At 69.2% G+C, this 56,967-nt stretch carries 51 protein-coding genes and 2 pseudogenes; 30 read left to right on the forward strand and 23 right to left on the reverse strand.

What is annotated here, in order from left to right; all coding sequences use genetic code 11:
* Together ON39_RS23945 and ON39_RS23950 are read right to left on the reverse strand one after the other, a co-directional pair.
* On the reverse strand, window positions 1-931 hold a 931-nt coding region (locus tag ON39_RS23945), incomplete at its 3' end, for an N-acetylmuramoyl-L-alanine amidase (protein WP_051186972.1).
* Between the two features lie 144 nt (window positions 932-1,075).
* Window positions 1,076-1,534, reverse strand: coding sequence for a sigma-70 family RNA polymerase sigma factor (locus tag ON39_RS23950; RefSeq protein WP_246002942.1), 459 nt, complete (start codon window positions 1,532-1,534; stop codon window positions 1,076-1,078).
* Between the two features lie 307 nt (window positions 1,535-1,841).
* Between ON39_RS23950 and ON39_RS23955 the strand changes: the two genes are divergently transcribed.
* From ON39_RS23955 to ON39_RS23980, 6 genes are all read left to right on the forward strand, one after another.
* On the forward strand, window positions 1,842-2,204 hold the full coding sequence (locus ON39_RS23955) for an Rv1352/Rv1906c domain-containing protein (protein WP_040737725.1): 363 nt from the start codon (window positions 1,842-1,844) through the stop codon (window positions 2,202-2,204).
* 27 nt (window positions 2,205-2,231) lie between these two features.
* Window positions 2,232-2,981: an SDR family oxidoreductase gene (locus tag ON39_RS23960; protein ID WP_040737726.1), complete on the forward strand. Its 750-nt coding sequence runs from the start codon at window positions 2,232-2,234 to the stop codon at window positions 2,979-2,981.
* Between the two features lie 229 nt (window positions 2,982-3,210).
* Window positions 3,211-3,903 carry a DUF8020 domain-containing protein gene (locus ON39_RS23965; RefSeq protein WP_051186973.1) on the forward strand — a complete coding sequence of 231 codons (693 nt, stop codon included), beginning with the start codon at window positions 3,211-3,213 and terminating at the stop codon, window positions 3,901-3,903.
* Between the two features lie 675 nt (window positions 3,904-4,578).
* Complete coding sequence (locus ON39_RS23970; RefSeq protein ID WP_051186974.1) at window positions 4,579-5,733, forward strand: transcription termination factor Rho, short form; 1,155 nt, start codon at window positions 4,579-4,581, stop codon at window positions 5,731-5,733.
* A gap of 115 nt (window positions 5,734-5,848) precedes the next feature.
* Window positions 5,849-7,060 (forward strand): MFS transporter, encoded by a 1,212-nt coding sequence (locus ON39_RS23975; protein WP_083894656.1) that lies wholly within the window; start codon window positions 5,849-5,851, stop codon window positions 7,058-7,060.
* 36 nt (window positions 7,061-7,096) lie between these two features.
* The gene (locus tag ON39_RS23980; protein ID WP_040737727.1) at window positions 7,097-7,498 is read left to right on the forward strand and encodes a PaaI family thioesterase; all 402 of its coding nucleotides are present in this window, start codon (window positions 7,097-7,099) and stop codon (window positions 7,496-7,498) included.
* Here ON39_RS23980 and ON39_RS23985 read toward each other — a convergent pair.
* Window positions 7,419-8,630: an MAB_1171c family putative transporter gene (locus ON39_RS23985; protein WP_040737728.1), complete on the reverse strand. Its 1,212-nt coding sequence runs from the start codon at window positions 8,628-8,630 to the stop codon at window positions 7,419-7,421. The genes ON39_RS23980 and ON39_RS23985 overlap by 80 nt on opposite strands.
* Window positions 8,631-8,753: 123 nt before the next feature.
* Window positions 8,754-9,191 carry a DoxX family protein gene (locus tag ON39_RS23990; RefSeq protein ID WP_040737729.1) on the reverse strand — a complete coding sequence of 146 codons (438 nt, stop codon included), beginning with the start codon at window positions 9,189-9,191 and terminating at the stop codon, window positions 8,754-8,756.
* Between the two features lie 101 nt (window positions 9,192-9,292).
* Here ON39_RS23990 and ON39_RS23995 point away from each other — a divergent pair, with 101 nt between their 5' ends.
* The 9 genes from ON39_RS23995 (at window position 9,293) to ON39_RS24035 (ending at window position 18,417) form a co-directional block, all read left to right on the forward strand.
* Window positions 9,293-9,859, forward strand: a complete 567-nt coding sequence (locus tag ON39_RS23995) for a TetR/AcrR family transcriptional regulator (RefSeq protein WP_040737730.1) — start codon at window positions 9,293-9,295, stop codon at window positions 9,857-9,859.
* Window positions 9,860-9,927: 68 nt separating this feature from the next.
* Entirely contained in the window at window positions 9,928-10,347 is a 420-nt protein-coding gene (locus ON39_RS24000; RefSeq protein WP_146251161.1) for an SUKH-4 family immunity protein, read from the forward strand.
* A gap of 98 nt (window positions 10,348-10,445) precedes the next feature.
* Window positions 10,446-11,204, forward strand: a complete 759-nt coding sequence (locus ON39_RS24005) for an SDR family oxidoreductase (protein WP_040737732.1) — start codon at window positions 10,446-10,448, stop codon at window positions 11,202-11,204.
* 90 nt (window positions 11,205-11,294) lie between these two features.
* Window positions 11,295-12,458, forward strand: coding sequence for a sensor histidine kinase (locus tag ON39_RS24010; protein WP_051186975.1), 1,164 nt, complete (start codon window positions 11,295-11,297; stop codon window positions 12,456-12,458).
* Window positions 12,455-13,126 carry a response regulator gene (locus ON39_RS24015; RefSeq protein ID WP_040737733.1) on the forward strand — a complete coding sequence of 224 codons (672 nt, stop codon included), beginning with the start codon at window positions 12,455-12,457 and terminating at the stop codon, window positions 13,124-13,126. The genes ON39_RS24010 and ON39_RS24015 overlap by 4 nt, the downstream gene beginning before the upstream one ends.
* 75 nt (window positions 13,127-13,201) lie before the next feature.
* A complete protein-coding gene (locus tag ON39_RS24020) occupies window positions 13,202-14,611 on the forward strand; it encodes a nitrilase-related carbon-nitrogen hydrolase (protein WP_157195510.1) in 1,410 nt (469 codons plus the stop codon).
* Window positions 14,612-14,927: 316 nt separating this feature from the next.
* Entirely contained in the window at window positions 14,928-16,226 is a 1,299-nt protein-coding gene (locus ON39_RS24025) for an MFS transporter (RefSeq protein WP_040737734.1), read from the forward strand.
* A 234-nt stretch (window positions 16,227-16,460) separates the two neighbouring features.
* On the forward strand, window positions 16,461-17,339 hold the full coding sequence (locus ON39_RS49850; protein WP_051186977.1) for a hypothetical protein: 879 nt from the start codon (window positions 16,461-16,463) through the stop codon (window positions 17,337-17,339).
* A gap of 598 nt (window positions 17,340-17,937) precedes the next feature.
* Window positions 17,938-18,417 carry a hypothetical protein gene (locus ON39_RS24035; protein WP_040737735.1) on the forward strand — a complete coding sequence of 160 codons (480 nt, stop codon included), beginning with the start codon at window positions 17,938-17,940 and terminating at the stop codon, window positions 18,415-18,417.
* An 86-nt stretch (window positions 18,418-18,503) separates the two neighbouring features.
* Here ON39_RS24035 and ON39_RS24040 read toward each other — a convergent pair whose 3' ends face one another.
* From ON39_RS24040 to ON39_RS24075, 8 genes are all read right to left on the reverse strand, one after another.
* Complete coding sequence (locus ON39_RS24040) at window positions 18,504-19,295, reverse strand: 3-oxoacyl-ACP reductase (protein ID WP_373283725.1); 792 nt, start codon at window positions 19,293-19,295, stop codon at window positions 18,504-18,506.
* Window positions 19,292-20,653 carry an aldehyde dehydrogenase family protein gene (locus ON39_RS24045; protein ID WP_040737737.1) on the reverse strand — a complete coding sequence of 454 codons (1,362 nt, stop codon included), beginning with the start codon at window positions 20,651-20,653 and terminating at the stop codon, window positions 19,292-19,294. Before ON39_RS24045 ends, ON39_RS24040 begins: the two co-directional genes overlap by 4 nt.
* On the reverse strand, window positions 20,650-21,429 hold the full coding sequence (locus ON39_RS24050) for a gamma-glutamyl-gamma-aminobutyrate hydrolase family protein (RefSeq protein WP_083894653.1): 780 nt from the start codon (window positions 21,427-21,429) through the stop codon (window positions 20,650-20,652). The genes ON39_RS24045 and ON39_RS24050 overlap by 4 nt, the downstream gene beginning before the upstream one ends.
* The gene (locus ON39_RS24055) at window positions 21,410-22,774 is read right to left on the reverse strand and encodes a glutamine synthetase family protein (RefSeq protein ID WP_083894654.1); all 1,365 of its coding nucleotides are present in this window, start codon (window positions 22,772-22,774) and stop codon (window positions 21,410-21,412) included. The genes ON39_RS24050 and ON39_RS24055 overlap by 20 nt, the downstream gene beginning before the upstream one ends.
* 75 nt (window positions 22,775-22,849) lie before the next feature.
* Window positions 22,850-24,442 (reverse strand): ABC transporter substrate-binding protein, encoded by a 1,593-nt coding sequence (locus ON39_RS24060; RefSeq protein WP_040737740.1) that lies wholly within the window; start codon window positions 24,440-24,442, stop codon window positions 22,850-22,852.
* Between the two features lie 25 nt (window positions 24,443-24,467).
* The gene (locus ON39_RS24065) at window positions 24,468-26,402 is read right to left on the reverse strand and encodes a hypothetical protein (protein ID WP_146251163.1); all 1,935 of its coding nucleotides are present in this window, start codon (window positions 26,400-26,402) and stop codon (window positions 24,468-24,470) included.
* A 209-nt stretch (window positions 26,403-26,611) separates the two neighbouring features.
* A complete protein-coding gene (locus ON39_RS24070) occupies window positions 26,612-27,934 on the reverse strand; it encodes a lipase family protein (RefSeq protein WP_246002944.1) in 1,323 nt (440 codons plus the stop codon).
* Window positions 27,924-29,057 (reverse strand): esterase/lipase family protein, encoded by a 1,134-nt coding sequence (locus ON39_RS24075; RefSeq protein ID WP_040737742.1) that lies wholly within the window; start codon window positions 29,055-29,057, stop codon window positions 27,924-27,926. The genes ON39_RS24070 and ON39_RS24075 overlap by 11 nt, the downstream gene beginning before the upstream one ends.
* Before the next feature lie 260 nt (window positions 29,058-29,317).
* Here ON39_RS24075 and ON39_RS24080 point away from each other — a divergent pair, with 260 nt between their 5' ends.
* From ON39_RS24080 to ON39_RS24120, 9 genes are all read left to right on the forward strand, one after another.
* Window positions 29,318-30,577 carry a PucR family transcriptional regulator gene (locus ON39_RS24080; protein WP_040737743.1) on the forward strand — a complete coding sequence of 420 codons (1,260 nt, stop codon included), beginning with the start codon at window positions 29,318-29,320 and terminating at the stop codon, window positions 30,575-30,577.
* Between the two features lie 479 nt (window positions 30,578-31,056).
* Window positions 31,057-31,455 carry a TOBE domain-containing protein gene (locus ON39_RS24085; RefSeq protein ID WP_040737744.1) on the forward strand — a complete coding sequence of 133 codons (399 nt, stop codon included), beginning with the start codon at window positions 31,057-31,059 and terminating at the stop codon, window positions 31,453-31,455.
* Between the two features lie 29 nt (window positions 31,456-31,484).
* Window positions 31,485-32,243 (forward strand): molybdate ABC transporter substrate-binding protein, encoded by a 759-nt coding sequence (gene modA, locus ON39_RS24090; RefSeq protein ID WP_040737745.1) that lies wholly within the window; start codon window positions 31,485-31,487, stop codon window positions 32,241-32,243.
* Complete coding sequence (gene modB, locus ON39_RS24095) at window positions 32,240-33,052, forward strand: molybdate ABC transporter permease subunit (RefSeq protein WP_040737746.1); 813 nt, start codon at window positions 32,240-32,242, stop codon at window positions 33,050-33,052. The genes modA and modB overlap by 4 nt, the downstream gene beginning before the upstream one ends.
* Entirely contained in the window at window positions 33,049-34,098 is a 1,050-nt protein-coding gene (locus ON39_RS24100; RefSeq protein ID WP_040737747.1) for an ABC transporter ATP-binding protein, read from the forward strand. The genes modB and ON39_RS24100 overlap by 4 nt, the downstream gene beginning before the upstream one ends.
* 327 nt (window positions 34,099-34,425) lie before the next feature.
* Window positions 34,426-35,595: a thiolase family protein gene (locus ON39_RS24105; RefSeq protein WP_040737748.1), complete on the forward strand. Its 1,170-nt coding sequence runs from the start codon at window positions 34,426-34,428 to the stop codon at window positions 35,593-35,595.
* 58 nt (window positions 35,596-35,653) lie between these two features.
* Complete coding sequence (locus ON39_RS24110; RefSeq protein ID WP_040737749.1) at window positions 35,654-36,673, forward strand: phosphotransferase family protein; 1,020 nt, start codon at window positions 35,654-35,656, stop codon at window positions 36,671-36,673.
* Entirely contained in the window at window positions 36,670-37,410 is a 741-nt protein-coding gene (locus ON39_RS24115) for an SDR family NAD(P)-dependent oxidoreductase (RefSeq protein WP_040737750.1), read from the forward strand. The genes ON39_RS24110 and ON39_RS24115 overlap by 4 nt, the downstream gene beginning before the upstream one ends.
* 112 nt (window positions 37,411-37,522) lie before the next feature.
* Entirely contained in the window at window positions 37,523-38,101 is a 579-nt protein-coding gene (locus ON39_RS24120; RefSeq protein WP_040737751.1) for a pyridoxamine 5'-phosphate oxidase family protein, read from the forward strand.
* Between the two features lie 215 nt (window positions 38,102-38,316).
* Here the strand turns inward: ON39_RS24120 and ON39_RS24125 are convergent.
* Window positions 38,317-38,643 (reverse strand): annotated as a pseudogene (locus ON39_RS24125) (transglycosylase family protein); the annotation flags it as partial.
* 390 nt (window positions 38,644-39,033) lie between these two features.
* On the reverse strand, window positions 39,034-39,501 hold the full coding sequence (locus ON39_RS24130; protein ID WP_040737753.1) for a PaaI family thioesterase: 468 nt from the start codon (window positions 39,499-39,501) through the stop codon (window positions 39,034-39,036).
* A gap of 243 nt (window positions 39,502-39,744) precedes the next feature.
* On the opposite strand from ON39_RS24130, the gene ON39_RS24135 reads away from it, so the two are divergent.
* Entirely contained in the window at window positions 39,745-40,692 is a 948-nt protein-coding gene (locus tag ON39_RS24135) for an SMP-30/gluconolactonase/LRE family protein (RefSeq protein ID WP_040737754.1), read from the forward strand.
* On the opposite strand, the gene ON39_RS24140 is transcribed toward ON39_RS24135, so the two are convergent.
* A complete protein-coding gene (locus tag ON39_RS24140; RefSeq protein ID WP_040737773.1) occupies window positions 40,693-41,334 on the reverse strand; it encodes a CatB-related O-acetyltransferase in 642 nt (213 codons plus the stop codon). It abuts the gene before it with no gap.
* An 88-nt stretch (window positions 41,335-41,422) separates the two neighbouring features.
* On the opposite strand from ON39_RS24140, the gene ON39_RS24145 reads away from it, so the two are divergent.
* Window positions 41,423-44,185, forward strand: coding sequence for a discoidin domain-containing protein (locus ON39_RS24145; protein WP_246002946.1), 2,763 nt, complete (start codon window positions 41,423-41,425; stop codon window positions 44,183-44,185).
* 269 nt (window positions 44,186-44,454) lie between these two features.
* On the opposite strand, the gene ON39_RS24150 is transcribed toward ON39_RS24145, so the two are convergent.
* A complete protein-coding gene (locus ON39_RS24150; RefSeq protein WP_040737755.1) occupies window positions 44,455-46,221 on the reverse strand; it encodes a gamma-glutamyltransferase family protein in 1,767 nt (588 codons plus the stop codon).
* A 189-nt stretch (window positions 46,222-46,410) separates the two neighbouring features.
* On the opposite strand from ON39_RS24150, the gene ON39_RS24155 reads away from it, so the two are divergent.
* On the forward strand, window positions 46,411-48,042 hold the full coding sequence (locus ON39_RS24155) for a BCCT family transporter (RefSeq protein ID WP_040737756.1): 1,632 nt from the start codon (window positions 46,411-46,413) through the stop codon (window positions 48,040-48,042).
* A gap of 91 nt (window positions 48,043-48,133) precedes the next feature.
* Here ON39_RS24155 and ON39_RS24160 read toward each other — a convergent pair whose 3' ends face one another.
* From ON39_RS24160 to ON39_RS24170, 3 genes are all read right to left on the reverse strand, one after another.
* Window positions 48,134-48,352, reverse strand: a complete 219-nt coding sequence (locus tag ON39_RS24160; protein ID WP_146251164.1) for a helix-turn-helix domain-containing protein — start codon at window positions 48,350-48,352, stop codon at window positions 48,134-48,136.
* Between the two features lie 76 nt (window positions 48,353-48,428).
* On the reverse strand, window positions 48,429-49,064 hold the full coding sequence (locus ON39_RS24165) for a response regulator (protein ID WP_040737757.1): 636 nt from the start codon (window positions 49,062-49,064) through the stop codon (window positions 48,429-48,431).
* Window positions 49,061-50,224 carry a sensor histidine kinase gene (locus ON39_RS24170; RefSeq protein ID WP_040737758.1) on the reverse strand — a complete coding sequence of 388 codons (1,164 nt, stop codon included), beginning with the start codon at window positions 50,222-50,224 and terminating at the stop codon, window positions 49,061-49,063. Before ON39_RS24170 ends, ON39_RS24165 begins: the two co-directional genes overlap by 4 nt.
* Before the next feature lie 197 nt (window positions 50,225-50,421).
* Here ON39_RS24170 and ON39_RS24175 point away from each other — a divergent pair, with 197 nt between their 5' ends.
* The gene (locus ON39_RS24175; protein ID WP_040737759.1) at window positions 50,422-51,930 is read left to right on the forward strand and encodes a multicopper oxidase family protein; all 1,509 of its coding nucleotides are present in this window, start codon (window positions 50,422-50,424) and stop codon (window positions 51,928-51,930) included.
* Window positions 51,931-52,003: 73 nt separating this feature from the next.
* Here ON39_RS24175 and ON39_RS24180 read toward each other — a convergent pair whose 3' ends face one another.
* The 4 genes from ON39_RS24180 to ON39_RS24195 all read right to left on the reverse strand — a co-directional run bounded on the left by ON39_RS24180 (window position 52,004) and on the right by ON39_RS24195 (window position 55,564).
* The gene (locus ON39_RS24180; protein ID WP_051186981.1) at window positions 52,004-52,408 is read right to left on the reverse strand and encodes a DUF6301 family protein; all 405 of its coding nucleotides are present in this window, start codon (window positions 52,406-52,408) and stop codon (window positions 52,004-52,006) included.
* A 182-nt stretch (window positions 52,409-52,590) separates the two neighbouring features.
* Entirely contained in the window at window positions 52,591-53,406 is an 816-nt protein-coding gene (locus ON39_RS24185; RefSeq protein WP_051186982.1) for an RNA polymerase sigma factor SigF, read from the reverse strand.
* On the reverse strand, window positions 53,396-53,827 hold the full coding sequence (locus ON39_RS24190; RefSeq protein WP_051186983.1) for an ATP-binding protein: 432 nt from the start codon (window positions 53,825-53,827) through the stop codon (window positions 53,396-53,398). The genes ON39_RS24185 and ON39_RS24190 overlap by 11 nt, the downstream gene beginning before the upstream one ends.
* A 129-nt stretch (window positions 53,828-53,956) precedes the next feature.
* Window positions 53,957-55,564, reverse strand: a complete 1,608-nt coding sequence (locus ON39_RS24195; RefSeq protein ID WP_246002947.1) for a peptide ABC transporter substrate-binding protein — start codon at window positions 55,562-55,564, stop codon at window positions 53,957-53,959.
* Between the two features lie 416 nt (window positions 55,565-55,980).
* Here ON39_RS24195 and ON39_RS24200 point away from each other — a divergent pair, with 416 nt between their 5' ends.
* Window positions 55,981-56,535 carry a DUF8020 domain-containing protein gene (locus tag ON39_RS24200; protein WP_040737761.1) on the forward strand — a complete coding sequence of 185 codons (555 nt, stop codon included), beginning with the start codon at window positions 55,981-55,983 and terminating at the stop codon, window positions 56,533-56,535.
* A 148-nt stretch (window positions 56,536-56,683) separates the two neighbouring features.
* Window positions 56,684-56,967, forward strand: a pseudogene (locus ON39_RS24205) (hypothetical protein); the annotation flags it as partial.

Below are 56,967 nucleotides of genomic sequence, written 5' to 3' on the forward strand. Positions count from 1 at the left end.
CCGGCGGTGCGTCCGTCTGTCCTCCGGTCGACGCCGGATGTGAGGGCGCGGGTGGTTCGATGGCGGCGCCGGGTGCGGGCTCGGCCGGGTGGGGGGCGGGTGCCGCGGCGGGTTGCTCGGCGCTCACCTTCGGGGTCGCGGCGTGTGGGCCGAGGAGGTAGCCCACCAAGCCGGTTGTGATGGTGACGGCGTGTTTGAGCTGGCCTTCCTTGCTCTCCAGCAGCGCGGCGTCCTCGGCGTTGGCGCCGTTGCCCATCTCGATGAACACGTCCGGCACGGCGGTGAGGGCGGGGCCGGCGATGTCCCTGCGCGGTTGCAATCCGTCGGCGCTCGCGTACTTGGCGGGGACGAAACCGGCCGCGAGATAGGCGTCGCGCATGGCGGTCGAGGCGGCCAGCCCGGCGCCGGCTTGGATCTCGTTGATCCTGGCGTCGGGGATCGGCAGCCCGGGCACGATCAGATGAAAACCACGCTGGTCGGCGGGCGCGCTGTCGGCGTGGATGCTCACCGCGACAGCGGCGCCGGACTCGTTGGCGGCCTTGGCTCGGTCATCGATGCAACCACCCCAGCCCTGATCGTCGGGGCGGCTCAACACCACCTTGGCCCCGAACTGCTCCAGCGCGGTCCGCACGAACTGCGCCACATCCCAGTTGATGGTGTGCTCGGGCACCCCGTGCACGGTGACCATGCCGGTCGTCTGACAGTCTTTCGTCCCTCCGCGTCCGTCGCTGACCTGCTTGGCGACGTTCTCACCGTGCCCGGATCCCTGATGACCCGGGTCGAGGAACACGGTCTTTCCGGAGAGCTTGGTCGATAGATCCGGCTGCACGGGATCGGCTGCGGCGGTGACCGGAACCACTCCGGACAGCGTCACCGTGACCGCGGCTGTCACGGCGGAACAGATTCCGGCGTTGATGATGCTTGGCTTCATGTTTCGGTCGGCACCCCGGGACAGGGCGCCTCTCCCTTCCCATTAGTCACACCAAACCCAGTGGTTCACTCTGGCAACGCAAGCACCAGCATAGCAACCCCAGTTATTCAACCGTTATCGCTACGGCGGTGTGTTCACCGGCGATCAGGCGCCGCGGGGCAGATTGCGCAGCGAGCGCAGGGCGTAGTGCACGCGGGTCTTCACCGTGCCGACCGGGATGCCGAACTCCTCGGCCACCTCCTGGTAGGCGCGGTCGCGCAGGATCACCTCGACCACGGCCTCGCGCTGCTGGGCGGGCAGCAGCGCCAGCAGGTCCGCGACCAGCAGCCCGTCCACCAGACGGTCGGAGAAATCGGGGTGCGCGTAGCGGACGTCGCTCAGCTCGTCGACCTCGTCCCAACCGGTATCGCCGGGCCGCGCGGCCCGCGCGCGCACCATGTCGATGATGACGTTGCGCAGGATCGTCAGGAGCCAGGCCCGGACGCTGCCCTTGGTGTCGTCGAAGAACGCGCACGAGCGCCAGCCTCGTAGCAGCGCCTCCTGCACCGCCTGCTCGGCGAGCCCGCTATCGCCCAGCGCACGTAGCGCCCGCCAATGCAGCAACCCTCGATCGGTGGCCAGAATCGAGGCAAGCCCCTCATCGGTACACAGTCCGGCGCAGTGCGCACCGCACGGCCTGGGCCGTGGGACCGTCCGGACGGGCTCGAGCCGAACACATGTCATACCTCGATATCGCGGTGGGCCCGACCGATGACAACATCGTGCGCGATTTAGTTATGCATCGCGACAAGAAAAGTGGAACGCGGCACATTCGCCGAGCCGTTCTGGTAGATCTGTGCCACGAGATTCGGGGATCTCCCAGGTCAGCCGCTCGATGGCGGCTGCGGCACGATGCGAGGAGTACATCGCCATGCGCGCAAGCACGCTCCTCATCGCCGGCGCCATGACGTCCGCGATGAGCCTGCTCGGGACCGGTACGGCGGCTGCCGAACCCGCGAACACCATGCCGGACGACGGCGTCTATCTGGTGGGCGTCGATATCTTCCCCGGCGTCTGGGAGGCGCCGGGCGATCCGAACGGCTGCGATTGGCGCAGGCTGTGGAAGGTGTCCGGCGACAACACCGACATGCGCTACATCATCGGCAACAACTTCACCCGCTTCGGCCCGGTCCGGGTGGAGATCAAGCCGACGGACGTGGCCTTCAAGACCGTCAACTGCGGCCCGTGGCGACTGCTGCCACCGCCGCCGAGCACGGGATCGTTCGGCGGCTGAGCGCGGTCGCTCGCTAGGGTCGGGCGCATGACGAGGACCAAGATTCTGATCACCGGCGCGAGCGCGGGCCTGGGCGCCGCAATGGCGCGCGACTTCGCGAGCAAGGGCCGCGACCTCGCGCTGTGCGCCCGGCGGCTGTCGGCGCTGGAGGAACTGCGCGACGAACTCGTCGCCGGCCATCCCGGCGTGACGATCGCGGTCCGCGCGCTCGACGTCGACGAGCACGCGGTGGTGCCCCGGGTCTTCGGCGAGCTGCGCGACGAGCTCGGCGGCCTGGATCGGGTCATCGTCAACGCGGGCCTCGGCAAGGGCGCGGTGCTCGGCACCGGCCGGGCGGACGCGAATATCGCCACGGCGACAACGAACTTCGTCAGCGCCCTGGCCCAGGCCGAGGCGGCACTGGAGATCTTCCGCGCACAGAACGCCGGGCACCTGGTCCTGGTGTCCTCGATGAGCGCGGTGCGCGGACTGCCCGGCAAGAAGGCCGCTTACTCGGCGAGCAAGGCTGGCCTCGCCGCGCTCGGTCAGGCGCTGAGCACCGAGCTGGCGCGTTCGCCGATCGCGGTCACCACGCTGCTGCCCGGCTTCATCGCCACCGACATGGCCGCGAAGGCGGGCGACGCCCGCCTGGTGGCACCGCTGGACAAGGGTGTCGCCGCGATGGTCGCCGCGATCGAGAAGGAACAGCGGCGCGCGTGCGTTCCGGCGTGGCCGTGGCGCGTGCTGGACAAGGTGCTGCCGGTACTGCCGGGCGCCGTGGTCGCACGCCTCAGCTGAACCGGACGCGGAATGGTGTCGTGCGCCACATAAATGGGTGCTGAGAGTTAGCGGAGTGTCCGAATTTATGTTCCTTTAACACAGCGAACTTCTATTTGACGTTTCCTTAGCGGCTCCTGTTACACGTTCGAAATATGGCGGTACGAACCTGGTTGAGGTTCGTAATGATGGGCCGCGCCGAGCCACGAACGGCCGCCGGTGCTTCTGCTGAGGAAAGTGTCTGAAAAGTATGAGGGTCAAGAAGTTCGCCGCCGCGTCCACGCTGGTCATCGCGGCTGTCGGGATCACGAGCGGCACCGCCTACGCGGAGCCCGCCGCCTCCGCACCGGCTCCGGAGAACACCGTGCAGACCGATATTCTGCCCGGCATCCACTACACCGCGAATGTGGTCGACAAATCGGTCGTGCTGAAGACCGACGCCGGATCGCTGACGACACAGGGCACGCAATTCCAGGTACTCGATAATCAGGGACGCCTGGTTGCCGGTATGCCGCTGACCTATCTCAAAGACGGCCTGGAATGGCCGATCGCGGCCCAGATCGACGGCAATACCGCGACTTTCACGCCGAGTACCGACGCGGCGCAGGCGCACCCCGCCTCGATGCTGCACCCGGTCGACGCGAAAGACGTCGCCGGCGCCGACTTCAACACCGCGCTGAGCACGGCCGCGACCCAGTTCGGCCTGGCCACCGCGGTCGGCACGCTGATCGGCACGATCGTCGGCGGCGCGCTCGGCTGCGTCGCGGGCGCGGTCATCGGCGCGCCGCTGGTCGTCCCGACGTTCTTCGCCGGTCCGATCGGCCTGTGCATCGCGGGCGCGGGCGTCGGCATCGCGCTGGGCGCCGCGGCGGGCATGATCGCCCTCGGCGTGCCGGTCGGCATCGCCAGCGCGATCCAGTTCTTCAGCTCCGTGTACGGATAAGCAAGTATCACCGAGGCCCGGCCGGTGACGCGCTCCCGCGTCACCGGCCGGGCTTCGTGCTGTCGGCGGTGTGACCGCGGCGAAAGACGCACGCCCGCGTCGCCCGCCGGGCTTCGTGCTGCCGGCGGCATGACCGTGGCGAAGGCCGATCTCCGGCCGATCGCAGACCGGTACGCTTCGACTCCCGGCGGATGGCCTCCCCGTAGGCGTGGATAGAGCCGCGTAAACCTGGATAGAGCCGCCCGGCACGCCTTCGCTTCGATGGAACCCCACACCGTCAGCAAATCCCCGGTCCGGGAATATCCCCGCGACGAAGGCCGTTGAACAGCTAGTCGCGCGACATCCCGAGCCGGTTCTGGCATGGTGTCCGCAAGTCGCTGGCTCAGCGCAATGCTGTTGCCTGCCAACAACTTCCGGTGCGCCACTTGGTTCCTATGTCCCGGTGCCGACCCCACTGCGCTGACAGCGACTATTGCGCGCCGAAGATCGAACCTGTACTCTCGGCGACATCTTCTCCTTGTGGATGTAGATCCCTCTCCCACAAGAATCCGAGATCCCCGCTCCGAACCGGTCGACAGAACCGTTCCGGAACCCCGAGGATCCCCTCCCCCGCGACGAGCCCATGCCGTCGCACTCACGGCAGTTCGCCGTATCCCACCTTTCGAAGGAAACATCATGAAAGACAACACGATCCACGACGGCGATGCGGCCGAACAGAACACGCCCCGCACCGTCACCGGCATACTCGACCTCCCCGGCAACCGCGGCATGCTGCGCCTCGACGGTTACCTGCCGGGACCCGACGACCTCCCCGTGCCGCATCGGCTGATCCGCGAGCACCGCCTGCGCCGCGGCGACTTCCTCACCGGCACAACACAATCCACCAGCTCCGACGGCAAGCCCGCCCCGCTGCTGACCGTCGGCACCGTCAACGGACAGCAGCCGGACAAGCTCCGTCACCGCCCCGACTTCGCCGACCTGGTCCCGATCTACCCCAACGAACGCCTCCGCCTGGAGACCGAGCAACACGCCCTCACCACCCGCCTCACCGATCTCGTCATGCCGATCGGCAAGGGGCAGCGCGCACTGATCGTCGCTCCGCCCAAGGCGGGCAAAACATCTGTGCTGCAAGCGATCTCGCACGGCATCGCGAAGAACCACCCGGAATGCGAGCTCATGCTCGTGCTGGTCGGCGAGCGCCCGGAGGAGGTCACCGACCTCGCCAGGTCCGTGCCCGCCGACGTCGCCGCGGCCACCTTCGACCTGCCCGCCCGCGACCACATCGCGGTCGCCGAGCTCGCCATCGAACACGCCAAGCGGCTCGTCGAGATGGGCCGCGACGTCGTGGTCCTGCTCGACTCGCTGACCCGCCTCGCCCGCGCCTACAACCTGGCGAGCCCGGGCTCGGGCCGGGTGCTGTCCGGCGGCGTCGAGGCCTCCGCCCTCGCCCCGCCCAAGCGCTTCCTCGGCGCCGCCCGCAATATCGAGAACGGCGGCTCGCTCACCATCATCGCCAGCGCGCTGGTGGAGACGGGTTCGGTGGCCGACACGGTGATCTTCGAAGAGTACAAGGGCACCGGCAACGCCGAACTGAAACTGGACCGCGCCGCCGCGAACCGCAGGACGTTCCCCGCCGTCGACATCGGCCAGTCCAGCACCCGCAAGGACGAACTGCTGCTCACTCCCGACGAGTCCGCGGCGACCGGCACCCTGCGTAAAACGCTGTCCACCTTGGACAATCAGCAGGCGCTCGACCTGCTGCTCGAAGGCCTGCGCAAGTCCGAGACCAACGCCGAGTTCCTCGCCCCGATGCGCGCCGGACGCGGCTAGGCGGCGCGCCGGATGGGACTTCGACACCCGGCCTGGCGGGTTTTCGCCGCGAACGGTGGTGGCGCGAACCCGCCGGATCCGGCGCGGCCACGCTGGTGCACTGGTCGACGTGTCCATGGTTCTGACAACTCCCACACCCGTCCGCGCCCCGCTGACCGGCTGGCTCGGCGTCGTCTCGGTGACGATCGCCCTCTTCTCGATCGTCACCACCGAGATCCTGCCGATCGGCCTGCTCACCTCGATCGGCGCCGACTTCACCGTCTCCGACGGCATGGCCGGGCTGATGATGACCATGCCCGGCTTGGTCGCCGCCGTCGCCGCACCGCTGGCGACCAGCGCGGCAGGCCGGGTCGATCGACGAAATATGCTGTGCCTGTTCATATTTTTGCTCGTGCTCGCCGATGCGCTGGTGGCGGCCGCGCCCGCGTACTGGGTCGTGCTGGTGTCCAGGGTGCTGGTCGGCGTCACCATCGGCGGGTTCTGGTCCATCGCGGCCGGGTTGGCCGAGCGCCTGGTGTCCCCGGGGGCCGTGGGGCGGGCCAACGCGGTGATCTTCTCGGCGGTGCCGCTCGGCTCCGTGCTCGGCGTGCCCGCGGGCACGCTGCTCGGCGAGATCGCGGGCTGGCGAACGACTTTCGTGGTGACCGGCGTGCTCACCGGCGTCGTGCTGGGCATGCTGATGGCGTTCCTGCCGCCGCTGCCGCCGCACAGTGTCACCCGAATAGCCGTGCTGCGCCGGCTGCTGCGCGTCGGCAACGTCCGATTCGCTTTGCTGACAACGTTTCTCGTCGTATTGGCGCATTTCAGTACCTACACCTATGTGACGCCGTTTCTCGAACAGGTCACCCGCGTCGGCGCCGGAACGATCACGCTGCTGCTCCTGATCTACGGCGGCGCCGGGCTTTTCGGCAACTTCCTCGGCGGCGCGGCGATCGCGCGACGGCCGCGCGGCACCCTCGGCTGCGCCGCGGCCATGATCGCCTGCGCCACACTGCTACTCCCCGTGCTCGGCCGGTGGGAGGCGGGCGCGCTTGTCGTGCTGGTCATGTGGGGCATCGGCTACGGCGCGGTGCCGGTGTCCACGCAGGCCTGGTTCGCCAAGTCGGCGCCGGACGCGCCGGAGGCGGCCTCGGTACTGTTCACCGCCTCGTTCCAGGCGACCTTCGCGCTCGGCGCGCTGGCGGGCGGAGTCGTGGTCGACCACGGTTCGCCCGGCTCCGTGATGCTGCTCGGCGGGCTCGTCGCCACCACGGTGATCGCGACGGTGGCCACCCACGCGGTGCGCGGTCGCACCTGGCCGGACGCGGAAGCATTACCCCACGGGTAATCGACCGGCGGCGGCGCATCGGGCAGGATCGCGAGCATGATCGATGAGACGGGCACCAAGCTGTTCCACCAGACCATGCCGTTCACCGAGCGGCTCGGCATCGAGGTGCTCGAGCACGGGCCCACCCTGGTGCGCAGCCGCATCGCCTGGGCCGAATCGCTGTGCACACTCGGCGGTGTCCTGCACGGCGGCGTGCTCATGTCGCTGGCGGACGCGACGGGCGCGGTGTGCGCGTACCTGAATCTGCCGGAGGGCAAGGCGGGCACCACCACGGTCGAATCGAAGACCAACTTCGTCCGTCCGGTCCGTTCCGGCTACGCCACCGCCTCGTCGACCCCGTTGCACGCGGGCCGCTCGTTCATCGTGGTGGAAACCGAGATTCGGGACGACGCGGGCAAGCTCGTCGCGAAAGTGACCCAGACCCAAGCCGTTCTGTAGACCGCGTCGCCGCCGACCACGCGCGGGCCAGGTTCAGGAGTTGCCGCAGTTCGGTGGCGAAATCGTTGGCCAGCAGCGGTAATTGCGATGCGGTCGCCGGACTTTTCGGCCGCAGGCCCGTCTTTCGCGCCTCCGCCGCGTGCGCGAGTTGGTGAATGTAGGTGATCGTCGCCGGGTCCGCGGTGCCGCGGCGGGGCCGCGCGGACACCACGGGCGCGACGGACACCGCCGTCGCGGGGGGCAGATAAGGGCCGAGATGTAGCAGGGCGTCACGGATTTCGACGGTCATTCTGAGCAGTCGTGCCGTGGCGTCCCCTTCGGTCCGCGCAGACGTGGCGGGGGTGAGCACGATCTCCGGCACCGCCGCGGTGAGATCCCGCCAGAGCGGCCACAGTCGACGGCACGACCGGGCCGCGCTGTCCAAGCCCATCCCGGCGACGACGAGGCTCATCAGCGGGATGGCGGCCATGGTGGCGGTGACCACGATGGTGAGGGTGAAGTTCGCGGCTATCCGCGGCAGCTGCGGTCCGAGCGCGGGCCAGCCGGTCAACGTCTGGGTGATCGAGAGTGCCTCGCACACCCAGAGGTACACCATGACGCCGGCCATGATCCAGCACACCAGCCGCTCCGGGACGGCGAGGTCGTCGGAGCGGAGTTCGCGCAGACCCGCCCGACTGAACAGCACGGTGTAAAGCGTGAGCGTCACGCCGAACGAGATACCGACGATGTTGTCGTGCCAGTCGGTGGTCAGTTCGATCGGACGACCCTCGTTCCGCGCCGAAGTGCCTGCCACGAGTATCGACGCCGTCGCCGCCAACGCGAGCGCGGTGTACCACCGGTGCCGCCGCCACACCGTGCCCGGATCGAGTTCCGGCTCCGCTGCCGAGGCGAGGGTGGCCAGGTGCGCGGAGGTGAACAGGATGCACCCCAGCCCGAACTGATACGCCAGACCCGTGACGGACGGCATCGACGTGCACCGAAACAGCAGCAGAGTGACCACGGCGCACAGATACAAACGGTTGAGCACCTGGTCCACCAAGGTATCCCGGAAGAACAACAGCCGCCCGCCCACGATGATCGCGAGATAGCCGATCGCCGCCCAGGCGACCGGGGAGGAGATCAGGCACGTCATCAACCCCTGCCTTCCAGGACACACCGCCGACGCTCGAGTCATTCTGCCGCACCGGCTTTCTCCCCCCTGGAACGGCAAAGCCCGCCCCGGCAACGGTTCTCGCCGGGGCAGGCTCGCGCGAGCTCAGCCGAACAGGACTACGCCCAGTGCCGCGATGAAGACGATCTGAACGAGGGTGCGCAGCGGCAGGGGCATCGTCTTGACGCCGAGGTTCGCCTTAGCCGCGCGAATGTTGGCCGGGAACAAGCAGATCAGCATCGCGATGAGCGCGGCGGCGGCGAGCCTGGCGGTGGCCGGGATGAGCAACCCTGCGGCACCGGCCAATTCGAGGACGCCGGTGAGGGCGACCAGCGCGGCCGGGTTCGGCAGCCGCGGCGGCACCATCGCCACCAGCGCCTCGCGGCGCGGCGAGAGGAAATGCGCGCTCGCGGTCAGGACGAACATGGCGGCGAGACCGAGCGCGACGGCGTGCGGCCAGGAATCCAGCCACTGCGGCCCGGCCAGCCGGCCGATGAGCCGAGCCAGTGCGGTGACGACGGCGAGTACAACCAGCGGTGCCATCAGGTTCTCCTACGTGTTCCAACCAGCAAACTTGACAGTGGAAAGATTAGGTCGACGCCGCAAACTTGTCAATGACTAGATTCTCGGGCACCATCGAAGACATGGCGAAAAGCGGCTACCACCACGGCGATCTGCGGGCCACCATCCTGGCCGCGGCGGCCGATCAGATCGCGAGCGACGGCGTCGACGCGGTGTCCCTGCGCGAGCTGGCTCGCCGGGCGGGTGTCTCGCACGCGGCCCCCGCCCATCACTTCGGCGATCGCGCGGGCGTGCTGACCGCGTTGGCCATCGAGGGATTCGACTTACTCGCCGCGCGGCTCGGGCAGGCCGGCGACGACTTCCGCGAGGTCGCCGTCGCCTACATTCGTTTCGCGCGCGAGCACCCCGGGCATTTCGATGTGATGTTCCGGCACAGCCTGTTACGCGCCGGAGAGCCCCGCCTGGACGAGGCACGCGCCCGCGCCGCGAGCGCGCTGCGCTCCGGCGTGTCGGCCATCCACCCCGACGACGCGCAGCGCCAGCGGGCGGCGCAATTGGCGGCCTGGTCGCTCGTGCACGGCTTCGCCGCGCTGTGGCGGGAAGGGGCACTGGACAATTCGAGCCTGGCCGCCGACGCCGACCCGGAGACCGTTGCCCGTCGCATGCTCGCCACCGTGCGCTTCGACTGAGCGGCAAACTCCGCCGTAGAGCAGCAAATCCCGGACAACGCGCGCAACCTCCGCGCGCGTACGGCACAGTGGGGCACCAGGATTGCGGAAAGGAGCTGGCGGCACCACCGGTGGCCGCCGTCGACACCATGGACATCCATGCTTACCCGACCGAGTGCACCACCCCGGTCACCCTCGCCGAAGCCGAACGTCTCACCGAGCGCTACCTGTCCTTCGACGACGACGCCGGACGCGGGATCGCCAACCGAATCACCGAGTTCGACACCTGCTTCGTCGTCGTCGCCATCTTCACTCCGCCCCCGGCCACCGAAAACCGCACTCCGCCAAGCCCGTTACCCATCGGGGGCACGGTCAGCACCATCGACAAGGCCACCGGCGCCATCACCCTCTGGCCCACCTACCCACCCGACCTGGTCGCCGAGCACCACGCGGCGGCCGTCCGCACCAACCGGCTGATCATCGAGGAAACCTGGCCCGCGAGTAGCTGAATGGTCTGTCACACTCTCGCCCTCCGTTTCGTCATATCGGTGAAGAGCTGCCGAGGCGGCCGGGAGCTGGCTCTCGGCCCGGACGAGAGGGAACGATCATGACCGGGACGATTCTGGTTACCGGCGGGACCGGCACGTTGGGCTCGCACGTGGTTCCACTGCTGCTCGACGCGGAGGCGAAGGTGCGGCTGCTGAGCCGTAAGGCCCACGAGCCCGCGGCCGGCATCGAGTACGTGACCGGCGATCTGTTGAAGAACGAAGGGGTGGCGGCCGCGATCGACGGGGCCGAGACCGTGCTGCACCTCGCGGGCGACGCGAAGAACGACGACGTGGCCACCGGGCATCTGGTGGACGCGGCGGCACGAGCGGGGGTCCGCCATCTCGTGTACATCTCGGTCACCGCGGCGGATGTGGTTCCGCTGGGCTACTTTCGGGCCAAGGCGAACTCGGAGCGAATCGTCGCCGAGTCGGGCGTGCCGTTCACGACGCTGCGGGCCGCGCAGTTCCACGACCTGGTGCTGACGGCGGTGCGCACGCTCACGAAACTGCCGGTGGTGCCGACCCCGCGCGGGGTGCGGCTCCAGCCGGTCGACTCGCGCGACGTCGCCGCCGAACTGGTGGAGCTGGCCTTGGACGGCCCGGCCGGCCTGGTGCCGGATCTCGTCGGGCCGAAGGTGTACGAGCTGGCCGAGCTGGTGCGCGGCTACCTGCACGCCGCCGAGAAGCGGCGGCCGCTGCTGCCCGTGCGCATGCCCGGTAAGGCGGGCAAGGTGTACCGGGCCGGAGCGAATATGACCTTCGACGGCAAGTTCGGCCGGCGGACCTGGGAGGAGTTCCTGGTCGAGCAGCTCGGCTGAGCACGCCGCCGCCTCATCCGCGGGGGTGAGGCCGGTATCAGTCCGGGGAGTGAGGCGGCGCGGCGCCCGAACGGTCCAGACTGATTATTTGTGAGGCCTAGCAGCGCGGTCACCCGGGCCACGGGTGCCGTCGACGACGCGACCCGGCGCGTCGTCGACCGGTTCGAGAAATTCCCCACCGGCGCAGTCGATTCCGTGTTGACCGTGGTGGTCACCCTCGCCACGGTCGGGCCCGCCGTGCTCGCCGGCCGACCGTGGTGGGTCGTCGGGCTTTCGGTGCTCGCGTCCGTTCCGGTGCTGTGGCGACGGCGCGCGCCTCTCGCGGTGTTCCTGGTGGTCGGCCCGGCGATGACCGTGCTCGCCTGCCTGCACGCCATGCCCGAACTCGCCTACGGCACCGTGGTGTGCGCGTACACCATCGCCGCGTACAGCCCGCCCGCGCGACGGCGCGCCGCCTTCGTGTCGGGCGCGATCGGCATCGTGGTCTCCTTGGTCATCCCCGCCGAGAGCGCGGATTCCTACGCCTACGCGGCCATGTCCTTCCTCACCGCCTGGGCGCTCGGCACCGGCGTGCGGGCCAAACGAGCGCAGATCGACATGCTCGAGGAGCGCGCCCGCCGGCTCGACGAGGAACGGCTCGCGGCGCTGGACCGCGAACGCCTGCGGATCGCCAGGGACATGCACGACATCGTCACGCACTCGGTGGGCACGATGATCGTCCAGGCCGAGACCGGCCCACTGTTCACCGGGCCCGACCGGGAACGGGCCGACGCCGTCTTCGCAAGTATCGCGGAGACCGGACGTGTTGCGGTACAACAACTTCGGCGCAGCCTCGACACCCTGCGCGGCGAGACCGCCGATCCACGGCACCAGCCGGGCATCGAGGCGATCGCCGATCTCGTGGAACTGTCGCGGCACGGCGGACTCTCGGCCTCGCTGGCCGAGGACGGACCGCGCCGCGCGGTGTCCGACGATGTCGCCGTCACCGCGTACCGCGTGGTGCAGGAGGCGCTGACCAACACCATGAAGCACGCGCGCGCCACCGCTGTGCGGGTCTCGCTGCGCTGGACGGATCAGCTACTGACGGTACGGGTCTGCGATGACGGAGCCGGGCCGGTACAGGCGGCATCCGGCGGCTATGGACTGCTCGGCATGCGCGAACGGGTCGTGGGCGCCGGCGGAACGCTGCGGCACGGGCCCTCCCCCACCGGTTTCGACGTCGCGGCCGAACTGCCGCTGGGACAACGGAGTTGACCGTGCGCGTACTCGTCGTCGACGACCAGGACCTGTTCCGCGCGGGCTTCGGCCTGATCCTCGGCGCCCAACCGGACATCACCGTGGTCGGCGAGGCCGCCGACGGACTGGAGGCGATCGACAAGGCCATCGCCCTGACGCCGGACGTGGTGGTCATGGACGTCAGGATGCCGCGCCTCGACGGCGTGGCCGCTACTCACCGAATCTGTGCCGAGACCTCAGCGAAAGTGTTGGTGCTCACCATGTTCGACCTCGACGAGTATGTCTTCGACGCCCTGCGCGCGGGGGCGAGCGGGTTTCTGCTCAAGGATGTCCGCCGGGAGGAGCTGGTCGACGCCGTGCGCGTCGTCGCGGCGGGCGAGGCTTTGCTGGCGCCGTCGGTGACCCGGCGGCTGATCGCCGAGCTCACCGACCGCGGGCGGCCGCAACCCGAGCTCGCCCGCCGGCTCGACGAGCTGACCGAACGGGAGCGGGATACGTTGCGCCAGTTGGCGCGTGGGCTCTCCAACGCGGAGGTCGCCGCGGTGCTGACGGTCAGCGAGCACACGGTGAAGACCCATGTGAGCTCGGTGCTCGCGAAGCTCGGCCTGCGCGATCGGGTGCAGGCGGTGGTGTTCGCCTACGAGGCGGGCCTGGTGCGGCCGGGGGTCGCGCCGGAGGTGGCGTGATCCCTCGCACGAGCGAGGGCGGGTTCGGCCGCCTCGGCGATGTGCGGGACGGTTCGCGGGCCGAAGATCGAAGTGGTGCAACGCTTTCTGCTCGCCGGGTCGGCGATTCTGTCCTCCGCACTGCTGTGGCGCTTCGGCACCGGCCTGCATCCGCTGGCGGGGCTGGCGTTCCTCGCGCCGCTGCCGGTGCTGCTCCTGACTCCACGGGTGTCCGCGATCTCCGCGTTCCTCGCGGGGCTGTTGTCCTGGCTCGGCGGCGAACTCCAGCTGTGGACGTACCTCACCGTGACGCTCGAACAGCCGGTCCCGGTGACGGTGCTGCTGCTCGGCGGGACGGCCCTGATGTTCGGCGGGATCCTCGTGGTGACGCGCGCGCTGCTGCTCCGCGGGCGACCCGGACTCGCGGCGGTGGCGCTGCCCGCCGGTTGGGTGAGCGTGGAATTCCTGCTCGCGGTGGCCGGCCCGTTCGGCGCGTGGTGGAGCATCGCTTACACCCAGGCCGATGTGCTGCCGCTGATACAGACGACCTCGCTCACCGGGGTGTGGGGTGTCACCTTTCTGATTCTGCTGGTTCCCTCGGCGATCGCGGTGCTCGCCTCTCCGGGAGTCGCACGCGCACAACGACTTCGAGTAGTCGGCGCGACCACGACGCTACTGGCCGTTCTCGGCGCGTTCGGCTGCTGGCGACTGGTTGCCGCACACGAAACAGCCTCCGTGAGAGTTGGATTGGTGGCGGTGGCGCAGCCGCCGGATTACGTCCCGGTCGACTCGGCCGATGGTCGCGACATGGTGGCGCGGGTCGTCGCCGAGATCGAGCGGTTGGCCGACCGAGGCGCCGAGGTCGTTGTACTGCCCGAAAAGTCTTGGCGGGCCGATGATTCCACCATCGCTCTGCTGTCGGGCCCGCTCACGGAGGTGGCCGCCCGTCGCGGCATCCACGTGGTCGCGGGGCTGGTCCAGACCACGCAGGGCGTCAGCTACAACGCCGCCATCGCCTACCCGTCCGGGGTGCGGTACGCCAAGCACTACCTGATTCCCGGACTGGAGGACGAGCACCGGCCGGGCACGTGGTGGCGAGACGTCCCGGGCAAACCGTGGGCCTTGGCCGTCTGCTTCGATCTGGACCACCCGGACCTCGTCTTGGAGAACCGGCGGCGCGGCGCGACGGTGCTGCTCGTCCCCGCCCTCGACTTCACCGACGATCGCTGGCTGCACAGCCGGATGGCCGTCCTGCGCGGCGTCGAGTCCGGGATGGGCGTCGCGCGGGCTCCGCAGCTGGGCGAGCTCGTGGCCAGCGATGCGCGCGGGCGCGTGCTGGCTTCGGCGGCGACGGATGTCACGGTGACCAGGTCGGTGCTCGCGGAAATCCCGTTGACCTCCGACGACACGGTCTATGTCCGGTTCGGGAACTGGTTCGGATGGGTCTGTGTCGCGCTGTTCAGCATCGCGGCGGGCGCGGGGGCGGTGCGGTCACGCGGCCGGTGACGCACGGGCGCTCGCCGACGAGCAAGTGCTGCCCGATTGCGAGCCCAGTTGCGCGTCCGTTATCAATTCGTTATCATTTCGACATACGCGCACTTCACCGCAGGTAATTGGGGCCCGTCCGGCGTGTACGCAGCCCGGGGTCGCGGTTTGCGCCGATTGAAACGTGGGTAACGGTGTTATTCGTGCCCGGTCTCTGGTGTCAGGACCCGGAGGCAGGCCGAAATGAGGTCCGTTCGACGGACCTGGAGAGGACGCGCACGTGAACAACGGGGACCCGGGGAGTTTTCCACTGAGGCGATCGGTCGCCGCTTCCGCTATGGGCAATGCCACCGAATGGTTCGACTACGGTGTATACGCCGCGACGGCCACCTATCTCACCGACGCCTTTTTCCCGGGGGAACTCGGCACGCTCGGCACCATGCTCGGTTTCGCGATCTCATTTCTGCTTCGCCCGCTCGGCGGCATGGTGTGGGGCCCGCTCGGCGACCGGATCGGCCGAAAAGCCGTGCTGGCCACCACTATTCTGCTGATGGCCGCGGCCACCGGCGCCATCGGCCTATTGCCGACCCATTCGCAGGTGGGCGTGCTCGCGCCGATCCTGCTCATCGCGCTGCGCGTCATCCAGGGCTTCTCGACCGGCGGTGAATACGGCGGGGCCGCGACCTATCTGGCCGAATGCGCCAGCGACAAGCGACGCGGCTTCCTCGGCAGCTTCCTCGAGTTCGGCACGCTCGCCGGCTTCGTCGGCGGCTCGGCGACGGTGCTCGCCTGCCAGCTCGCGTTCGGCTCGGACGCCATGTACAGCTGGGGTTGGCGCATCCCGTTCCTGATCGCCGTCCCGCTCGGCCTGGTCGGCTGGTACCTGCGCACGCGGCTCGACGAGAGCCCGGTCTTCACCGAGGTGGCCGAGGAGGAGAAGCGGCCGACCGGGGGCCTGCGCGGCCTACGCGAGCTGGTGACCACCTACCGGCGCGAGCTGCTCACCCTCGCCGGGCTGGTCGTCGCCCTCAACGTCGTGAACTACACGCTGCTCACCTACCAGCCGACCTACCTGCAGAAGACCATCGGCATGAGCGAGTCCGGCGCCACCACCATGATGCTGATCGGCCAGACGGTGATGATGCTGGTGCTGCCGTTCTTCGGCAGGCTGTCCGACCGGGTGGGCCGCCGCCCGATGTGGCTGTTCTCGCTGATCGGCCTCGCCGTGCTCGCCATCCCGCTGTACTGGCTGATGGGCCAGGGCACCGGGTGGGCCATCACCGGATTCATCGTGCTCGGCCTGCTGTACATCCCGCAGCTGTCCACGATCAGCTCTACCTTCCCCGCGATCTTCCCGACGCAGGTGCGCTACGCCGGTTTCGCGCTGGCCTACAACGTCTCGACCGCGGTCTTCGGCGGCACCGCGCCGCTGGTCAACGAGGCCGCGATCGAGTGGACCGGCTGGGCGCTGTTCCCCGCCCTCTACATGGTCGGCGCGAGCTTCGTCGGCTTGGCCGCGTGGTGCTTCCTCCGGGAAACGGCCGGGACTTCCCTGCGCGGGACCGAGGTTCCGGACGCGGGCGACGATATTTCCCTGGACGCGCTCCTTCCCACCAAAGCGGCCGTCGCCCCGTAGTTCGTTCGGCGCGGTCGCGACCGCATTCTCGAATCAAGGTTTGATTACTGCTGATTCGGGGAATGCGGCGGCGCGTCAATCGGAGGACTCGATTAATTCGAATTCCGGACGAATGGCGCGATGACCGGGGACTTGCCTGCATTACCGGCGTTCTGCTCGTTTCGAAGATTCGGCACTAACGTGTTGAGGGTTTGATCAGCATGTACCACTTCGATACGAGAAGGGGCTACACATATGATTGGCAAGATCGGAGCCGCGGCCGCCGCAGGGCTGACCGCGACACTATTGCTATCCGGTGCCGCCGGGGCGAATACATTCCAGACCGAGGAATCGGTCGGCGGACACACTGCGATCGGCCAGGCCGGCGACCAGCAGTGCCCGGACGGCGCGGCGAGCGAAGGCGGCACGAGCGAAGGCGGTCAAGCCGGCGCCGAACAGAAGCAGTCGGGGCCCGACGCCCAGGGCGGGCAGCCCGCCGGACCGACCGGCCTGAACACCGGCAGCGCGACCGGCAAGACCACCGCACGGATCGACGACGAAGAGAACGCGGTCGCCGGCACCAAGAAGGGCGAGGCCCAGTCCGACCCGAAGACGTGTGAAGGCAGTGCCGCCGCCGATAATTCGGGCGCGGGCGTGAAGGCGCCGGGCACGGGCGCGGAAAGTTCCGGCGCGGGTGCGGGCACAACCGGCACCGGCACTACCGGCGCGGGCACTTCGGGTGCGGGCACCGCTGGCGCAGGCACCGACACCACGGGCGCGGGCACCGCAGGGACGGGCACGGCAGGAGCGGGTACCACGGGCACGGATACCACTGGCACGGGCACCGCAGGTGCGAACGGCGCAGGCACGGGCACCACGGGCGCGGGCACCGCGGGTGCGGATGGCGCTGCGGGCGCGAACGGTGCGGGCACGGCGGGCGCGGGCACCGGAGGCACGAGCGCTCCGAGTGCGGGCACGGCAGGCGCGGGCACGGATAGCACGGGCGCAGGCACGGCAGGCACGGGCGCGGGCACGGATACCACGGGCATGGGTACCACGGGCATGGGTACCACGGGCACGGGTACGGCGGGCGCAGGCACCACGGGCGCAGGCACCGGCACCACTTCTCACTGAGACTCGTCACGACCTCGTTCGCAACTGAACGGACACGCCCGAAGTAGTCGTGAGCAGCCCGCCGCACAGGGTCGTCACCACCACCCAACCAGCGGGACGAACACAGCGCCGGAGCGAACCCGAATGTTCGGCGTCGTCGCCGTGCCGCCACACGGCGACGACGCACATCGGGCTCGCTGCTGCCAGTCGCGATCCCACGACTGATCAGACGGATCCGGCCTAGTCGTGAATCAACCTGTCGCACAAGATCTTCCCGATCACCAGCCAGCTGGCGAACCTAGTCAGAACGAACCCGTAGTTGTTCGGCGTCGCCGCCGTGCCGCCACACGGCGGCGACACGCATCGGGCTCGCTGCTGCCAGTCGGAGTCCGCGCCTGAACGGACACGTCCGTCGTAAGCCAACGCGCACGCACAGGGCCATGACCATCACCTCACTGCTGGACGAACACAGCGTCAGAGCCAGTCCGCAACTGATAGGCCTCGTCGCCGTGCCGCCATACGGCGACGACGCATCGCGCTCGGCTCTGCCGGCGGAGAGAACTTCGCACCGACCCACCGTTACTGCCCACGGATGTACCACTTCGAAAAGGGGACACTCATGAAGATCCTGCTCGGAACCGCCGCGGCCGCAGGCCTGTCGGCGTCGCTCATATTCACCGGCCTCGCGACCGCGGAAACGCCGCAGACCGGTAGGTTCCCCACGGTCAACCAGCCGGGACCGGAGTCGCCTCCGGCGCCGGGCGCGGGCACGCAGGCCGATCCGCAGGGCGGCGCGCAAGCACCCGGCGCCACCTACCAAGGCGGGCAAGCCGATCCGCAAGGCGGCGCGGCACAAGGCGGTGGGCAGACCAACCCGCAAGGCGGCACCGCGCAGGGCGGACAAACCCCTGGCGCGAGCGCGCAAGGTGGTGCGCAGGCCGACCAGCAGGGCGGCGCGGCGCTGGGCGGCCTTCAGCTACCTCCGCTGCCGGGCGGCCTGAAGCTGCCGGGTATGCCGGGCGCGCAAGGCGCTCCGGGCGGAACCGCCGACGCGCCGAGCATGCCGAATCTGGGCAAGCTGTTCGGCTTCGGCGGCTGAGGCGGTACCTCGAGCCGGACAGCGTCGTCGCCGAGCTGCACGTTCGGCGACGACGTCTGTATCGAACAGTGTTGAGCCGCAGACAATTACAGTGGCGTCACGTACGCACCGGAGATGCCGCCGTCCACCAGGAACTGGGATGCCGTGATGAACGACGCGTCGTCGCTGGCGAGAAACGCCACGGCGGCGGCGATCTCCTCGGGCTCGGCGAAACGGCCCGTCGGGATGTGCACGAGGCGACGGGCGGCGCGCTCGGGGTCCTTGGCGAACAGCTCCTGCAGCAACGGCGTGTTCACCGGGCCGGGGCAGAGCGCGTTGACGCGAATCCCGTTGCGGGCGAACTGCACTCCGAGCTCGCGACTCATGGAGAGCACCCCGCCCTTCGACGCGGTGTAGGAGATCTGCGAGGTGGCCGCGCCCATCACGGCGACGAACGAGGCGGTGTTGATGATCGATCCCTTACCGCGCTCGAGCATGTGCTCGATGGCGTATTTGCTGCACAGGTAGACCGAGGTCAGGTTCACCTCCTGCACGCGCCGCCACGCGTCCAGACCGGTGGTGAGGATCGAATCGTCTTCCGGCGGAGAGATTCCCGCGTTGTTGAAGGCGATGTCGAGGCCGCCGTAGGCCTCGACGGCGGTCTGGAACAGAGCCTCGACCTGCGCCTCGTCGGTCACGTCGACCTTGACGTACCGGCCGCCGACCTCGGCGGCCGCCGCCTCACCTGTGGTGGCGTCGATATCGCCGACGACGACCTTCGCCCCCTCCGCGGCGAAGCGGCGGACCGTGGCGAGGCCGATGCCGCTCCCGCCGCCGGTGACGACGGCGACTCGATCCTGTAAGCGCTGCAAGGCATCTCCTGTCGGGTATGGGTTCACTGGGTGGCGATGAAGACGTTCTTGGTCTCGGTGAACGCGCGCGCGGCGTCGGGGCCGAGCTCGCGGCCGAGCCCGGACTGCTTGAATCCGCCGAACGGCGTCCAATACCGCACGGAGGAGTGCGAATTCACCGAGAGGTTCCCGGCCTCGACGGCGCGGGAGACCCGCAGCGCCCGGCCGACGTCGCTGGTCCAGATGGAGCCGGACAACCCGTACTCGGTGTCGTTGGCGATCCGGACGGCGTCGGCCTCGTCCTCGAACGGGAGCACCGCGACCACCGGGCCGAACACCTCCTCGGTGAGCACCCGGTCGGTGGGCGCGTCGGGCAGCACAACCGTTGGCGGATACCAGAATCCGGGACCGTCCGGGCGCTCGCCGGTGAACGCGACCTTGGTCGACGGCTCGATGAACGCGGCGACCCGCTCACGGTGCGCGGCCGAGATCAACGGACCCATCTCGGTGTCCTCGTGCGCCGGATCGCCGACCTTCACCCCACGCACCGCGGGCTCCAGCAGCTCCAGGAATTTGTCGAACACACTGCGCTGCACCAGGATTCGCGACCGCGCGCAGCAATCCTGTCCGGCGTTGTCGAAGACGCCGTACGGCGCGGTGGCCGCCGCCCGCGCCAGATCGGCGTCGGCGAAGACGATATTGGCGCTCTTGCCGCCGAGTTCGAGGGTCACCCGCTTCACCTGCCGCGCGCAGCCGGCCATGATCTGCGTGCCCACCTCGGTGGAGCCGGTGAACACCACCTTGCGCACCGCGGGATGGGTCACGAATCGCTGGCCGACCACGGAGCCCTTACCGGGCAGCACCTGGAACACATGCTCGGGCAAGCCCGCCTCGAGCGCGAGCTCCCCCAGGCGGATCGCGGTCAGCGGCGTCAGCTCGGCGGGCTTGAGCACGACCGTGTTGCCCGCGGCCAGCGCGGGCCCGAATCCCCACGCCGCGATCGGCATCGGGAAGTTCCACGGCACGATCACCCCGACCACGCCGAGCGGTTCGTGGAAGGTGACGTCGACGCCGCCCGCGACCGGGATCTGGTTGCCCAGCAAGCGTTCCGGCATGCCCGCCGAGTAGTGCAGCACGTCGCGGACATTGCCCGCCTCCCAGCGCGCGTTGCCGATGGTGTGACCGGAGTTGGCGACCTCGAGCTGCGCGAGCGCCTCCAGATCGGCCTCGACCGCCTCGGCGAACCGGCGCAGCAGCCGCGCCCGATCCCCCGGTGCGACCTCGCGCCACGCGACCCCGGCCCGCCGCGCCCGTTCGATCGCGGCGTCGGTCTCCGCTTCGCCGACGAGCTCGACCCGCGCCACGACCTGCTCGGTCGCCGGATTGATCACCTGCGCTGTCGTCACGACATCCGCTCCCTTCGATAGTCTTCGGCCGCCGCGACCAGCGCCTTGATCAACCGGCGGTCGACCGCGTCCACCTCCGGATGCCATTGCACGCCGACCAGGAACGGACCGTCGGTCGTCTCGGCCGCCTCGATGGTGCCGTCGGCCGCGTGCGCGGTGGCCACCAGCTCCTCGGCCAGCACGTCGATCGCCTGATGGTGGTGGCAGTTGGCCTTCACCTGCGGCCCGGCGATCGCGGCGACCCGGCTGCCGGTCACCGTCACCGCCTCGGTGACCGTGAATCCGCCGCCGGTACCCGAGTGTTCGGCGTGCCCGACGACGTCGGGCAGGTGCTGGCTGAGCGTGCCGCCCAGCGCGACATTCACCACCTGCAAACCCCGGCAGACCGCGAGGATCGGCAGCCGCGCCGCCCTGGCCAGCGCGAACAGCTCGAACTCGGACTCGTCCCGGTCGGGGCGGGTGTAGGTGAGCGCGTGCTCGGCGGCGCCGTAGCGGGCCGGCGACACGTCCGCGCCGCCGGTCAGCACCAGCCCGTCGAGGCGCGCCACGAGTTCGGGCCGGGCGACCCCGAGCGGCGGCAGCAGCACCGGAATGCCGCCCGCCTCCACGACCATCTGGACATAGCTGGCGTGCAGCACGGCGCTGTCGACGTTCCACGAGCCGAAACGGACGGGCTCCAGGTAGGTCGGCAGTCCGATCACGGGCCGCGGCCCCTGATCCGCGCCTGCGGCGGGCACAACTCCAGCGGGCGAGGCCTCAGAGTCGTTCGAATCCACGAATTCGCTCCCAGTCGGTGACGGCGGCGTCGAAGGCGTCCAGCTCGACCCTCGCCGCGTTGCGGTAGTGCTCCACTACATCATCACCGAAGGCGGACCGCGCCGCCTCGCTGTCGCCGAACAGTCGCGCGGCCTCGCGCAGCGTGCGCGGCACCCTCGGCCGCTCCGAGTGATAGGCATTGCCGGTGAACTCCGGTTCGAGCGGCAGCCCCTGCTCGATGCCGTGCAGCCCGGCCGCGATGGCGGCGGCCACGGCCAGGTACGGGTTCACGTCGCCGCCGGGCACCCGGTTCTCCAGCCGCAGCGACTGCCCATGCCCGACCACGCGCAACGCGCAGGTCCGGTTGTCGCGCCCCCAGGCGACGGCCGTCGGCGCGAAGCTGCCCGGCACGAATCGCTTGTAGGAGTTGATGTTCGGCGCGAGCAGATACGTGAACTCACGCAGGCAGGCCAACTGCCCCGCGACGAAATTCTCCATCATCGGCGAGAACCCGTTCGGCTCGTCGCCAGCGAGCACGGCCTCGCCGGATTCACCGCGCAGACTGAGGTGAATGTGGCACGAGTTTCCTTCTCGCTCATTGTATTTCGCCATGAAGGACAGACTGCGCCCCTCCTGCGCGGCGATCTCCTTCGCGCCGGTCTTGTAGATGCTGTGATTGTCACAGGTGGTCAGCGCCTCGTCGAAGCGGAAGGTGATCTCGTGCTGGCCGGGGTTGCACTCCCCCTTGGCCGACTCGACATACATTCCCGCGCCGTCCATTTCGGTGCGGATGCGGCGCAGCAGCGGCTCGATGCGCCCGGTGCCGAGCAGCGAGTAATCGACGTTGTACTGGTTGGCCGGGCGCAGGTCGCGGTAGCCCGCCGACCACGCCGCCTCGTAACTGTCGTCGAAGACCAGGAATTCGAGCTCGGTGCCGACGAACGCGCGCAGCCCGCGCTCGGCCAGCCGGTCCAGTTGCGCGCGCAGCACCTGCCGCGGCGACACCGCCACCGGCTCGCCCGCCGGCTCGACCTGCTCGACGTCGCACAGCACCAGCGCCGTGCCCGGCCACCACGGCACCTGCCGCAACGTGTCCAGGTCCGGCCGGAGCACGAAGTCGCCGTAGCCGGTGTCCCACGAGGACATCGCGTAGCCGTCGACCGTCGACATGTCCACGTCGACGGCGAGCAGATAGTTGCACGCCTCGGTCGCGTGCCGCACCACCTCGTCCAGGAAATACTGTGCCGCGCAACGCTTTCCCTGCAAACGCCCCTGCATGTCGGTCATCGCCACCAGCACCGTGTCGATCTCCCCGACCGCGACCAGCTCGCGCAACCGCGCCAGACTCAACATCCCGCTACGCATCCACAGCCCCTCTCGGCACCAACCGTGCTCACGCTAGAGCAAAAGAGGGACGTTTGTGATCGGACACACGAAACTTCAGCGCGGGCACGCGGGGACGGACTCGCCCGGCCTGGCCTCGACGGTGGGCGCGAACAGCGGCCGGTCCACCGCGTTCGGGATCGGGCACAGCCGCACGACCTGCGGGCCCGCACCGGTGCGGTTGCCGCTGTTGTCGAAGATGACCGGCCCGCCCGCCCCCGGCACCGCCGCGTCCGGCGCGGAGAAGCCGCTGATGGTGGCGTTCACCTGACTGCGCTGCACCGACGTGGTGGCCGGCAGGGCGCGCAGGGCCGTGTCGATGGTGGTCAAGGCGTCGTAGGCGTTGACCGCCCAGCCGTCGCCGACGTGCCGAAGGTCGAAACCCGCTGCCGTGTAGGCCTGTTCGAAATCGGTCCAGCCCGGGTTGTTCGCCTGCTTGCCGTCCGCACCGGCCACCAGGGTGAACAGCAGCCGCACCCGGCCGTCCGCGAAGCTGCGCGAGCCGAGCGCCTTGGTCCGCAGATCCTCCAGGGACGGCTCCGATTCGACGGTGCGCAGCCGGTTCCCGTCCGACGTGCTGACCACCGTGACCGAGGTCGCCGCGCACTGACCGATCGCGTAGCTCTCGTCGAGGGCGTAGAGCAGCCTGCCGAGATCGCGCCCGCGCGCGATGTAGGCGATCGTCACGTCCTTCGCGGCGGCGCACACCCGCTTCGCCGTCTGCGGCACGGTGCTCGGCTCCGTCGTGTCGAACTTGACCTCGAGCACGTTCTCGCCGTACTGGCGCTGCAGGAACGGCAGCGAGGTGCAGGTGTAGGGGTCCGACGTGCCGATCGGCACCATGATGAAGTCCGGCCGCGTGGTGACCACCGCGCCGATCGCCTTGACCTGCACCGCCACCCGGAACGCGACACGATAGTAGTAGTCCTTGGCGATGCCCCGACGGTAGTCGATGTCCTTGTCGCAGCCTTCGAAGTCGGGATTGTCGCCGTGCGAGCCGTCCTGATCGAACCCCTCCGCGGTGACCACATCCGCGACCATCGGAATCTTCGCTGCCGCAAGCACATCCGCGACTTCCGCGGTGCGCTGATCGCTCAGGCCGATGCCCGCGACGGCTACTACGTCGCCGCGTCCGGCCATCTCCCGCGCGACCTCGACCGGATCGCCGTCGCCGTTGTAGTCGCCGATCTGCCCGACGAGCAGCCGCAGCGGGTGCAGGCAGCCGGTGCCGTTGGCCCGGCGCTGTCCGGCCGCCATGCCCTCCAGTTCGTGCACGGCCCGGCTGCCCGCGAGTTGGTCGGTCATGGTCAGCAGCACGCCGACGGTCGCGGGAGTGCCCTGGCACTGATCCTCGGCCGATCGGTTCTGCGCGTCGATCACCCGCATCACCGGAGCGAATGCTTCGACGCCGAAATCGTAAGGAGCATCGGACAATCCGATGCAACGGTCACCCGCCTGCCACGCATCCGTGTCGGGCACCCAGCTCTCGTTGCAGGTGAACGCGCGGTGCAGCGGCTCGCGGAAGGCGAGTCCGCCGCCGATCAGCACCAGCACTGTGACCACCAACCCCAGCCGCACCCAGTCGGTCCATGGACGGGGGAAGGACCGGTTGGGCTTCGGGATGATCCACAACCAGAACCGCGACCTCACGCTCGATCTCCTTCCGTGCGAACGTTCACTGGAATTGGTTGGCCAGTCGGCGATACTTGTTGGCGCGCAACAGGAACGGCGCGCTGTCCGAGGCGTGGTCGGAGACCTTCTCGTAGCTGTGCGCGATCCGCGAGCACAGCGTCGACTTCTGCTCCGGCGCGGTGATCCGGATATCCGATTCGAAGGCGGGGACCAGGGCGACCAAGACCGCGATGTGCTCGTTCAGCGATCGGGCGCGATCGGGTCCCTCGATGAGATCGCTGTCTCGCCGACCGGGGTCGGGCGTCTCGACCACCTCGTCGAACAGCCGAAGCCATTGCGGCGGCGGCATTTCCGGTAGGCATCGCGCGAGTTCGCCGACGACCGCGTCGCGTCCGTCGAGCAGCCGGGCGTGATGCAGTCTGCTCGCGAGGTCGTCGGGGGCGACGCCGTCGCGCAGCCGGCCGAGCACCTGCGCCCAGTCCTGCCCGTCGATCCGGGCGAGCAGTGCGCGCAGGCCGAGCAGACGGGTCAGCGCGGGCAGCTTCTCCGCCGCGCCGGGCGTATCGGTGCTCCAGAGCGTCCGCGACTTGAACAGCGGCGAGTCGTGTTCGACGCCCGCAGGCAGCAGGGACACCAAACTCATTGCCTCGCTTTTGCTTCGGGCCGCCGACACCGTGACGAGCGCGGTCGCCAGCTCGCGACGGACGAGCTTGTTCACGCTGAGGCCGCGCCCGAAGATGCGCAGCAGATACTGCTCCACGGTGGTGCCCGTCTCCGGGCCGGGGCTGCGCAGCAGCTCGTCCAGATCGTCGAGCAGCTCCGGCTCCTGCTTGATCCTGCGGAGCAGGTAGTCCGTGGCCGCGGGGTGTCCCCCGGTCAGCCGATAGATCGTCGCACCGATGTGCTCCGACCGATAGGCGTCGACGTCCTTGGCCATCAGCCGGACATCGCTCTCGCCCAGGTCGGGCAGCCGCGTCCGCGCCCACAGCGTGGCCGACGCCCCCATCCGCGCCGGATCGAGCGGGCTCGACCACACCTGCGGCGGGGAGACCTGACCGGCCAGCTCGTCCACCAGCACCCCTGAGCTGGCGGTCACCAGCGTGAGCGGGTCGTTCAGCCGGGCCCCGGTGGCCACGATCGCCTCCCGGACGCGCAGCAGGGAGCTGGTGAAGGACGCGGCGGCCGGCGCGTCGCCATCGTCGATGAGCACCAGGACATTCGACGTCCGCCGCTTGACCTTGGTGACGCTGTGCCGCAGGTCGGCGAGCAGCGCGCCGATCAGCACGTCGTCCACGTCGCGACGGGTGGCGGGGTTGGTGCTGCGCGCGTTGTCGCTGAGCGCGATCAGCATGCGCTCGGGATTGTGGCGCATGGGCAGGTCCTGGTGGCCGAACCACGCGGCCTGCGCGCGCCAGGTGAATCTGTTCAGCGGCGTCCAGCGCATCAAGCGGCCGACCAGCGCGCCGGCGAGTCGGTCGACCACGCCGGCCGGAATCGAGCCGACACCGGGCACATTGATATTGGCCGCCAGCGCACCGACCACATTGACCAGGTCGCGCACGAAGCCGACCAGCGCGGCGCGGTCCTGGTACTGGTCGAGCAACTCGTTCAGCCGGATCAGCTGCTCGGGCGGGGTCAAGGCGCTGAAATCCTCGGCGATGACGATCTGCGCGATCAGCAACCGGGGGAACGCGACGGCGTAGCCGGGGATCTCGACGCTGAGCCCGAGCATGACCGCGGCCAGCACCGTCCGGACCGGATTGTCCACGTCGAACGGGCGTTCCAGCGGACGGACCAGCACCGACGGCGTATGCCCCTGCCACTTGGCCAGCACCTTGTTCAGCACGGCGGTGCGACCAGAACCTCCGCAGCCTTCCACCACGAGAACCGGTTTCGGCGCCTCCCCCGCGTCGGTCGCCGGTATCTCGACCAAATGGTCGATCAATTCTAGTAGATCGGTGCGCCCCACAAACACCAAGCATCCCCTCCCTGGGCTTGGCGCCACCATAGCAATAACCATTCCCGGCAACAACCGGATTTCGCTCTGAGACAACACAATTAGGGGGCCAAAACATACCGGGCGTCAGTGAGGTTTCCGTATCGAACCAACCGGGCCGAACTTCGACGATCGAATGTCCACACCGCATATCGACCTTCACACGCAGAATTGTCGCGGTGGTACAGAATTCAACGGGCGACGTGAGCCGCTCTCGACCCGAAGACCGGCGACGGTGTCTCCGCCGGTCGGCGCGTCGCCCGGATCGGACGGGCGAAGAGCATCCGGACGAGCACACGGGCGAAGTCCAGGTGACCGGCCAGCGCGCGACGCGAGAAGGCAAGGGACCAAAGGGTTTCGGTGCCGACCGGTCCCGGGTCCCGACGGGCGAGACGGTCGTCGATCCAGTCGATCATCACCGGCAGGGCGAAGTATTGCAGGAGCAGATGGGTGCTGAGCCGGTCGCGCAGGTAGCGCACGTGCGCACCGCCCTCGGCGTAGCGGGCGACGTGGGCGTCGACGTCCGCGACCGCGATGACCTCGTCGTACACGCCCTGCACGACGAGCATCGGCATGGCCGGAACCCGGCGGCCCGGCTCGATGTCGCCGAGGACGCGCTGCAGCTCCGGCGCGTCGAGCAGCGCGGCCAGCCCGCCGCGGCAGTGCTGGTCGATGTCGCGGCGGGCGAAGCGGTACAGCAGCGGGAACGTGGCGGTGGTCTCGGCCTGTGCGAGCCAGCCGAGGTAGCGCGCGTCCAGGTGGGTGCGCAGGAGCAGGTCGAGGTCGGGGTAGGCGCGGCGCAGTCCGGCGGTGAAGACCGCGGCGAAGCCGGCGAACAGCGAGCCGTTGAGGCGGACGAAGGCGGCGGCCGGGTCACCGACCGGCGAGGCGGCGACCGCGCCGACGAGGTCGAGCTCCGGTGCGTATTCGGGTGCCAACTCCGCGGCCCACGCGGTGGCGAGGCCGCCGCCCGAGTAGCCCCACAGCGCGACGCGCGTGGTCGAGGACAGACCGAGCGGCGCGAACGCCAAGCCGGCCCGAATCGCGTCCAGCGCACGGTAACCCGGCTCGCGCGCCACCCCGAACCGGCCCGCGGTCCCGCCGTGATCGGGCACCGACACCGCCCAGCCACGGGCCAGCGCGCTGACGATGAGCGGCAGCTCCAGCGGCGGAATCGAGCCCGCCGCCCGTGCGCCGCGCCGAAGGGCATAGGAGGGAAGGCATTTCGAGGCGACGGCGTCGATGGCGCACTGGAACGAGACGAGCGGGCGCTCCCTCGTGGGATCGGCGCCCCACGGCAGCAGCACGGTGGTGACCGCAGCCTCGGGCGCCTGGTCGAGATCGCAGGTCCGATACAGCAGCTGCCAGGCCGAAACCCGCTGCGGCACAGCGCCGAACAGCGCGATCTCGACCTCTCTTGCACGCAGCACGGTGCCGGGCGGCACCTGGCCGAGCCCGGGCGGCGGCGCGTAGAACGGATCGGCCTCGGGCAGCGGCGGATACTCAGAGACCACCGCCGCCACCGATCAGCCAGGGGTTGAACGCGCACTCCAGGTTCGGGTACGCGACAGGGTCGAGGGCGTGCAGGGCGATGGAGGCCGCGCGCGGGGAGTACATGATCGTCAGATGGTCGGAGAGGTCCTGTTCACAGCCCTCCTGCAGGGTGATGTTGTCGACCGTCGCGCCGGGGCCGGGGCGCAGGAACGACCAGTCGTACGGGTTCATGATCTCGTCGAGGCGGGAGCCGACGGAGGTGTAGTCGACGCCGGGAACGGTGTCGCCCTGCGCGTTCAGCGTCGCGTAGAACGCCGAGCCGACGGCCTGCTGGATATTGGCCGCGCCCACGAGCGGCTGGTAGAAGCCCAGGATGTCGACGCCGAGGTTGTTGATCAGGCGGCCGAGCGTCGCGATGCCGAGCAGCGAGGTGCCGTGGTGGGTCGCGCCGTAGGAGACCAGCTTGCGCACCTTGCCCGCGCCACCGTCGAACTTCAGATACTGGTTCGCCACCGTGCCGCCCTGCGAGTGCGCGACGATGTCCACCGCGTCGGCGCCGGTCGCCGCGCGCACCCGGTCGACGAAGTCGCTCAGCTGCCGCGCGGAGTCCTCGATGCGGCCGACGCCGTAGCGGCCGGGCATGATCGGACCGAGTCCGCCGCCCTCCAGCAGGCCCGAGCGGCCGAAATTGAAGGCGAACACGCAGAATCCGGCGCGGGCCAGGCGCGGGGAGAGATAGGCGAAGCTGTCGTAAGCGTTCAACCAGGTGCCGTGCAGCAGCACCACCGGGCGGGGATGCTCGGCGGTCGGGGCGCAGTTCCACCGATTCGCGCCGGGCGGGGCCGCGTCGGGATGGGTCAGGCCGTAGGCGAAGGCGGCCAGGTACGCCGACACCTCCGGGCCCTCGCCGAGCGCGTCCGAGGCGTGGCCGAGGCCGGCGGCGCTGCCGGAATCCACCACGGCCCGTGGTTGTCTGCCGTCGGCGGCCGGCGTCAATCCGGCACTGACGGCGTCGGCGAGCGACTGCTCCGTCGGGTCGATACGCGAATCACCGCTCGCCACACCGGGCCCGAGGACTGACGCCATGGTCAGGCCGGCGATCACCGCGGCGGCACCGACGGCCCGCTTCGCATTGCGCGTCATTGCATACATCGAGTTCACTTCCCATTCGAGCGATTGCGCGTCGAGGCCCTGAATTGCCAACCGCCGCAATGTGTTTCCCAAGTCACATCACCGAGGTGAATGTGATGGGAGCCATATCGAAATCGTCGCTCGGCCGGCTGGGCGCTGTCACTGCACGCCGGGGAGAAGTATTCGATCGGTGAGTTGTCGTCGGCGACAAAGTTCGCACCGATGCGCCGGTTACCTTGCCCGGACGACCTGTCGTTGGAAACAATCGGCCCATGTCCCTGGCCCTTTCGCCGCCGACCGGCGCCGCACCGCTGGTCGCCCGGCTGCTCACCCGCTGGCCGCAGATCTCCGAACGGATGCTGGCCGCGGGCCTCGGCGCCACCCCGCCCGCCGCGGATCTGCCCGAGGGGCACTTCACCGCCGAGGTGCTGCCCGCCATCTACGCGTGCGGCCGGGCCGTGCTGCAGGCCATCGGCGAGGAGCGCGCGTTCAGCAGGGCCGAGGTCGCGGCGTTCGCCGGACCGGTGGCGCAGCGGCACGCCGAGGACCGAATTCCGTTGCCGCTGTTGATCGAGGCCATCCACGGCTCCGCGCAATCGCTGCTGCAGGAGGCCGTGGCGCTGGCCGAGCCCGCCGAGTCGCACGAACTGACCGTCATCGGCGGCAGGCTGCTCGACCTGCTGATGCACATCAATGTCACCGTCGTCGAGACCTATACCGAGGTCGAGCAGTCCATCTACCACGCGGAGCGGGAGGCCCGGCGCGCGCTGTGCGCCGCACTACTCGGCGGGTTGCCCGCGGAAGAGCTTGCCGCGCGGGCGGATACCGCGCTGGCCGAGCGATACACCGTGCTGGCCATCCATATTCGGCACGATGAGCGACCGAGCACCGTCGCCACCCTGATCAGCAGGCGGCGGATCAGAATCCTGCAGCGTGCGCTGGACGCCCGCGCGGGCACCACGGCGCTCGCCACCTTCGACGGGTCGACCGGAATCGCGTTGCTGCCCAACGTGGCCGAGGCTGAAGCCGCCGATCGGCGGTACGAGCGGCTGGCCGAGGAACTCGCCGAGCAGTTCGGGGTCGCGGTATTCATCGCCGAGTATCGCGCGGTCGCCAGGGCAGACTTACCCGAGACCGCGCGTGAGGCAACCGATCTCGCCGAACTGGCGCGTCTGCTCGGGAAGCCGCCCGGCGTCTATCGACTAGACGACCTGCTGCTGGAACATCAGCTGACCAGGCCCGGTCCGGCGCGCGAGCGGCTGGTCGAGCGGATCGCGCCGATCCTGTCGAGCCCTCATCTGATCGAGGCTTTGGACGCGCACCTGCGCCACGGCCCCGATCGCAAGGCGGCGGCCGCCGAGATTCACGTCCACCCCAATACGTTCAGCTATCGCCTGCGCCGCATCGCGGAACTCACCGGCATCGATCCGGCCGAGCCGTACGACTCGCGCCTGCTCGCGGCGGCGCTGACGATCCATCGCCTGTGCCCGGCGGCCGAGGCCTCGGTGCCGCCGGGTCACGGCGTCGACTAGATGACGTGCCAGGCCTGCAACAGGTAGGTGATGTTGGCGGCGATGGACGTCACGACGTTCGCGAGATTCAACGCGGACGAACCCAGATCGATAATCGGCACCGAAATTCCTCCATCAGATGGGACTGCGAAATCCCTTCCAATGTAATGATCGCGCGGAGTGCTCGGGCCGTGCCGGTGACGTAATGGGCGGGATCATTTTTCGCGGATACGACGCGAAAGGGCGTGCCCCACAGTGATTTCGGCCTCGCAATAGGAAATCGGGGAACGGGTCCGCGTAGCGGCGCTTGTGAGACAGTTCACCGGAAATCAGCCACAACAATCACAACAGGCACATACCGGAGAAAACGGTCGGCCCGTCCCTGCCGCGGCGCGGTCTAACCTGCTCCTTCTCGGAGGGACCGGCGACGACCTCGTGGACGTGCTCAGCCCGGACGATTGCCCCTTGCTTTCCGCAGATACGGAAATAAACTCCTCTTCGTGTCGAATTTGCGGATCAGCGAGGTGGCTGTGCTGGCCGGTGTCAGCGATGACACCGTGCGGCGGTGGATCGATCAGGGCAAGCTGACCGCGATTCAGCTCGGCAACGGGCGCAAGGGGGTGCGCGGCCGCGAGCTGGCCGAGTTTCTGCAGGCCAACGCGGAGACCCCGGAGCCGGGCGTCACCGTCGCCGCGTCCGCCCGCAATCGCATGCGCGGCATCGTGACGCGGGTGCTCAAGGACACCGTGATGGCCCAGGTCGAGATGCAGGCCGGGCCGTTCCGGCTGGTGTCGCTGCTGAGCCGGGAGTCGGTCGACGAGCTCGGGCTCGAGGTCGGCAGCGTCGCGGTGGCCTCCGTCAAGTCGACACACGTCGTGGTCGAGATTCCGGAGAGCTGATGAGGTCGAGAAGGATTCGTTCGCTGAGCATGACCGCGGTCGCGGGCTTGGCCGCGCTGGCCCTGGCCGGCTGCTCCGACGACAAGGCGGCGCCCTCGGGCGGCGGTGAGCTCGGCGGCACCGTCACGGTGTTCGCCGCGGCCTCGCTCACGGAGACCTTCACCGAACTCGGCAAGCAGTTCGAGGCCGCGCATCCGGGCGTCGAAGTGGTCTACAGCTTCGGGGCCAGCTCGGCGCTGGCCGAGCAGATCAACCAGGGCGCGCCCGCCGACGTCTTCGCCTCCGCCGCGCCGAAGAACATGCAGCAGGTGCGGGACAAGGGCGAAGTGACCGTCGCACCCGTCACCTTCGTGCGCAACCGCCTGGAGATCGCGGTACCGAAGGGCAACCCCGCCCACATCACCGGCCTGGCCGACTTCGGCAAGGCCGAGCCGAAGATCGCACTGTGCGCCGAGCAGGTGCCGTGCGGCGCGGCCGCCAAGACGGTGTTCGCGGCGGCGGGCGTCGACCCGAAGCCCGATACCCGCGAGGCCGACGTGAAGGCGGTGCTCACCAAGGTCAAGCTCGGCGAGGTCGACGCGGCGCTGGTATACCGCACCGACGTCAAGGCCGCCGGCGATCAGGTGGAGGGCATCGACTTCGCCGAGGCGGCCCAGGCCGTCAACGACTACCCCGTCGCGCCGCTGGCGCACGCGCCGAACGCGACCGCCGCGGCGGCATTCGTCGACTTCGTGCGCTCCGATCAGGCGCGCGCGGTGTTCGCCGGGGCGGGATTCGACGCGCCGTGACGCGGGTGCCGCGGCGGCGGGCAGCGCGGGGACGGCGACCGCTCGTTCTGGTGCTGCCCGCGCTGTGTGCGCTCGCCTTTCTGCTCGTTCCGTTGATCGGGCTGCTGTGGCGGACGCCGTGGCGCGACCTGCCGGATCGGCTGCTCAACGCCGAAGTCGGTCAGGCCCTTCGGCTTTCGCTGGCATGCGCGAGCCTCGCGACGGTGCTCTGCCTGGTGTTCGGGGTGCCGCTGGCGTGGTTGCTCGCGCGCGGCGACGTGCCGGGGCGCGGGGTATTGCGGGCGCTGGTCACGGTGCCGCTGGTACTGCCGCCCGTGGTCGGCGGCGTCGCGCTGCTGCTCGTGCTCGGCAGGCGTGGGCTGTTCGGCCGCTACCTGTACGAATGGTTCGGCGTCTCACTGCCTTTCACCACGGCGGGCGTGGTCGTCGCGGAAGCCTTTGTCGCCATGCCCTTTCTGGTGATCTCGGTCGAGGGCGCGCTGCGGGCGGCGGATCCCCGCTTCGAGGAGGCGGCCGCGACCTTGGGGGCGTCGCGGTGGCTGACCTTTCGGCGGGTGACGCTGCCCTCGGTGCTGCCCGGGGTCGTGGCGGGCGGGGTGCTGTGCTGGGCAAGGGCTTTGGGCGAGTTCGGCGCGACGATCACCTTCGCCGGCAACTTCCCCGGGCAGACGACCACCATGCCGCTGACGGTGTATCTGGCGCTGGAGTCCGATCCGGCGGATGCGATCGTGCTCAGCCTGGTGTTGCTCACGGTGTCGGTCGCGGTGTTGGTGGCGTTGCGGGAGCGGTGGATTCGGGGAGCGGTATGACCGTTTTCGCCGAATTGCGGGTGGCGCGTGGGAGTTTCGCGCTCGATGTTCAATTGTCCGTGGCGCGAGGGGAAGTCGTCGCGCTGCTCGGGCCCAACGGGGCGGGCAAGACCACCGCGCTGCGGGCGCTGGCCGGGCTGACGCCGCTCACCGAGGGTTCGCTCCGGATCGATGAAAAGACTTGGGACGCACCGCCGAAGGTGTTCGTGCCCGCCGAGCGACGCGAGGTCGGCGTGGTTTTCCAGGACTACCTCCTGTTCGGACACCTGAGCGCGCTGGACAATGTCGCGTTCGGTCTGCGCGCCCGCGGCCATCGCCGGGCCGCCGCGCGCGATCGCGCCGCCGAATGGCTGGACCGCGTCGGGCTCGCCGACCATCTGCACGCCAAACCGCGTGCGTTGTCCGGAGGGCAGGCCCAGCGCGTCGCCCTCGCCCGCGCCCTCGCCACCGATCCTGCGCTATTGCTGCTCGATGAACCACTGGCCGCGCTCGACGCGAGCACGCGCCTGCGGGTGCGCTCCGACCTGTCGCATCATCTCGCCGACTACCCCGGCCACACCGTGCTGGTCACCCACGACCCGCTCGACGCCATGGTGCTGGCCGACCGCCTGGTCATCCTCGAAGACGGCGTCGTCGTCCAGGAGGGCACCCCGAGCGAGGTGGCCCGACGACCGCGCTCGGACTACGTCGCGAACCTCGTCGGACTCAACCTCTATCGCGGCACCGCCCACGGCACCACCGTCGACCTCGACACCGGCGGCACCCTCACCGTCGCCGAGCCCGCCACGGGCCCGGTCCACATCGCCTTCCCCCCCACCGCCGTCAGCCTCCACCTCGACCACCCCACCGGCAGCCCCCGCAACACCTGGCCCGTCACCATCGCCGCCATCGAACAGCACGCCCACACCATCCGCCTCCGCCTGGACGGCACCCCACCCGTCCTCGCCGACGTAACCCCCGCCACCGTAGCCGACCTCCACCTCCACCCCGCCCTAGAACTATGGGCCGCCGTGAAAGCCACCGAAACACACACGTATCCGGCGTAATTCTCGCCTTGGCCCACGACCACCGGTCACTGCGCTCAAACCACACCACAATCCGTATGCGAAGTGCTCCGGCGTGCCTCCCCGAACCTCGCCCGTGCGACCGAAACCTGTCGGTGCCCGGTGGCACTCTTCGCGCCATGACGAGCACCCGCCACGATGTCACGCCGATCGCCGTGCCGATCGGATCCGGTCTCCGACCGAGGCCGGAGCTGCCTTCGTCATTCGCTGGGCAGCTCTGCGAAAGACCGGCTGTCCGATGTCGGCGCGGCGCGAATCCGTGTTAACTTAGGGGAGAATCGCAACTAACTTAGCTGATCGGAGAGGGCTATGAGGTCCGCCGTCATCGTTGATGTCGTCCGTACCCCGTCGGGTAAGGGGAAAGTTGGGGGTGGGTTGTCGGGGGTGCATCCGGCGACGCTGCTCGCGGGGGTGCTGGGTGAGTTGGTGGCGCGTAATGAGCTGGATCCGGGGTTGGTGGACGATGTGGTCGGGGGGTGTGTGACGCAGAGTGGGGAGCAGGCTTTCAATATCAGCCGGACGGCGGCGTTGGCCGCGGGCTTTCCGGAGTCGGTGCCGGCTACGACGGTGGATCGGCAGTGCGGGTCGAGTCAGCAGGCCGCGCACTTCGCGGCGCAGGGCGTGCTCTCGGGCGCGTACGACATCGCGATCGCCTGCGGCGTGGAGTCGATGAGCCGCGCGCCGATGTTCTCGAACGCGCAGGGCAAGGATCCGAATCAAGGCCCCCTGGCCCATCGGTACCCGGAAGGGCTTGTGCAGCAAGGGATCGCGGCGGAGGTGATCAGCGCGCGGTGGAAGTTCGACCGCGCGACGCTGGACGAGTTCGCCGCGCGCTCGCACCGGCTGGCCGCCGCCACGGCCGCCGCGGGTGGCTTCGCGAACGAGCTGGTCGCCGCGGGCACCTTGACCGCGGACGAGACCATCCGGCCCAGCACCACCGCCGAGGGCCTGGCGGGGTTGAAGCCCGCGTTCGTGGACGAGCGGTTCACCGCCCGGTTCCCGGAGATCGAATGGTCGATCACGCCGGGCAACTCCTCCCCGCTCACCGACGGCGCGTCGGCCGCGCTCATCATGAGCGAGGAGGCGGCGAACAAGCTTGGCCTGCGCCCTCGCGCGAGGTTCCATTCGTTCGCGGTGGTCGGCGACGACCCGCTGCTCATGCTCACCGCGGTGATCCCGGCGACCCGAAAGGTCTTGGAGCGCGCGGGTCTCGGCATCGACGACATCGACGCCTACGAGGTGAACGAGGCGTTCGCGCCGGTCCCGCTGGTGTGGCAGCACGAACTCGGCGCCGATCCGGCCAGGCTTAACCCGCGCGGCGGCGCGATCGCCCTCGGCCATCCGCTCGGCGCCTCCGGCACCCGCATCCTGGCCACCATGGTCAACCATCTGGAGCAGACCGGCGGCCGGTACGCCCTGCAAACCATGTGCGAGGCAGGCGGATTGGCCAACGCCACCATTATCGAGCGCCTAGGATGACAACCTTCCCGACACGTGCTCCCGCCGAACGGAGCCGGACCCTCGAGGAGGCGAACCGATGACGGCGGCACTTGCCGGACTCGATCTGCCCGCGCTGCAACGGTATTTCGAGGCCAACGTCCCGCAGACCGCGGGGCCGCTGACCGCGTCGCTGCTCGCGGGCGGCAAATCCAACCTCACCTACCGGCTCACCGACGGCACGAACGACTGGGTGCTGCGCCGCCCGCCGCTCGGCCCGCTCACCCCGACCGCGCACGACATGGCCCGCGAGTACCGCATCGTCGCGGCCCTGCGCGAGACGAATGTCCCTGTCGCGCAAGCCGTCGCGCTCTGTGAGGACACCGAGGTGATCGGCGTGCCGTTCGCCGTCGTCTCCTTCGTGGACGGCCACGTTCTGCAGGACGGCGACCAGACCGCCGCGCTGACCGCCGAGCAGGCGCGCGCGTGCTCGGAGGCGCTCATCGACACGCTGGCCGCACTGCACGCGGTCAACTACACCGCCGTCGGACTCGCCGAATTCGGCCGCCCGGCAGGCTATTTGGCCCGCCAGGTGAAACGCTGGCGCGGCCAGTGGGACCGGGTGGCCACCCGCGAGATCGACGCCTTGGACCGGCTCACCGAAGCCCTCGGAACCGCGTTGCCCGAGCAAACGGCCGAGACGATCGTGCACGGCGACTACCGCCTGGACAACACGATCGTCGACCGAGACGACTTCGGCCGGATCGCCGCCGTGGTGGACTGGGAGATGGCCACCCTCGGCGACCCGCTCGCCGATCTCGGCCTGCTGCAAGTCTATTGGGACGACCGCTGCGAGCCCGTGCTCGGCGTCCGGCACGCGCCGAGCGCCAACCCGGGCTTCCTCTCCGTCGACGAGGTCGCCGAACGCTACGCCGCCGCGACCGGTTACTCCTTGGCGCGACTGCCCTTCTATCGTGCGCTCGGCTACTTCAAGCTCGCGGTCATCGCGGAGGGCATCCACCAGCGGTTCCTCGCGGGCAAGACGGTGGGTGAGGGCTTCGCCACCATCGGCGGGGCCGTGCCGCTGCTGCTCGACGCCGGACTGGAGATGCTCGCATGAGCGCACGCAGCGCGCTGGTGACCGGCGGCTCGCGCGGCATCGGCGCCGAGGTGGCGCGCCGCCTGGCCGAGGAGGGTTACCGGCTGACGATCGCCGCCAGGAACGCGGACTCACTCGCCGAGACGGCGGCCCGGCTGGCCGACGAGACCGGTGCGGAGGTGAATCCGGTCGTCGCCCGGATGAACGACCTGGACCAGGTGCGCGCCCTGGTCCAGGCGCACGCCGACCGCTTCGGCGACCTGCACGCGCTCGTGCTCAGCGCGGGCACCGGCACCGCGGGCACCGTCGCCGATATGCCGGAGAAGACCTACGAGCGCATGCTCGACGTGAACTTCCGCGGACCCATCGCCCTAATCCAGGCCGCGCTTCCGCTGCTGCGCAAGAGCGCCGAGGACGACCCGCGGCGCGGCGCGAAGATCGTGGCGCTCGCGTCCATCACGGGCGTCGCGGGCGAGGCCGGCCTGGCGGCCTACGGTGCGACCAAGGCCGCCTTGATCTCGCTCTGCGAGGCCATCTCGCTGGAGGAGTCGGCCGTCGGGGTCAGCGCCACGGCCATCTCCCCCGGCTACGTCGACACCGACATGACCGCGTGGAAACGCGACGTGCTCGACCCGTCGGCGATGCTGACCACGGGCGACATCGCCGAGATGGTCCTCGCGATCACCCGGCTGTCGCGCAACGCGGTGGTGCCGAACATCGTGATCTCGCGGGCGGGCGACCAGCTCTGGCGGGCCTGACGGCATACCGCGAGCGCGAGTGATAAGTCCCTCAGCCGCTCATCGAGACCTGCACCCGGCGTTACGCTCGACGCGCACTCCCGTCATGGGACGAATCGGGGAAGGAATACCGATGGCGAAGGTTTTCTCGCATCTGGACGACGCGCTACGCAAGTTCATCGGCAAGCAGCCGATGTTCTTCGTGGCGACCGCACCGACCGAGGGCGGACGGGTCAACCTGTCCCCCAAGGGTTACCGCGACACCTTCGCCATCCTCGACGATCACACCGTCGCCTACCTGGACCTCTACGGCAGCGGCGCGGAGACCATCGCGCACCTGCGCGACAACGGCCGCATCACCGTGATGTTCTGCTCGTTCGACCGCACGTCGAAGATACTGCGGCTCTTCGGCACCGGCCGCGTGGTCCGCCCCGACTCCGCCGAGTTCGACGCTCTGCGACCGCATTTCGGCCTGCAGCATCCCGGCCTGCGCGCGGCCATCGTGATCGAGATCGACCGCATCGCCGACTCCTGCGGATACTCGGTCCCCTATCTGGAGCTGGTCGACGAGCGCCCCGTGCTCGACGCGCTGCACGGCCGCCGCACCGACGACGACTTCGCCCGTCGCATCGTCGGCGACAACGCGACCAGCGTCGACGGCCTGCCCGCGCTGGAGCCGGATCACCCGCTGCCCTCGGCCATCCCGCGCTAGACGCTGGACGCCGTCGAACCTACCGATGGCCGGATGCGATCACAGACTGATTCGAGATATCTGTGCAATAGCTCAGTGCACATCCCGATTGAATTGAAGCCGAAAGAATTCGACCTCGAGAATAAACGCGGAACCGACGTGATCGAGGTCCGCGCAAGCGCCAGGAAACGATTCGGCGCCCACCGCATGTGCGGTGGACGCCGGTCGAAGCCTTAGAGGTAGGCGCCGCAGACGGGCCACGCGCCGGGGCCCTGGGTGGCGAGCACGTTCTCCGCGACGCGGATCTGCTCGGCCCGGCTCGCGTTGCTCGGGTCGCCCTCGCCGCCGTTGGCGGCCCAGGTGCTCGGCGTGAACTGCAGGCCGCCGGAGAAGCCGTTGCCGGTGTCGATGCCCCAGTCGCCGCCGCTCTCGCACTGTGCGACGGCGTCCCAGTCGTGGGCCGACGCGGTGGCGGTGGAGAGGCCGAACGGGATGGCCACGAGCGCGCCGAGGGCAGCGGTGAAACCGAGGACACGGGTGTTGAACTTGCGATTATGCGACATGTGAATTCCTGCCTGCGCCCACCGGCACGGGTCGTACTCTCCGTGCCCCTGCCCCCAGGTAGGTCGGGGATTCTCGAACCGCGGGGCAGGGTCACCGGCATTCAGCGGATCGAGTTCGTGCCCGTCATTGATCGGGCCTCAGCGACGATAACGAAGAAGTCGCGACAGATCACGCACTGATCACGAACCGATAACCTGAAGCGACGGTCGAGGGTTATCGCATTTCCGCGCCTCGAGCAGGCGAAAAGAATCGGGTGCGAGCACGGTGATTGTTACGTTATGTGCCCGAGATCACTGCGAAATTGTGGTGCCGGTCGCACGCCGAAGGCTCGGCGTCCCCCTCAGCGGGATGCCGAGGTGACCTCGCGGCCGAGACGACGAGGTCCGCCGTTACCTACCGTGCGCCCGCAGTTGATAACACCCTTCGGTCTCCGCGACCACCACACCGTCGGCATCGGTGACCACGGCCCGCAGGGTGAAGTCCGACTTCCCCTTGGCCGCGGCCTCCTCGGTGATGCGCGCGATCTCCTCGGGCGGCAGACTCGCCTCGGCCCGCACGTCGGTCTTCGCGGGCTTGCGGAAGTACACGTGCAGGTCCTTGACGAGCGGGTAGAACTCGGAGTTGTCGAAGGTGGCGATCGCGATCGCGCCGCCGAGGATCTCCGCCACCGTGAACAGCACGCCGGCGTACATCGCGCCGAAGTGGTTCCCGTTGCCCTCGATAGGCACCATGGTCGCCGCGAAACCCGGCCGCACCTCGAGCGCCGTCACGCCCATCCGATGCGCGACCGGAATGGTGAACTCCAGCGCCCCATTGATGACCTCCGCGAACGGCGGCGTCTCCAGCTCGTCACTCATCCCGCATCCCTTCGCACCGGCGACGCCCGTCGCCGCCGCCGAACGGCAAGCCTAACCCGGCCGACCGGAAATCCGGTGCGGCGCTGATCGTCTCGCAAGTATTACCCGTGGCACGCCCACGGCGCGGATGTGCGGGGATCTCCACCGCCGCGGGCGCATACTGCAGTGGATTCCCGAGTTCGACGAGGCGATTCGCGTGCCGGGGCGGCGAATAGCGCCTAATCGAGACAGTCGAGGTGTGCAATGGTCAGCAGGAACAAGGCAATGGTCGCCGCGGCGGCGTCGACGCTCGCCGCGATATCGGCGATCGCCGCGCCCGCCGCCAGCGCGGCGCCGGTGTGCGGCGGGGCGGGCCAGCCGACGGTGGTGGCCGCCACGCTGCCCGGTGCGCTGGAGGGGCTGACCGTCGACGCGCGCGGGCGGGCCTATACGACGGACCTGGTGACCGGCCGGGTCTATCGGATCGACGCGCCGGGCGCGGCGCCGGTGCCCATCGCGACGGTCCCGAGCGGCGGTGGCGGCGCGCTCACCTGGACACCGGACGACAAACTCCTGGTCGGCTACGGCGCGGACGCGCGGTCGTTCGCGGGCGACGCGCTGCGTCACGCCGGGATCATCGAACTCGATCCGGACACCGGGGCGGTGCGACCGTTCGCGGCGGGTCTCAGCGCCACCAACGGCATGGATGTCGCCCGGGACGGAACCGTCTACGCCACCAACGATTTCGGCAACCTCGTGGGCCGGGTCTACCCGAACGGTGTGGTGCAGGCGGATTGGGCGACGTTCCCGAGCGCGAACGGCGCGGTCCTCGGTAACGACGACGAATACCTCTATGTCTCACGCACATTCGTCAACCCCGGCGTGAGCCGGATACCGACCGCGAACCCCGGCGCGCCCCAGTCGCTGCTCGACCTCGGCGGCGCCGACGCGCTCGCCGCACCGGACGGCCTGACCCTGGACTCCCTGGACCGCCCCGTGGTCCCGCTCAATACCGCGGGCCAGGTCATCCGGATCGACGCGCCGAACCAGTACTGCGTTCTCGGCGGCGGCAACCCGATGACGAGCGTGCTCACCTACGGCCGCGGCACGACCGGCTTCTCGGCGGGCCGTCTCTTCGGCGCCACCTTCACCGGCGTGGTCTACGAGATCCCCGGCGGCTTCGACCCGGACGCCCGCACCGCGACGCCGTAGTCACTCGGGGGCCGCGGCCGCCAGTTCGTCGACGCTGCCGGACATGATCGTGCGGAGGTGCGCGGTCAGGTGCTCGAGCGGCCAGTCCCACCAGGCGATGGCGAGCAGTCGCTCGACGTCCTCGTCGCTGTAGCGGCGGCGGAGGAGCTTCGCCGGGTTGCCGCCGACGATGCCGTAGTCGGGAACGTCGTCGACCACCACCGATCCCGAGGCGATGATCGCGCCGTTGCCGATGCGCACGCCGGGCATCACCGTCGTCCGATAGCCGAACCACACGTCGTGGCCGATCACCGTGTCGCCGCGCCCGGGCAGGCCGGTGATCAGGTCGAAGTGTTCGGTCCACGAACCGCCCATGATCGGGAAGGGGAAGGTCGACGGGCCGTCCATCCGATGGTTGGCGCCGTTCATGATGAACCGGACGCCCTCGCCGAGCGCGCAGAACTTGCCGATGATCAACTTCTCCGGGCCGTAGTGGTACAGCACGTTGCTGGTCTCGAAGGCGGTCGGGTCGCCGGGGTCGTCGTAGTAGGAGAAGTCGCCGACCTCGATCAGCGGGGAGGTCACCAGCGGTCGCAGCAGTACCACCCGGCTCTGGCCCGGCATGGGATGCAGCACGGTCGGATCGGCGGGCACGGCGGACATGGCGAATCGCTCCCTCACGGTCGGTGACATGACCCGGACATGATCACGTGCTCCGAGTTCCGTAGTCGATCATAGGATCGAACCGTTCGTGGACGGTGTCACCGGCCGACCACGGGCCGCGACCTGGCACGACACGATCGCCCAGCCATGGAGGTACGGATTGCGTTCTCGCACCAGGGTCTTGGTCGGCGTCGCGCTGGTCGTGGCGGTCGCGCTGGTGGCGGGTGGGATCGTCCTCGCCGTCCGGCGCGGTGCGCCGGCCACGGTATGCCCGGACGACGACGCCTCGTCCGCCCCGGGGTGGGTGGCGACGAACACCGACGTGAATGCCGGGTTCGAGCGGCATCCGTTCGTCGGCAACGGCTACCTCGGGCTGCGGGTGCCACCGCGCGGGCCGGGATACGCGCTGACCGGCGAGCCGAGTGGCTGGCCCCTCTACACACCGCGCTATGACGGCGCGTTCGTCGCCGGACTGTACGGGCACACACCGGGAGTGGCCGAAGATCGCGAAGTCGTTGCGGCGCTGCCGAACTGGTCGGCGCTCACCGTCGGCGTCGGCGAGGACACCTACTCCCCGAACACGCCGGCCGAGCAGATCACCGACTTCTCGCAGACGGCGTACCTGCGCTGCGGGCTGGTGCGCACCGCGCTCACCTGGACCAGCCGCGACGGCAGGGCGACCGATCTGGTGTACGACGTCCTCGCGGACCGGGTCGACCAGCATGTCGGCGCGGTCCGCCTCACCGCCGTCCCGCACTGGTCCGGCGAGCTGGCGGTGACCGATCTGATCGACGGCGCGGGCGCGCGCCGGATGACGCAGACCATCGGCGGCGCGAGCGAGGGCGGCATCAAGGTCGGGTTCCGCGCCGACGGCACCGGTGTTGTCGGCGCGGTGGCGTCCGTGCTCAGCACCGGAGCCGCGCGGCGGCCCGACGCGGCGCGCGATCTCACCGTCGCTCAGCAGAACCGGCTCACCGTGCGAGCCGGAAAGTCCTATGCGGTAACCAAATTCGTCGGCGTCGACACCGCGCTCACCGCCCGGGATCCGGTGTCGGCGGCCCAGGACGCGGCCCAGCGGGCGGCGCGCAAAGGCTGGCCGGATCTGCTGGCGGGCACGGCCGCGGCCTGGCGCGCGCTGTGGCGCGGCGATATCGAGGTACCGGCGAATCCCGATTTCCAGACGTGGGTCCGCGGCGCGTTGTATTCGCTGTACTCGAGCACCAATTCCCAACAGGACAACAGCATCTCGCCCGTCGGGCTCAGCAGCGACAACTACGGGGGCGCGGTGTTCTGGGACGCGGACATCTGGATGCTGCCCGGACTGCTCCAGTTCGCCCCCGATCTGGCGAAATCCATTGTGCAGTATCGGTTCAAGACGTTGCCCGCCGCGCAGGCGAACGCGCGGCAGCTCGGCTTTCGCGGCGCCTTCTATCCGTGGACCAGCGCGAGCCGGGGCGCGCTCGCGGAGTGCCACAGCTGGGATCCCCCGCACTGTCTTACCCAGAACCATCTGCAAGGCGATGTCTCCCTCGCGGCCTGGCAGTACTACCTGGCCACCGGCGACATCGATTATCTGCGCGGGCGTAGCTGGCCGATCATGCGGAGCGTGGCCGAGTTCTGGGCCTCGCGGGCGACGCCGAACCCGGACGGCAGCTACTCGATCGAGAACGTCGCCGGCCCTGACGAATACAGCAACGGCGTCGACGACGGCGCCTACACCAACGCGGTGGCGGCGCTGGCCCTGCGCAATGCCGCCCGCGCCGCCGACCTCCTGCGCGAGCAGGCCCCGCCGGAGTGGACCGCCATCGCCGATCGGCTGCGCATGCCCTTCGACCAGGCGCGGCGGATATTCAGCCAGTACGACGGGTACGCCGGAACGCCGATCAAGCAGGCGGACACCGCGATGCTCATCTATCCGCTGGAATGGCCTATGCCGGAGGAGGTTTCACGGAACATCCTCGAATACTATGCCGACCGCACCGATCCCGACGGCCCGGCGATGACCGACGCGGTGCACGCCATCGACGCCGCGGCGATCGGCATGCCGGGCTGCGCGACGGGCACCTACCTCGAACGCGCGGTTCGCCCGTTCGAGCGGGCCCCGTTCGGGCAGTTCGCGGAGGCGCGCGGCGACAAGGCGGGCGTCGAGGACCCGCTGGCGGGCGCGCCCGCCTTCACGTTCGTCACGGCGGCGGGCGGGTTCGTGCAGACCTTCACCAACGGACTGCTCGGGCTGCGCCTGCGGGGCGACCGGGTGCGCGTCGATCCGACGCTGCCGCCGCGGTTCGGGGCGGGCCTACGCATTCGTGGCATGCATTGGCAGGGAAGGACTTTCGACGCCGAGATCGGGCGGGACGACGCGACGATCACGCTGCGCGACGGTGCGGCGATGCCGGTCGAGTCCGCGGCGGGCACGCAGTTGGTCAGTCGCGAGCAGCCATTGAGTGTCAAGACGCGTCGGCCGGATCTCCTGCCGACCGACAATCTCGCGCGCTGCAAGTCCGTGTCCGCTAGTTCGGCCGAGCCTGGGCGTTACGCGGAGGCCGCCGTCGACGGGAGTAGTTCGACCGGCTGGGTGGCCGACGCCGACCGAGGGGTTGTCACGGTCGACCTCGGAGCGGAAACCGTTGTGGGGCGGGTGCTTCCACACTGGCAGCAACGTCCGCCGGGGAAGGCCGAGCTCTCGGTGTCCTCCGATGATCGAACCTGGACGAGGATCAGCGCCGATCCGGTGACCGGCGTGCTTGCTAACCCCTTGTCCGCCCGCTACATCCGGGTGGACATCACGGCCGATGGCCCCGGCGCACGGCCCGGCCTTCGCGAGCTCGAGGTTTATGGGCCGCCGAGTTAGGCTGGGCCTCAACGTTTTCGGACTCGGAACACTTCACAACCGGAGCGCGCGGCGTCGGCGGGGCCGTGCGTGGCGTCAGCCGGGCCTGCAAGACCCCGCGCGTGAGCGTCAGCCGGGCCTGCAAGACCCCGCGCGTGAGCGTCCGCCGCGCCTGCAAGACCCCGCGCGTGAGCGTCCGCCGCGCCTGCAAGACCCCGCGCGTGAGCGTCCGCCGCGCCTGCAAGACCCCGCGCGTGAGCGTCCGCCGCGCCGAGGCCCGCGCGTGGGCGTCAGCGACCGACTGCGTAGCCCTGCATACCGCGCGGATTCGCCGCCGCGGACAGCACACCCGACTCGGGATCGCGTGCGACGGCGCACAACCTGCCCTCCGACCACGGCTCGCCGACGGTGACGTCGTGTCCACGGCGGCGCAGGTCCTCGATGACCGACTCGTCCATCCTGGACTCCAGGATGACTACGCCCGGCTCCATGTCGCGCGGGTAGAACGAGCTGGGGAACGAGGTGTTGTGCCAGTTGGGCGCGTCGATCGCGGCTTGCAGGTCCAGGCCGCCGTAGGCGACGGAGAGGAAGAAGTGCAGCTGCCACTGGTCCTGCTGATCGCCGCCGGGGGTGCCGAAGGCCATGACCGGCACGCCGTCGCGCAGTGCGAGCGCCGGCGTCAAGGTGGTGCGCGGACGGTGGCCCGGCACAAGGGTATTGGGCAGGCCCTCGTCCAGCCAGGCCATCTGCAGGCGGGTGCCGAGCGGGAAGCCGAGCTCGGGGATGACGGGGTTCGATTGCAGCCAACCGCCGCTCGGCGTGGCCGAGATCATGTTGCCCCACTGATCGACGATGTCGAAATGGCAAGTGTCGCCGCGCGTTTCGCCACTACTGGCGAGCGAGGGCTCGCCCGCGCCCTCCGCCTCGTCGCCCGGCGTCGAACCGCCGATGCGTGAGCTGAGCCGCGGCGGGCGCCCGTCGGGGCTGCCCGGACGCAGCGCGTAGGACGCCTTCGCCTCGATCAGCGCTCGTCGACTCGCGTTGTAGGACGGCGAAAGCAGTTCGGGCAGTGGCACATTCGGCACGTCGCCGTACCAGGCCTCGCGGTCGGCCATCGCGAGCTTGCAGCCCTCGATGAGCAGGTGGACGTACTCGGCGGAGCCGTAAGCAGGCAGTTCGTCGGGCAGCAGGGCGAGCTGCTGGAGGAAGACCGGTCCCTGGCTCCACGGGCCCATCTTGCACAGCGTCCAGCCGCGCCAGTCGTAGGTGGCGGGCTCCTCGTAGGTCGCCGACCAGCCGGCCAGATCGGCGGCCGTGAGGGTGCCGACGTGCCGCTCGCCGCTGGTGTCCATGGTCGGCCGCGCCGACTGCCGCAGCATCGCCTCGGCGATGAACCCCGTGCGCCAGATGCGCCGGGCCGCCTCGATTTCCGCGACCCGGTCGCCGCCGCCCTCGGCGACGGCCTCGTCGATCAGCCGGCGCCAGGTGCGGGCGAGCGCCGGATTGCGAAACAGCGCACCGGGTGTCGGCGCGGCGCCGTCGCGCAGGTACACCTCGGCCGAGGAGGTCCACTCGGCGGTGAAGAGTTCACGGACCTCCTCCACCTGAATCCGGATTCGGGGAACGGGCGGGTGGCCGTCCTGCGCGTACCCGATGGCGTAGCGCAGCAGATCGGCCAAAGACCTTGTGCCGTAATCACGCAGCAACACCATCCACGCGTCGAACGCGCCGGGCACCGCGGCGGCCAGCGGTCCGGTGCCGGGAACGAAATCCAGCCCGAGGCCGCGGTAGTGCGCGGCGCTCGCGCCCGCGGGTGCCGGGCCCTGTCCGCACAGCACGCGCACCGGCGCACCGGCCGGCGCGAGGATCATCGGTGCCTCGCCCGCGGGGCCGTTGAGGTGCGGCTCCACCACGTGCAGCACGAAACCCGCGGCGACGGCCGCGTCGAACGCGTTGCCGCCGCCCTCCAGCACGGCCATCGCGGACTGCGACGCCAGCCAGTGGGTGGACGACACCATCCCGAAGGTGCCCCGCAATGTCGGCCTCGTGGTGAACATGTCTGCGCCTCCGCCTCCCGCCGGCGAGCCGCGCCGGACTGACGCGGGTCTGGTCAAAAAGTACAGATTCCGGAGCGCGTCCGGTCGATTTGGGGCCGGTCTGGGCGGCCCGGTGGAACTCGCCACAAGTCCGCCGGGCTCCGCGTGTCCCCTCGGCTAATCGCTCGTTACCCGCGATAGTTGACTGCGATGGCTACCGAGACAGACACCACATCGACCGGGCCGGATCTGCGCCTCATCGGCATCGGCGGCGCCGCGGTGATCGCGGGCGTCGCCTGGGCCGCGCTCGGCGAGGACAGCTTCGACTCGGCGTCGAAGACCGCGCTGAACTGGGTGCTCGGCAATTTCGACTGGTTGTTCGTTGTCTCGGCCGACGTGTTCCTGGTCCTGTGCCTGGTGATCGCGGTGAGCCGGTACGGGCGGATCCGGCTCGGAAAAGACGACGACGAACCAGAATTCAGCAATCTCGCCTGGATCGCGATGATGTTCAGCGCGGGGATGGGCATCGGGTTGATGTTCTACGGCGTCGGCGAGCCGCTACAGCATTTCGTCGCGCCGCCGCCGTCCACGGGTGTGACGGCGCAGACCACGGCGGCGGCCGCTACGGCGCTGCAGTATTCGCTGTTCCACTGGACGCTCACGCCGTGGGCGATCTACGGGATCGTCGGACTTGCCTTGGCGTACGCGGGATTTCGGAAAGGGCGCGGCAATCGGCTCTCCGCCGCCTTCGTGCCGCTGCTCGGCGAACGCCGGGCACAGGGGTGGGCGGGGCAGGCCATCGATCTGCTCGCGGTGTTCGCCACCGTCTTCGGCACCGCGACCAGTCTCGGGCTCGGTGCGCTGCAGGTGGCGAAGGGTTTGCAGCTCACCGCCGACGCGCCGGACACCGTGAGTCTTCAGCTGATCATCATCGCCTCGCTCAGCGCGGCGTTCGTTCTCTCGGCGTTCTCAGGGCTGCACAAGGGCGTCAAGTGGCTCTCCACGGTCAATATCGTGCTGGCGGCGTTGCTCATGCTGTTCGTGTTCGTGCTGGGGCCGACGGTGTATGTGCTGGACAGCATTCCGTCCAGCATCGGCAACTACCTCACCGAGCTGCTGCCGATGGCCACCCGCACCGGCGCCTACGCCGACTCCGCCTGGCTCGGCAAGTGGACGATCTTCTACTGGGCGTGGTGGTTGTCGTGGGCGCCGTTCGTCGGCACATTCATCGCGCGCATCTCGCGCGGGCGCACGATTCGCGAGTTCCTCGTCGGTGTGCTGCTGGTGCCGAGCGGGGTGACCGTGGTGTGGTTCTGCATCATGGGCGGCAGCGCAATCCGGTTGTCCGCGACGGGCGTCGCCGACCTCACCGCGCAGGCGAGCGACGCGGAGGCCTCGCTGTTCGCCATGCTGGACGCGCTGCCCGCCGGGACCGTCACCTCGTGGGTGTCGATGATCCTGGTGATGACCTACTTCATCACCAGCGCCGACTCAGCCTCCCTCGTCATGGGCTCGCTCACCAGCCGCGGCGCCCTCAATCCGCCCTCGTGGCTCGTCGTCACCTGGGGCGTTTTGATGGCCTCGGTCGCGGCCGTCCTGCTCGTCGCAGGCGGTCTCAGCTCACTACAGACCGCCACCATCCTCGTCTCCCTCCCCTTCGTCCTCGTCATGCTCGCCCTCTGCTGCTCCCTCCTCAAAGAACTCCGCGAAGACCCCGGCGCCGGCCCCACCGCCCGCCCCCTCTACGGCCTGCGCACCGCAGTCCGAGCCATGGTCGGCGAAGCAATCAACGAATCCCCCCGCCGCCCCCGCCCCGACACCCGCCCCGTCCCCCTCGAATAACCCCGCCCGATCTCGCCACGCCCGCCCACCAGGGTCAGTGGCATGCCGTGTTCCGTGGGCAGCGAGATACGCTGAGGCCCAAGGGGTTTGGTCAATCGACCAGGCCGAGGTCGTCTTCGATCCGGCGGAGTTCATCGAAGGCCTGGCGGCGCTCGGCTTGTTGCCGCTGTTTGTAGGCGAAGACGTCTTCGCTGAGCAGCCTCGTACGGGAACCGACTTCGCGGGCGGGCAAGGTTCCGTCCTCGACGAGATTCATCGAGGAGATGCCGAGGATTGTCGCGGCCGCGGTCGTGGTGAGTTCGTTGGGCACGCTGGCCACCATAACCGTGCTGCGGCGGCTGACGAGGTCAAGGACCTGGTCGTCGACGTAGGCGGCGGGCGGCGGGTCAGGGGGTGTTGTGGGCGTGGAGGGCTAGGCGGACTCGGTTGTCGGAGGCGGTTTTGGTCATGAGGTTGGCTATGTGGGTTTTGACGGTGGTTAGGCCTAGGTGGAGGTGGGTGGCGATTTCTTGGTTGCTCAGGCCTTGGGCTACGAGGGTGAGGACTTCTTGTTCGCGGGGGGTCAGATTCAGTTGGCGGGCTGGGGGTTTGGGGGTGGGGTGGGTTGCTATGGCGTGGGTTACCAAGCGGCGCAGGAGGGTTGGGGAGAAGAGGAGGTCGCCGTCGGCGGTGCGGCGGATGGCGGTGAGCAGGTCGGCGGGGGCGGTGTCCTTGACGAGGTAGCCGGTCGCGCCCGCGGCGAGGGCGGGGAAGAGGTGGTCATCGTCGTCGAAGGTGGTGAGTACCAATACTTTTGCCGCCGGTCGGGCGGCGACGATCCGTTCGGTGGCGGCTACGCCGTCCAGGCCGGGCATGCGCAGATCCATGAGGATGAGGTCCGGGGAGTGTTCGGCGTTCAGGCGGATCGCCTCGATTCCGTTGGCGGCCTCGCCGACCACCCGGAAGTCGGGGATGGATTCGATGAGCATGCGCAGCCCGGCCCGGACCAGCCGCTGATCGTCTACCAGCAAAACGGTGATCATCGCGCCACCGCCTCGACCCCGGGCAGCCAGGCGTCGACCTCCCACCCTCCCCCAGCCGCGCCGACGGCCAGGGTGCCGCCCGCGAGCTCCACCCGCTCCCGCATGCCGATAATGCCGTGACCGGCCGGTTTCGCGCCGGAGACACCGACACCACTGCGCACGCGCAAGGCGATTCCCCCGCCGCGCCGGAGGACCTCGACCCGGACCGAACCCGCGGGCTCGGCGTGCTTCATCACATTGGTGAGCGACTCCTGCACCAGCCGCAGCAGCGTGAGCCTGCCGATGGCGTCGAGTCCGGCCAGCTCCGGCGCGATCTCGGCCTCGACGACGAATCCGGCCACCTCGACCCGGCGCACCGCCGCCGAGATCTCGGCCCGCACGGCTTCGGCGTCCACCAGCGCGACCTCGCCGAGCGCGGGGTCGCGCAGCGCGGCGAGCAACCGGCGGATATCGGCCAGCGCGTCGGCGGCGGTCTCGCGCACGTCGTCGAGGACCAGGTTCACGCGCGGATCCTGGTCGGCGACGACGTGTCGCGCGATGCCGACGCGCAGCACGATCGAGGCCATGTGGTGCGCGATCAGGTCGTGCAACTCCCGCGCCATCGCGCCGCGCTCGGCCGCTCGGGTGCGCGATTCCGCCTCGGCCCTTCGGTTTTCGGCGTCGGCGGCGCGCAGGCGCAGGGTCGCCGCCAGATCGCGCTGGCCGCGCAGGTACAGCCCGAGCAGCAGCGGCACCCCGACATAGGTGCCCGCCTCGACCACGGTGGCCGCGCCCCACAGGGTGGCTTCGTGGCTGCCCCACCGGCCGAGCACCACGGCCAGCGCCCAGCACGCGGCCGCGAGCGCCACCCGGGAGTTCGCCCGGGTACGCATCGCCACCTCGACCAGGGCGACGGCACCGAGAAACGGCACCAAACCCGACAACCCCCACGCCGGCGTGCGGAACATCGGCACGGCCAGGATCGACAGTGCCAGCGAGACGGCCAGCGGCCACCGATCGCCCACCACGAATAGCGCGCTCGCGAGCATGGCAAGCACCCAGTAACTCCAGGGCACGCGGTACTGGCCGGGGAAGGTACTCGCCAGCAACAGCAACGGGACCACCGCGAGCGGCAGGCAGCGCGCGAGCAGTCGCACGTCGCGCCGCCACCGGATGTCCATCACACGTCCACGGTAAGGGACAACGGACCGGCGTCGGCGGGGCACTCCCCGCTGTTCGTGACCGCGATAGCACGTCCCGCGCGCTTCCACAAGGGTCCGCGGGCGGAGCCGGACCGGCGGAATGGCGGCTCTGCGGACGATCTCCGCAATCCGTCGGCAATCGAGGCTGGAGGTAACCATGAGCGAAGGAGTAGAACGTGGTCTCGAGACGAGGCTTCCTGGCCGGACTCGCCGCGGCATGCACAGTGCCGCTCGCGGCATGCGCGGGGCGATCCGGCTCACCGATCCCCGGCCCGGCGACCAGGCCGCTGCCGATACCTCCGCTGGCCGCGTCCACGGTGGGGCCGGACGGCGTGCGCCGATTCACCCTCGACATCCAGCAGGGCACATCGGAGATCTTGCCCGGCAAGCGCACGCCGACCTGGGGTTACAGCGGTTCGATTCTCGGACCGACCGTGCGCGCCAGGCGGCACGAGACGGTGGCGTTCACCATCCGGAACGCCGTGCCGGAGCCGACCACGGTGCACTGGCACGGCATGCACCTGCCCGCGCGCTTCGACGGCGGACCGCACCAGACGATCCCCGTCGGCGGCACCTGGGAACCCGCGTGGACCATCGATCAGCAGGCCGCGCTGCTCTGGTACCACCCGCATCCGCACGGCGGCACCGAAAAGCATGTCTACCGCGGACTTTCGGGACTGTTCATCGTCGACGACGAGACGACCGACGCCCTCGATCTGCCGAAAGACTATGGGGTCGACGACATTCCGCTCATCATCCAGGACCGCCGCCTCACCGCCGACGGCGCGCTGGACGAGTCCGACCCGACCGACGTCGGCCTGCTCGGGGACACCATCGTCGTCAACGGCATCGCAGGCGCGCACCTCGACGTCCGCACCGACCGGGTCCGCCTGCGCATCCTCAACGGATCGTCGGGCCGCATCTACAACCTGGCCTTCGCCGACCACCGCCCGTTCCAGCTCATCGCCACCGACGGCGGCCTGCTCACCGCGCCCGTGACGCTGCCGAACATCCAGCTCAGTCCCGGCGAGCGGGCCGAACTCGTCGTAGAAATGCGCGGCGGCGAGCAAATCGTGCTCCGGTCGCTGCCGATCGAACAGCGCAGGGACATCGACCGGGCCGCCGAGTTCGGCTTCGACGACAGCTTCGACATCCTGCGACTACGCGCGGCGCAAAACCCGAAACCGTCTGCGCCCCTGCCGGTTTCGCTCGCCACGATCGCGCCGCTCGCACAACCGGGCACCGCCCCCGACCACACCTTCGAACTGAAGTGGTTCATGATCAACAACCAGCGCATGGACATGAACCGCGTCGACCTGACCGTCCCCGTCGACACCACGCAGGTGTGGACAGTCCGCAACAACGACAACTGGCCACACAACTTCCACGTCCACGACGTGCAGTTCCAGGTGCTCGACATCGACGACCAGGCCCCACCCCCCGCCCTATCCGGCTGGAAAGACACCCTCTACACCGAGCCCCAACGCACCTACCGCCTAGCGATGCACTTCGCCCACCACAGCGACCCCACCTACCCGTACATGTTCCACTGCCACCTGCTCCTGCACGAAGACCACGGCATGATGGGCCAATTCCTGGTCCTCGCCCCGGGCCGGCAACCCACTCCGATGCGAATGGACATGCCCGGCACGGAAACCGACGCCCACTCGGGCCACCACGGCTGAAGCGGGGCGTCACCCAGCCGATGGGCAGTAGGGGCGGCTGACTGGCGTGGGGAACGCCGCGGCCTGCTGGCGATCAATCCTCATCCTCGGGGTCAGGCTCATCCAGTTCCGCCTGGTATTCGCGGCCGACCAGATCAAAACGAACCGAACCAATGCCTCTCCTCAATCGGAGAACGACCCTGGACAGATCCCACCGGAGAACCTTGTCGATGTCCTGTCGGGTTGGAGCACCCAACGTTTGGGTCAACGCCCGGCCCAGATCGGCGAAACACGCTCTCAACTCGGGTTCAACTTCGAGAGGTATGGCGTCCGACGCGGTGGCGTCGGTGACATAGACCGACAGGTAATCCAGCCGCCGCTTCCGCAGATTGATGACCGCCAGAGGCCGGTTCACCGCGAGATCGGTGCGAATCACCGGGATCTTGCCCTTCCTCCACGATCTCCCACCCAGCCGCGGCACAGAACGGTTCGACATCATCGACCTTCCCGGACCACTCGAACTCCGCAGCAAGACGGGCAACACGAACCGCGCCCTCAATATCGGCATTCACGGGCTCAGGCTAGGAGTGACGGCTTGTTCGGCTCCGGTTGGCTACCGGACAACGGTAGTCCGCCGCGCCGGTGCCGGCGGTCCTACACCACCGGCACCGGTAGACGGTGTCAGTCGCGGAGGGCCTGCTCGCGCAGGGTGCTCAGGGTTTTGGAGAGGATGCGGGAGACCTGCATTTGGGAGACGCCGAGTTGGGCGGCTATTTGGTCTTGGGTCTTGGATTCGAAGAATCGCATGATCAGGACCTGGCGTTCGCGTTCGGGCAGCGCCGCGATGAGCGGTTTCACGGCGAGGTAGTCCTCGACGGTCTGGTACTCGGGCTCCTCGGCGCCGAGGGTGTCCAGCGGCGAACGCGGGGCGTTGTCGTCGTCGCTGTCGAGGCCGACGTCGATGGAGGAGGTCTGGTAGGCGTTGCGGGCGATCAGCGCCTGGGTGACCTCGACGAGGTCGGCGCCGAGCTCCTCGGCGATCTCGCGCGCCTTGGGCATCCGGCCGAGCCGCTGCGCGAGCGTCTCGATGGCGGGCGCGATGGTCTGCTGAATCTCCTTGAGCCGCCGCGGAACCCGCACCGACCAGGTGTAGTCACGGAAGTGCCTGCGCACCTCGCCCATGATCGTGGGCACCGCGAAGGCCAGGAACGGCGAACCGTGCGAGGCGTCGAACCGGTCCACCGCGGCCACCATGCCGACGCGGGCGATCTGTAGGAGGTCGTCGAAGTTCTCGCCGCGCCCGGTGAATTTGCGCGCGATGTGCTCGGCCAGCGGCAGACAGCGGCTGATGAGCTCCTCCCGCACGGCCGCGCGCCGCGGATCGTCGGCGTCGAGCTCGCTCAGCTCGAGGAACAGCGGCTCGATATTGTCGTAGCTGTCCCCACCACGCCGGCGCGACTCGTTGCCCACGCCGGACGTCGTCGCCTCATTGTTCATCGAGGACGCCCCGGGCCCACACGAAGTCGACGACAGTCGGGTAGCCGGAGACGGCGTCATCGAAGGGCGCCCTGGTCGCCGTGACCGAGTCGGTCAGGGTCTGCACGATGTGCCAGCCGAAACTGCCCGAGCCCACCTCGGTGTCCGACGTGCCCACCGCGCGAATACTGGCGTTCAGCACGCCCTCGCCGTAGGAGAACGCGCAGTCGATCGTCGAGCCGGGCGCCGCGTCCTGCATGAGCACGGTCGCGATCTCATCGAGCGCGAGACGGATATCGGTCACCTCGTCGAGGCCGAAATCGGCGATCAGCAATACGGTCTCGGCGAGGGCGCGCAGCATCGTCAATTGTTCCGGCGACGCGGGCACCGTGACAGCAACCGTGGTTGTCCCCGTCACGGATTCGGATACCCGTTCACTCATTCCGCCACCACCTCATTTACGTGCGCGTGTCCGATCGACGGGTCAGCCTACCCGGACCGAGCCGGTCCCGGCAGCGGGCACACCCGTACCGCCGCGCCACCGTTCCCGGCGGCGCGGCGCACCGAGACGCTACTTCTCGATGTTCTCGAAATCGAACTGGCCGTTCCAGGTGAGTTCGGCCTTCTTCACCTTCTCACCCAGACCGGCGGTGGCGATGAAATCGAGCACCGGAATGTCGGCCATATCCCGGAACAGCAAGGCCTGGGCCTCTCCGACGAACTTGTAGGACTCCTCGAGACTCTGCGCGGCCAAGGCCTGATCGATGAGCTTGTCGAACGCGGGATTCTTGTAGTCGACGTTGTTGGTTCCGGCGCCGGTGTAGTACTCGGCGGTGAGGAACTGGAGCATCGTCGGGTAGTCGCCCTGCCAGCCGTAGCGGAACGCCTTGCCGATGGTCCGCGCGGTGATCGCGGTCCGGATGTCCTTGAACGTCGGGTACGGCGCGCCGATGGCCTCGATGCCGAGGGTGTTCTTGATGCTGTTGGCCACGGCCTCGATCCACGCCTGATGCCCGCCGTCGGAGTTGTAGGCGATCTCGTAGCGACCCGACCACGGGGAGATGGCGTCGGCCTGCGCCCACAGCTTCTTGGCCTCGGTCGGGTTGTACTTCAGCACCTCGGAGCCGGGCAGGTCTCCGTTGAAACCGGGCAGGGTGATCGCGGTGAAGTCGCGCGAGGGCACCCTGGTCCCGCGGAAGATGTTCTCGCAGATCTGTTCTCGGTTGATCGCCATCGAGAGCGCCTTGCGGCGCAGCACGCCTTCCTCGCCCGCCAGGTGCGGGATGTTGGTCTGGCTGCTGATGTGCTGGTTCTGCGCGGTGGGCTTGGTGATCGCGCGCGAGCCGAGGTCGTTCTTGTAGGACGACAGCGCGCTGTCGGGGATCGTGTCCAGCGCGTCGAGGTTGCCCGCCTGCAGATCCGCGTAGGCCGTGTCGAACGACTGGTACATCACGAACCGCAGGCCCTTGTTCTTGGCCGGGCGCTCGCCCTTGTAGTCCGGGTTCGGCACCAGGTCGACCTTGACGTTGTGCTCCCACGCGCCCGTGCGCGCCATCTTGTAGGGGCCGTTGCCGATCGGGTTCTCGCCGAACGCCTTCATGTCCTTGAACGCGACCTCGGGCAGCGGATAGAACGGGGTGAAGGCGAGCGCGAGCTCGAAGTCGATCGACGGGCTCTTCAGCGCGATGGTGAAGGTGCGGTCGTCGACGGCCTTCAGGCCCGACATCGTCTGTGCCGTGGGCTTTTCCGCGGCGACCTCGTCGTAGCCGACGATATTGGAGAAGACGTAGCCCTGCAGCTGTGCGTTGGTGCCGAGCGCGGCGTAGTTCCACGCGTCGATGTAGGACTTCGAGGTCACCGCCGTGCCGTCGGTGAACTTCCAGTCCGGCTTCAACTTGATCGTGTAGTTCTTGCGGTCGGTCGTCTCGATCGCCTGCGCCATGTCGTCGTGCGCGACACCGTTGGCGTCGTAGTACTTGAGCCCGGCGAAGAGCCGGTCGACGATGCGGCTGCCGTTGTTGTCGTTGTTGTTGGCGGGCAACAACGGGTTCTGCGGCTCGGTGATATTGCTCGTGACGATGCCTGCGTCGGACTTGTCGTCCGACGAGCACGCGGCCAATCCGAGGCTTGTGGCCAGTAGCACCGCCGCCGTCAACGCACCGGCTCTTGTGAATCTCACTGCGTTCTCCCCAGGTCGAGAAGGGGCAGAGCCCGCGACACGCCTGAGGTCACCAGCGCTTGCCGACACGGTCTGCCTTGAATGTCCTCGGACAGTAGCGATTCCGCCGAGCGCTGTCAGGAGATCGGCGGCTCCTCGCTCGTGGGCGACGCCGTGTCGCAGAGCAGATGACGACCGTCGCCGGGTTCCAGCGTAGCGGCGGCAACTCACGAAAATACCTCCGCGCGGGATGACGGCACAGCCTGAAAACGTTGTGCGGTCAACGATTACGCAGGTGAATTCCCCGGATTTCGTTGCGCGGGATTCGCGGAATCGATCACTCGGCGCGGACGACCGAGTGAGAATGGTGAGGGCCTGATCCGGCTTCACGCGGACGTATCGGCTGTCGTGGCCGACAGAACATGTGGGGAAACACGATGAAAGTCAAAGGATTTGCCACCGCCCTTCTCGCAGTAGGTGCCACCGGAATCACCGCGGGCATCGTCAACGCACAACCGGTAATCGATCCATCGGCCCAGGTCAGCGTGCGCGGCGTCGATCATGGACTCGCCTACACGGCGGCGACGGACGGCCGGGGGGTGATCACCACCGTCGACGCGGGCCGGTTCGCGTTGACCGGCGACGCCGCCGCGGTCACCCTGACCGACGCCGCGGGCGCCGTCATCGCGACGCTGCCGACCTCCTTCACCGTCAACGGCCAGACCTTCGGCCTGCGCCCGCAGATCAGCGACGTCGGTCGCACCCTCACCATGACTCCCATCAGCGCGCCGGAAACCAGTGCGCACCTGGCTCAACTGGTCGACCAGCAGGACGACACCGTGGCCCGCAAGCAGTACAACGCGGGCGTCGGGGCCCTGATCGGCGCCGGCATCGGCGCGGTGATCGGCTTCTTCCTCGGCGGCGTCGGCGCCCTGGTCACCATCCCCATCGGCGCGGGCATCGGCGCCCTGATCGGTTACTCCACACCGTAATTCGCTCATCCTCGACTGACGCGGACGCCCGCCCGGGTGTCCGCGTCGGCCGTTGCGCGTGTTCCCCAGCTCTCCCCAGTCGGCCTCGCCGGCGAAACTTTCGGGGCGTGGCGCACCGCGCAGCCGACAACCGAGCGAGGATGGTCGGATGACCGACCACGTTCTCGCGATCGATCTCGGCAAGACGGGGTGCCGCGGCTCCCTGCGGCTCGACGGACAGGAAACGCGATCCGCCGATACGCCGGGCGCACCCGGCCTGGCCAACGCGGGCGGCGTCGAGGCCGCGGCAAGCGCGATCGGCACCGTCATCGATCGGCTCGCGGCGGCTGATCTCACCTTCTCCCTGTTCGTTGGTGCCGCGGGCGCCGCCGCCGCGCCGGACGCGGCCGAACTGCTCGCCCGACAGCTGACCGAGATCCCCGGCGCGCGAGC

The sequence above is a fragment of the Nocardia tenerifensis NBRC 101015 genome (genome assembly GCF_000308715.1).
Lineage (GTDB): Bacteria > Actinomycetota > Actinomycetes > Mycobacteriales > Mycobacteriaceae > Nocardia > Nocardia tenerifensis.

Excerpts from the sequence above, each read along its gene's own strand:
- ON39_RS23955 (WP_040737725.1), top strand. The coding sequence starts at position 1,842 with ATGCGCGCAAGCACGCTCCTCATCGCCGGCGCCATGACGTCCGCGATG.
- ON39_RS23960 (WP_040737726.1), top strand. The coding sequence starts at position 2,232 with ATGACGAGGACCAAGATTCTGATCACCGGCGCGAGCGCGGGCCTGGGC.
- ON39_RS23965 (WP_051186973.1), top strand. The coding sequence starts at position 3,211 with ATGAGGGTCAAGAAGTTCGCCGCCGCGTCCACGCTGGTCATCGCGGCT.
- ON39_RS23970 (WP_051186974.1), top strand. The coding sequence starts at position 4,579 with ATGAAAGACAACACGATCCACGACGGCGATGCGGCCGAACAGAACACG.
- ON39_RS23975 (WP_083894656.1), top strand. The coding sequence starts at position 5,849 with ATGGTTCTGACAACTCCCACACCCGTCCGCGCCCCGCTGACCGGCTGG.
- ON39_RS23980 (WP_040737727.1), top strand. The coding sequence starts at position 7,097 with ATGATCGATGAGACGGGCACCAAGCTGTTCCACCAGACCATGCCGTTC.
- ON39_RS23985 (WP_040737728.1), bottom strand. The coding sequence starts at position 8,630 with ATGACGTGCCTGATCTCCTCCCCGGTCGCCTGGGCGGCGATCGGCTAT.
- ON39_RS23990 (WP_040737729.1), bottom strand. The coding sequence starts at position 9,191 with ATGGCACCGCTGGTTGTACTCGCCGTCGTCACCGCACTGGCTCGGCTC.
- ON39_RS23995 (WP_040737730.1), top strand. The coding sequence starts at position 9,293 with ATGGCGAAAAGCGGCTACCACCACGGCGATCTGCGGGCCACCATCCTG.
- ON39_RS24005 (WP_040737732.1), top strand. The coding sequence starts at position 10,446 with ATGACCGGGACGATTCTGGTTACCGGCGGGACCGGCACGTTGGGCTCG.
- ON39_RS24025 (WP_040737734.1), top strand. The coding sequence starts at position 14,928 with ATGGGCAATGCCACCGAATGGTTCGACTACGGTGTATACGCCGCGACG.
- ON39_RS49850 (WP_051186977.1), top strand. The coding sequence starts at position 16,461 with ATGATTGGCAAGATCGGAGCCGCGGCCGCCGCAGGGCTGACCGCGACA.
- ON39_RS24035 (WP_040737735.1), top strand. The coding sequence starts at position 17,938 with ATGAAGATCCTGCTCGGAACCGCCGCGGCCGCAGGCCTGTCGGCGTCG.
- ON39_RS24055 (WP_083894654.1), bottom strand. The coding sequence starts at position 22,774 with ATGCGTAGCGGGATGTTGAGTCTGGCGCGGTTGCGCGAGCTGGTCGCG.
- ON39_RS24075 (WP_040737742.1), bottom strand. The coding sequence starts at position 29,057 with ATGACGCGCAATGCGAAGCGGGCCGTCGGTGCCGCCGCGGTGATCGCC.
- ON39_RS24080 (WP_040737743.1), top strand. The coding sequence starts at position 29,318 with ATGTCCCTGGCCCTTTCGCCGCCGACCGGCGCCGCACCGCTGGTCGCC.
- modA (WP_040737745.1), top strand. The coding sequence starts at position 31,485 with ATGACCGCGGTCGCGGGCTTGGCCGCGCTGGCCCTGGCCGGCTGCTCC.
- ON39_RS24100 (WP_040737747.1), top strand. The coding sequence starts at position 33,049 with ATGACCGTTTTCGCCGAATTGCGGGTGGCGCGTGGGAGTTTCGCGCTC.
- ON39_RS24105 (WP_040737748.1), top strand. The coding sequence starts at position 34,426 with ATGAGGTCCGCCGTCATCGTTGATGTCGTCCGTACCCCGTCGGGTAAG.
- ON39_RS24110 (WP_040737749.1), top strand. The coding sequence starts at position 35,654 with ATGACGGCGGCACTTGCCGGACTCGATCTGCCCGCGCTGCAACGGTAT.
- ON39_RS24115 (WP_040737750.1), top strand. The coding sequence starts at position 36,670 with ATGAGCGCACGCAGCGCGCTGGTGACCGGCGGCTCGCGCGGCATCGGC.
- ON39_RS24120 (WP_040737751.1), top strand. The coding sequence starts at position 37,523 with ATGGCGAAGGTTTTCTCGCATCTGGACGACGCGCTACGCAAGTTCATC.
- ON39_RS24130 (WP_040737753.1), bottom strand. The coding sequence starts at position 39,501 with ATGAGTGACGAGCTGGAGACGCCGCCGTTCGCGGAGGTCATCAATGGG.
- ON39_RS24135 (WP_040737754.1), top strand. The coding sequence starts at position 39,745 with ATGGTCAGCAGGAACAAGGCAATGGTCGCCGCGGCGGCGTCGACGCTC.
- ON39_RS24140 (WP_040737773.1), bottom strand. The coding sequence starts at position 41,334 with ATGTCCGCCGTGCCCGCCGATCCGACCGTGCTGCATCCCATGCCGGGC.
- ON39_RS24150 (WP_040737755.1), bottom strand. The coding sequence starts at position 46,221 with ATGTTCACCACGAGGCCGACATTGCGGGGCACCTTCGGGATGGTGTCG.
- ON39_RS24155 (WP_040737756.1), top strand. The coding sequence starts at position 46,411 with ATGGCTACCGAGACAGACACCACATCGACCGGGCCGGATCTGCGCCTC.
- ON39_RS24165 (WP_040737757.1), bottom strand. The coding sequence starts at position 49,064 with ATGATCACCGTTTTGCTGGTAGACGATCAGCGGCTGGTCCGGGCCGGG.
- ON39_RS24170 (WP_040737758.1), bottom strand. The coding sequence starts at position 50,224 with ATGGACATCCGGTGGCGGCGCGACGTGCGACTGCTCGCGCGCTGCCTG.
- ON39_RS24180 (WP_051186981.1), bottom strand. The coding sequence starts at position 52,408 with ATGATGTCGAACCGTTCTGTGCCGCGGCTGGGTGGGAGATCGTGGAGG.
- ON39_RS24185 (WP_051186982.1), bottom strand. The coding sequence starts at position 53,406 with ATGAACAATGAGGCGACGACGTCCGGCGTGGGCAACGAGTCGCGCCGG.
- ON39_RS24190 (WP_051186983.1), bottom strand. The coding sequence starts at position 53,827 with ATGAGTGAACGGGTATCCGAATCCGTGACGGGGACAACCACGGTTGCT.
- ON39_RS24200 (WP_040737761.1), top strand. The coding sequence starts at position 55,981 with ATGAAAGTCAAAGGATTTGCCACCGCCCTTCTCGCAGTAGGTGCCACC.